Origin of the sequence: Actinokineospora fastidiosa (genome assembly GCF_014648415.1) — a bacterium.
In the GTDB taxonomy this organism is placed as follows: domain Bacteria; phylum Actinomycetota; class Actinomycetes; order Mycobacteriales; family Pseudonocardiaceae; genus Actinokineospora; species Actinokineospora fastidiosa.
In genome coordinates, this window is sequence record NZ_BMRB01000002.1 from 833,583 (window position 1) to 890,574 (window position 56,992).

At 72.8% G+C, this 56,992-nt stretch carries 51 protein-coding genes and 1 pseudogene (1 of these 52 running past the window's edge); 27 read left to right on the plus strand and 25 right to left on the minus strand.

Annotated elements, in window-relative coordinates:
* Positions 1-28: 28 nt before the first annotated feature.
* The 3 genes from IEY98_RS13720 to IEY98_RS13730 all read right to left on the minus strand — a co-directional run bounded on the left by IEY98_RS13720 (position 29) and on the right by IEY98_RS13730 (position 1,310).
* Complete coding sequence (locus IEY98_RS13720; protein WP_189210807.1) at positions 29-355, minus strand: STAS domain-containing protein; 327 nt, start codon at positions 353-355, stop codon at positions 29-31.
* A gap of 80 nt (positions 356-435) precedes the next feature.
* On the minus strand, positions 436-819 hold the full coding sequence (locus IEY98_RS13725) for an SPW repeat domain-containing protein (protein WP_189210808.1): 384 nt from the start codon (positions 817-819) through the stop codon (positions 436-438).
* On the minus strand, positions 816-1,310 hold the full coding sequence (locus IEY98_RS13730; RefSeq protein ID WP_189210809.1) for a hypothetical protein: 495 nt from the start codon (positions 1,308-1,310) through the stop codon (positions 816-818). The genes IEY98_RS13725 and IEY98_RS13730 overlap by 4 nt, the downstream gene beginning before the upstream one ends.
* Before the next feature lie 104 nt (positions 1,311-1,414).
* Here IEY98_RS13730 and IEY98_RS13735 point away from each other — a divergent pair, with 104 nt between their 5' ends.
* The 3 genes from IEY98_RS13735 to IEY98_RS13745 are packed head-to-tail and all read left to right on the plus strand — an operon-like array spanning position 1,415 to position 4,111.
* Entirely contained in the window at positions 1,415-2,122 is a 708-nt protein-coding gene (locus IEY98_RS13735) for a winged helix-turn-helix domain-containing protein (protein ID WP_189210810.1), read from the plus strand.
* A complete protein-coding gene (locus IEY98_RS13740) occupies positions 2,112-3,464 on the plus strand; it encodes a sensor histidine kinase (protein WP_189210811.1) in 1,353 nt (450 codons plus the stop codon). Before IEY98_RS13735 ends, IEY98_RS13740 begins: the two co-directional genes overlap by 11 nt.
* On the plus strand, positions 3,461-4,111 hold the full coding sequence (locus IEY98_RS13745; RefSeq protein ID WP_189210812.1) for a winged helix-turn-helix transcriptional regulator: 651 nt from the start codon (positions 3,461-3,463) through the stop codon (positions 4,109-4,111). Before IEY98_RS13740 ends, IEY98_RS13745 begins: the two co-directional genes overlap by 4 nt.
* Here IEY98_RS13745 and IEY98_RS13750 read toward each other — a convergent pair.
* Positions 4,086-5,282: an MFS transporter gene (locus IEY98_RS13750; RefSeq protein ID WP_189210813.1), complete on the minus strand. Its 1,197-nt coding sequence runs from the start codon at positions 5,280-5,282 to the stop codon at positions 4,086-4,088. The genes IEY98_RS13745 and IEY98_RS13750 overlap by 26 nt on opposite strands.
* A gap of 207 nt (positions 5,283-5,489) precedes the next feature.
* Here IEY98_RS13750 and IEY98_RS13755 point away from each other — a divergent pair, with 207 nt between their 5' ends.
* The 7 genes from IEY98_RS13755 (at position 5,490) to IEY98_RS32565 (ending at position 11,035) form a co-directional block, all read left to right on the plus strand.
* Positions 5,490-6,047: a DUF5987 family protein gene (locus tag IEY98_RS13755; protein ID WP_229786891.1), complete on the plus strand. Its 558-nt coding sequence runs from the start codon at positions 5,490-5,492 to the stop codon at positions 6,045-6,047.
* A complete protein-coding gene (locus IEY98_RS13760; protein WP_189210815.1) occupies positions 6,044-7,705 on the plus strand; it encodes an FAD-dependent oxidoreductase in 1,662 nt (553 codons plus the stop codon). Before IEY98_RS13755 ends, IEY98_RS13760 begins: the two co-directional genes overlap by 4 nt.
* Before the next feature lie 26 nt (positions 7,706-7,731).
* Positions 7,732-7,938, plus strand: coding sequence for a hypothetical protein (locus IEY98_RS13765; RefSeq protein ID WP_189210816.1), 207 nt, complete (start codon positions 7,732-7,734; stop codon positions 7,936-7,938).
* A 67-nt stretch (positions 7,939-8,005) separates the two neighbouring features.
* Positions 8,006-8,569, plus strand: coding sequence for a hypothetical protein (locus IEY98_RS13770; protein WP_189210817.1), 564 nt, complete (start codon positions 8,006-8,008; stop codon positions 8,567-8,569).
* Positions 8,533-9,198: a DUF6239 family natural product biosynthesis protein gene (locus IEY98_RS13775; protein ID WP_189210818.1), complete on the plus strand. Its 666-nt coding sequence runs from the start codon at positions 8,533-8,535 to the stop codon at positions 9,196-9,198. Before IEY98_RS13770 ends, IEY98_RS13775 begins: the two co-directional genes overlap by 37 nt.
* 85 nt (positions 9,199-9,283) lie before the next feature.
* Positions 9,284-10,312 carry a carboxymuconolactone decarboxylase family protein gene (locus tag IEY98_RS13780; protein ID WP_189210819.1) on the plus strand — a complete coding sequence of 343 codons (1,029 nt, stop codon included), beginning with the start codon at positions 9,284-9,286 and terminating at the stop codon, positions 10,310-10,312.
* A gap of 117 nt (positions 10,313-10,429) precedes the next feature.
* A complete protein-coding gene (locus IEY98_RS32565; RefSeq protein WP_229786892.1) occupies positions 10,430-11,035 on the plus strand; it encodes a response regulator transcription factor in 606 nt (201 codons plus the stop codon).
* Between the two features lie 384 nt (positions 11,036-11,419).
* Here IEY98_RS32565 and IEY98_RS32570 read toward each other — a convergent pair.
* The 5 genes and pseudogenes from IEY98_RS32570 to IEY98_RS13805 all read right to left on the minus strand — a co-directional run.
* Positions 11,420-12,814: pseudogene (locus IEY98_RS32570) on the minus strand (sensor histidine kinase); the annotation flags it as partial.
* Between the two features lie 55 nt (positions 12,815-12,869).
* A complete protein-coding gene (locus tag IEY98_RS13790; protein ID WP_189210821.1) occupies positions 12,870-15,188 on the minus strand; it encodes a sensor histidine kinase in 2,319 nt (772 codons plus the stop codon).
* 66 nt (positions 15,189-15,254) lie between these two features.
* Complete coding sequence (locus tag IEY98_RS13795) at positions 15,255-16,739, minus strand: SagB family peptide dehydrogenase (RefSeq protein WP_189210822.1); 1,485 nt, start codon at positions 16,737-16,739, stop codon at positions 15,255-15,257.
* 40 nt (positions 16,740-16,779) lie between these two features.
* Entirely contained in the window at positions 16,780-19,065 is a 2,286-nt protein-coding gene (locus IEY98_RS13800; RefSeq protein ID WP_189210823.1) for a TOMM precursor leader peptide-binding protein, read from the minus strand.
* Complete coding sequence (locus IEY98_RS13805; protein WP_189210824.1) at positions 19,065-19,412, minus strand: hypothetical protein; 348 nt, start codon at positions 19,410-19,412, stop codon at positions 19,065-19,067. Before IEY98_RS13805 ends, IEY98_RS13800 begins: the two co-directional genes overlap by 1 nt.
* Positions 19,413-19,820: 408 nt before the next feature.
* On the opposite strand from IEY98_RS13805, the gene IEY98_RS13810 reads away from it, so the two are divergent.
* The 3 genes from IEY98_RS13810 to IEY98_RS13820 all read left to right on the plus strand — a co-directional run bounded on the left by IEY98_RS13810 (position 19,821) and on the right by IEY98_RS13820 (position 21,878).
* Entirely contained in the window at positions 19,821-20,327 is a 507-nt protein-coding gene (locus IEY98_RS13810) for a hypothetical protein (protein ID WP_189210825.1), read from the plus strand.
* Positions 20,324-20,908 (plus strand): thiamine pyrophosphate-dependent enzyme, encoded by a 585-nt coding sequence (locus IEY98_RS13815; protein WP_189210826.1) that lies wholly within the window; start codon positions 20,324-20,326, stop codon positions 20,906-20,908. The genes IEY98_RS13810 and IEY98_RS13815 overlap by 4 nt, the downstream gene beginning before the upstream one ends.
* Positions 20,909-21,107: 199 nt before the next feature.
* Positions 21,108-21,878: an AraC family transcriptional regulator gene (locus IEY98_RS13820; protein WP_189210827.1), complete on the plus strand. Its 771-nt coding sequence runs from the start codon at positions 21,108-21,110 to the stop codon at positions 21,876-21,878.
* A gap of 200 nt (positions 21,879-22,078) precedes the next feature.
* Here IEY98_RS13820 and IEY98_RS13825 read toward each other — a convergent pair whose 3' ends face one another.
* Entirely contained in the window at positions 22,079-22,906 is an 828-nt protein-coding gene (locus IEY98_RS13825; RefSeq protein ID WP_189210828.1) for a winged helix-turn-helix transcriptional regulator, read from the minus strand.
* A 477-nt stretch (positions 22,907-23,383) separates the two neighbouring features.
* Here IEY98_RS13825 and IEY98_RS13830 point away from each other — a divergent pair, with 477 nt between their 5' ends.
* Positions 23,384-24,289, plus strand: coding sequence for a choice-of-anchor P family protein (locus tag IEY98_RS13830; protein ID WP_189210829.1), 906 nt, complete (start codon positions 23,384-23,386; stop codon positions 24,287-24,289).
* A gap of 624 nt (positions 24,290-24,913) precedes the next feature.
* On the opposite strand, the gene IEY98_RS13835 is transcribed toward IEY98_RS13830, so the two are convergent.
* Both IEY98_RS13835 and IEY98_RS13840 read right to left on the minus strand, forming a co-directional pair.
* Positions 24,914-26,110 carry a phosphotransferase family protein gene (locus tag IEY98_RS13835; protein ID WP_189210830.1) on the minus strand — a complete coding sequence of 399 codons (1,197 nt, stop codon included), beginning with the start codon at positions 26,108-26,110 and terminating at the stop codon, positions 24,914-24,916.
* Between the two features lie 97 nt (positions 26,111-26,207).
* Positions 26,208-26,777, minus strand: coding sequence for a maltokinase N-terminal cap-like domain-containing protein (locus IEY98_RS13840; RefSeq protein ID WP_189210831.1), 570 nt, complete (start codon positions 26,775-26,777; stop codon positions 26,208-26,210).
* Positions 26,778-27,012: 235 nt separating this feature from the next.
* Between IEY98_RS13840 and pulA the strand changes: the two genes are divergently transcribed.
* Positions 27,013-32,676 carry a pullulanase-type alpha-1,6-glucosidase gene (gene pulA / locus IEY98_RS13845; protein WP_189210832.1) on the plus strand — a complete coding sequence of 1,888 codons (5,664 nt, stop codon included), beginning with the start codon at positions 27,013-27,015 and terminating at the stop codon, positions 32,674-32,676.
* Positions 32,677-32,801: 125 nt separating this feature from the next.
* On the opposite strand, the gene IEY98_RS13850 is transcribed toward pulA, so the two are convergent.
* The gene (locus tag IEY98_RS13850) at positions 32,802-33,083 is read right to left on the minus strand and encodes a metal-sensitive transcriptional regulator (RefSeq protein ID WP_189210833.1); all 282 of its coding nucleotides are present in this window, start codon (positions 33,081-33,083) and stop codon (positions 32,802-32,804) included.
* Positions 33,084-33,222: 139 nt separating this feature from the next.
* On the opposite strand from IEY98_RS13850, the gene IEY98_RS13855 reads away from it, so the two are divergent.
* Entirely contained in the window at positions 33,223-34,299 is a 1,077-nt protein-coding gene (locus tag IEY98_RS13855; protein WP_189210834.1) for a glycoside hydrolase family 19 protein, read from the plus strand.
* Here IEY98_RS13855 and xylB read toward each other — a convergent pair.
* Positions 34,290-35,666 carry a xylulokinase gene (xylB, locus tag IEY98_RS13860; protein WP_189210835.1) on the minus strand — a complete coding sequence of 459 codons (1,377 nt, stop codon included), beginning with the start codon at positions 35,664-35,666 and terminating at the stop codon, positions 34,290-34,292. The genes IEY98_RS13855 and xylB overlap by 10 nt on opposite strands.
* Positions 35,666-36,835: a xylose isomerase gene (gene xylA, locus IEY98_RS13865; protein WP_189210836.1), complete on the minus strand. Its 1,170-nt coding sequence runs from the start codon at positions 36,833-36,835 to the stop codon at positions 35,666-35,668. The genes xylB and xylA overlap by 1 nt, the downstream gene beginning before the upstream one ends.
* 80 nt (positions 36,836-36,915) lie before the next feature.
* Between xylA and IEY98_RS13870 the strand changes: the two genes are divergently transcribed.
* Positions 36,916-38,127, plus strand: coding sequence for an ROK family transcriptional regulator (locus IEY98_RS13870; protein ID WP_189210837.1), 1,212 nt, complete (start codon positions 36,916-36,918; stop codon positions 38,125-38,127).
* Positions 38,128-38,146: 19 nt separating this feature from the next.
* Here the strand turns inward: IEY98_RS13870 and IEY98_RS13875 are convergent, their stop codons facing one another.
* Complete coding sequence (locus IEY98_RS13875) at positions 38,147-39,583, minus strand: gluzincin family metallopeptidase (RefSeq protein WP_189210838.1); 1,437 nt, start codon at positions 39,581-39,583, stop codon at positions 38,147-38,149.
* Between the two features lie 172 nt (positions 39,584-39,755).
* Between IEY98_RS13875 and IEY98_RS13880 the strand changes: the two genes are divergently transcribed.
* Positions 39,756-40,928, plus strand: coding sequence for an MFS transporter (locus tag IEY98_RS13880; protein WP_229786893.1), 1,173 nt, complete (start codon positions 39,756-39,758; stop codon positions 40,926-40,928).
* A gap of 28 nt (positions 40,929-40,956) precedes the next feature.
* Here IEY98_RS13880 and IEY98_RS13885 read toward each other — a convergent pair whose 3' ends face one another.
* The 3 genes from IEY98_RS13885 to IEY98_RS13895 all read right to left on the minus strand — a co-directional run bounded on the left by IEY98_RS13885 (position 40,957) and on the right by IEY98_RS13895 (position 42,875).
* Positions 40,957-41,394: a thioredoxin family protein gene (locus IEY98_RS13885; protein WP_229786894.1), complete on the minus strand. Its 438-nt coding sequence runs from the start codon at positions 41,392-41,394 to the stop codon at positions 40,957-40,959.
* 56 nt (positions 41,395-41,450) lie between these two features.
* The gene (locus IEY98_RS13890) at positions 41,451-41,801 is read right to left on the minus strand and encodes a rhodanese-like domain-containing protein (RefSeq protein ID WP_189210841.1); all 351 of its coding nucleotides are present in this window, start codon (positions 41,799-41,801) and stop codon (positions 41,451-41,453) included.
* A 111-nt stretch (positions 41,802-41,912) separates the two neighbouring features.
* Positions 41,913-42,875, minus strand: coding sequence for a LysR family transcriptional regulator (locus tag IEY98_RS13895; protein ID WP_189210842.1), 963 nt, complete (start codon positions 42,873-42,875; stop codon positions 41,913-41,915).
* Between the two features lie 203 nt (positions 42,876-43,078).
* Here IEY98_RS13895 and IEY98_RS13900 point away from each other — a divergent pair, with 203 nt between their 5' ends.
* From IEY98_RS13900 to IEY98_RS13910, 3 genes are all read left to right on the plus strand, one after another.
* A complete protein-coding gene (locus tag IEY98_RS13900) occupies positions 43,079-43,765 on the plus strand; it encodes a tRNA-dependent cyclodipeptide synthase (protein WP_189210843.1) in 687 nt (228 codons plus the stop codon).
* Positions 43,766-43,845: 80 nt separating this feature from the next.
* Positions 43,846-45,123: a purine-cytosine permease family protein gene (locus IEY98_RS13905; protein WP_229787041.1), complete on the plus strand. Its 1,278-nt coding sequence runs from the start codon at positions 43,846-43,848 to the stop codon at positions 45,121-45,123.
* Positions 45,124-45,139: 16 nt separating this feature from the next.
* The gene (locus IEY98_RS13910; RefSeq protein WP_229786895.1) at positions 45,140-46,066 is read left to right on the plus strand and encodes a LysR family transcriptional regulator; all 927 of its coding nucleotides are present in this window, start codon (positions 45,140-45,142) and stop codon (positions 46,064-46,066) included.
* Here IEY98_RS13910 and IEY98_RS13915 read toward each other — a convergent pair.
* On the minus strand, positions 46,063-46,854 hold the full coding sequence (locus tag IEY98_RS13915; protein WP_189210846.1) for an SDR family oxidoreductase: 792 nt from the start codon (positions 46,852-46,854) through the stop codon (positions 46,063-46,065). The two genes, IEY98_RS13910 and IEY98_RS13915, sit on opposite strands and share 4 nt — an antisense overlap.
* Positions 46,855-46,865: 11 nt before the next feature.
* Positions 46,866-48,257, minus strand: coding sequence for an MFS transporter (locus tag IEY98_RS13920; RefSeq protein WP_189210847.1), 1,392 nt, complete (start codon positions 48,255-48,257; stop codon positions 46,866-46,868).
* A gap of 118 nt (positions 48,258-48,375) precedes the next feature.
* On the opposite strand from IEY98_RS13920, the gene IEY98_RS13925 reads away from it, so the two are divergent.
* Entirely contained in the window at positions 48,376-48,963 is a 588-nt protein-coding gene (locus IEY98_RS13925; protein ID WP_189210848.1) for a TetR/AcrR family transcriptional regulator, read from the plus strand.
* A 205-nt stretch (positions 48,964-49,168) separates the two neighbouring features.
* On the opposite strand, the gene IEY98_RS13930 is transcribed toward IEY98_RS13925, so the two are convergent.
* Entirely contained in the window at positions 49,169-49,705 is a 537-nt protein-coding gene (locus tag IEY98_RS13930) for a hypothetical protein (RefSeq protein WP_189210849.1), read from the minus strand.
* 170 nt (positions 49,706-49,875) lie between these two features.
* Between IEY98_RS13930 and IEY98_RS13935 the strand changes: the two genes are divergently transcribed.
* From IEY98_RS13935 to IEY98_RS13945, 3 genes are read left to right on the plus strand one after another with little or no spacing between them, the layout of a single operon-like run.
* Positions 49,876-51,129 carry a cytochrome P450 gene (locus IEY98_RS13935; RefSeq protein WP_189210850.1) on the plus strand — a complete coding sequence of 418 codons (1,254 nt, stop codon included), beginning with the start codon at positions 49,876-49,878 and terminating at the stop codon, positions 51,127-51,129.
* Positions 51,126-51,320: a ferredoxin gene (locus IEY98_RS13940; RefSeq protein ID WP_189210851.1), complete on the plus strand. Its 195-nt coding sequence runs from the start codon at positions 51,126-51,128 to the stop codon at positions 51,318-51,320. The genes IEY98_RS13935 and IEY98_RS13940 overlap by 4 nt, the downstream gene beginning before the upstream one ends.
* Positions 51,321-51,335: 15 nt before the next feature.
* Positions 51,336-51,917: a TetR/AcrR family transcriptional regulator gene (locus tag IEY98_RS13945; RefSeq protein ID WP_189210852.1), complete on the plus strand. Its 582-nt coding sequence runs from the start codon at positions 51,336-51,338 to the stop codon at positions 51,915-51,917.
* Positions 51,918-52,034: 117 nt separating this feature from the next.
* Here the strand turns inward: IEY98_RS13945 and IEY98_RS13950 are convergent, their stop codons facing one another.
* Positions 52,035-52,658, minus strand: a complete 624-nt coding sequence (locus IEY98_RS13950; RefSeq protein ID WP_189210853.1) for an L-threonylcarbamoyladenylate synthase — start codon at positions 52,656-52,658, stop codon at positions 52,035-52,037.
* 195 nt (positions 52,659-52,853) lie between these two features.
* Between IEY98_RS13950 and IEY98_RS13955 the strand changes: the two genes are divergently transcribed.
* Together IEY98_RS13955 and IEY98_RS13960 are read left to right on the plus strand one after the other, a co-directional pair.
* Entirely contained in the window at positions 52,854-53,882 is a 1,029-nt protein-coding gene (locus IEY98_RS13955; RefSeq protein WP_189210854.1) for a family 2 encapsulin nanocompartment cargo protein polyprenyl transferase, read from the plus strand.
* 732 nt (positions 53,883-54,614) lie between these two features.
* The gene (locus IEY98_RS13960; RefSeq protein WP_189211783.1) at positions 54,615-56,522 is read left to right on the plus strand and encodes an ABC1 kinase family protein; all 1,908 of its coding nucleotides are present in this window, start codon (positions 54,615-54,617) and stop codon (positions 56,520-56,522) included.
* Positions 56,523-56,524: 2 nt separating this feature from the next.
* Here IEY98_RS13960 and IEY98_RS13965 read toward each other — a convergent pair whose 3' ends face one another.
* A complete protein-coding gene (locus IEY98_RS13965; protein WP_189210855.1) occupies positions 56,525-56,896 on the minus strand; it encodes a nuclear transport factor 2 family protein in 372 nt (123 codons plus the stop codon).
* A protein-coding gene (locus IEY98_RS13970) for an SDR family oxidoreductase (RefSeq protein ID WP_189210856.1) crosses the window boundary here: on the minus strand, positions 56,893-56,992 show its 3' end. Its footprint extends 482 nt past the window's final position; the window shows 100 of its 582 coding nt (coding positions 483-582); the start codon falls outside the window, past its right edge; the stop codon is at positions 56,893-56,895. The genes IEY98_RS13965 and IEY98_RS13970 overlap by 4 nt, the downstream gene beginning before the upstream one ends.

Sequence of the window (56,992 nt, forward strand, 5' to 3'; positions counted from 1 at the left end):
GATGAACCCGGGATGAGGATTCCCTCATCTACGGCTGGGTGAACAATTGCGCCAGACCGGTCAGCTCCAGGGTGCGGCGCACCCTCGGGTCCATGGCCACGACGCGCAGCTTCCCCTGGCCCTTATTGACCAGCTGATACGCGCGCACCAGCGCGGCGATGCCCGCGGAGTCGCAGAACGGGACGGCAGCGAGGTCCAGGTCGACGCGCGCGCCGTCGTCCACGGGGATCTCGTCGAGCACCGCGACGAAGTCCGGCGCCGTCTGGTAGTCCAGTTCGCCGTCGAGCACCACCGTGTGCCCACCGTCCACCGCCGCGAGATGGCTCACCACGAGCCGTGCCGGTTCAGCGCTCACCGCGTCCGCCCAACTCCTGTCCGTCCCGCTCACCGCCGACTTCGGCCGACACCCGCCCAGATACCCGCGCGCCGCCCCGCTCACACCGACGGTTTCGCGTTCAGGGTCTCCACCAGGGCCAGCGCGGCGATCGACGTGCCCGCGGCGACGTCGACCAGGATGGCCATGGCGGTGTCCGCGCCGAAACCGTAGTTCAGCACGAACGGGGACACCAGCAGCCACAGGCCCAGGCCCAGGGCGATCCCGGACGCGGTGCGCAGCCGGACCCGGCGGGCGACGCGGACGACGCCGAGCGCGATGGCGAGCAGGCCTGCGACCCGGTCGTTCCAGGGCGCGTCGAAGCCGCGGTCGGCGCCGTAGACGCCGGTCACGGAGAACACGACCAGCCAGGCGCCCAGCACCAGCAGCACCCCGCTGACCAGGCCGGGCACCTGCGTGGCCGCCTCGGGGACGCGCCTGGTCACGGGGCCGCCAGCGCGGTCAGCTCGGGGCAGGGGGCGCTGCGGGCCAGGGCGAGCACGCGCAGCGCGGTGCGCACGTCGGCGCCCGCGGCCAGGGCGGCGGCCCGGCCGCTGGTGGTGATGCCGACGGTGGGCCCGGCCGCCAGCCGCCCCAGCTCGCCGACCAGCGACTTCGCCGGGATCACCAGGTCGAGGCCGACCGGGACCGGGGCCTCGGCGCGCACGGTCAGCCCCAGCAGCGGCGCGTCGGCGGTGAGCACCTGCCAGCGCGCGACGCCGTCGAGCAGCGTGAAGGAGTGCCTGCCGTCGATGCGGCCCTGGAGCGCGCGCCCGCCGGGGGCGCGGCGCAGGTGCCGGTCGTCGACGACCACGGCGAACACCGGCCAGAGGTCGGCGACCGCCGGGTCGACGTGCTGGGACTCCCCCCTCGGCCAGAGCAGCAGCGCCTCGCTGGCGAGCAGGACGGTGGTCCGCGCGTCGATCGTCCCCGTCATGCTCCCCAGCGTCGTCCGGCAGTGTTGAGATCGGCCGGTCGGGATCTTTGCGGTTCTATGACGACCGGGTTCCGATGGTGGTCCTCGCCGGACGTTTTGGCAGCATGGGCCCGGTGGGTGTGCGACTGCTGATCGTCGAGGACGACGACCGGGTCCGCGCGTCCCTGCGGCTGGCGCTGGAGGACGAGGGCTACACGATCACCGAGGCGCCGGACGCGGAGACCGCGCTGGACTCGCTGAACCGGCTCGGTCCGCCCGAGGTGATGGTCGTGGACCTGATGCTCGGCGGCATGGACGGCTTCGGCTGCATCCGCCAGGTGCGGCGCACCAGCGACCTGCCGATCATCGTCGTCAGCGCCCGCGCGGACACCCACGACGTGGTGGCCGCCCTGGAGGCAGGCGCCGACGACTACGTGACCAAGCCGTTCGAGATCAAGGAGATCACCGCCCGGCTGCGCGCGCTGCGGCGGCGGGCGGGCGCGTCGGGCCCCTCGGCAGTGCCGGAGGTGGTGCTCGACGCCGAGACCGGGCTGGTGCTCTCCCAGCACGCGGGCACGGTCCGCCGCGGTGACGAGGAGCTGCACCTCACGCTGACGGAGTTCCGGCTGCTCTGCGAGCTGGCCGAGGAGCCGGGCCGGGTGCTGAGCAGGCAGGCGTTGCTGTCGCGGGTCTGGGACCGCGGGTTCTTCGGCGACGAGCGGATCGTCGACGTGCACGTGCGCAGGCTGCGCACGAAGATCGAGACCGACCCGTCCGAGCCGCGCACGGTGGTCACCGTCCGCGGCCTGGGGTACCGGCTCGATGTCCGTTAGCGGACTGCGCGGCCGGGTCATGCTCACCTTCGCGGTGGGCGGCGCGCTGCTGTCGCTGCTGATGGCGGTGGCGGTGTTCGCGATCAGCCGCGGGTACCTCACCGAGCAGCGGGAGCGCTCGGCCGAGCGGCTGGCCGCCGCGGACGCCGACTTCATCGCCAGCAGGCTGGCCGTGCCGGGGGCGACCGCGGAGCAGGCGCTGGCCTTCGTGGACCCGCCGAAGGAGACCAGCCTGGTGCTGGAGCACGACGGCCGGTGGCTCAGCGCCTCCGGCGACGAGCCGCCGGACCTGCCGCCGGACTCGCTGCGCAGGATGGTGGCCGCCGGGGAGTCCGGGGTGCTGCCGGTGACCGTGCAGGACCGGCCGTACCTGGTGGCCGGGGTGCCGATGGCGGGCGGGTCGGCGTACTACGAGTTCACGCCCGCGGTGGAGCTGCAGGCGACGATCCGGGTGCTGGGGACGGTGCTGATCCTGAGCGCGCTGGCGGCCACGGGCGGCGCTGCCCTGCTGGGGCGGTGGGCCAGCGGGCGGGTGCTGGCGCCGCTGCGCGCGCTGTCGGGCACCGCGTCGAGCATCGCCTCGGGGAACCTGGACTCGCGGCTGCCCGAGGACAACGACCGCGACCTCAGCCCCATGGTGCGCTCGTTCAACGCGATGGTGGACTCGCTGCAGAGCCGGATCGCGCGCGAGCGCCGGTTCGTCGGCGACGTGACCCACGAGCTGCGGACGCCGCTGACGACGCTGGTCACGAGCGTGCAGGTGATGGAGCGGCACGCCGAGGAGCTGCCGGAGCGGTCGCGGCGGGCGCTGTCGCTGGTCAGCGGTGAGCTGGACCACCTGCGCGGCATGCTGGAGGACCTGCTGGACCTGGCCCGCGCCGAGGCCGGGCTGCACTCCGGCGAGGTGGAGGCCCTGGAGCTGCGGGAGCTGCTGGCGAACGTGCTCTCGGTCACCGGGCGGCCTGCCGACCTGCTCGACGCGCCCGCCGAGGTCGTCGTCCCCGGCCGCAAGCTCGCCCTGGTGCGGGCCATGACGAACCTGCTGGACAACGCCGACCGCCACGGCGGCGGCGTCACCGCCCTGCGCCTGCGCGTGACCGGCAGCCGCGCGGCCGTCGAGGTCGACGACGACGGGCCCGGGGTGCCGCCGGAGGAGCGCGACCGCGTGTTCGCCCGCTTCGCGACCGGGCGCGGCGCCCGCGGCTCGTCGGCGGGCACCGGGCTCGGCCTCGCGCTGGTCGCCGAGACGGTGGCCGCGCACGGCGGGAACGTCCACTGTGGAGACAGTCCGACCGGAGGGGCGCGGTTCACCGTGACCCTCCCTGTGGGGGAGCCCCGGTGAAACGGTACGAACAGCACTGCCCCGTCGCCCGCGCCGCCGAGGTGGTCACGCAGCCGTGGACGCTGCTGATCGTCCGCGAGCTCCTGCACGGCCCGGCCGACGTGGACACCGTGGCCCGCGGCCTGCCCGGGCTGACGGTCTCGACGCTGATCTCGCGCCTGCGCTCCCTGCGGTCGGCGGGGCTGGTCGCCCGCGAGGCGGGCCGCTTCCGCCTCACCGAGGCGGGCCGCGACCTGCGCGCGGTGGTCGACCTGCTGGGCGCCTGGAGCGGCCGCTGGCTGCCCGCGCCCGGCCCGAAGGACCTCGACCCCGGCCTGCTGATGTACGACATCGCCCGCAACGTCGACGCAGGGACCCTGCCGCCGCGGCCGGTGGCGCTGCTGGTGGAGTTCACCGACGGCCCGCCGCCGCGCCGTTGGTGGCTGACGCTGAACGGCACGGGCGCCTCGGCGGGCGACCGCGACCCCGGCCTGCCGATCGCGGTGACGATCCGCTGCTCCCTGGCGACGCTGGCGGCCATCTGGCTGGGCCACCGCAAGTGGCTGGACGCCCTGGCCGACGAGAGCCTGCAACTGATCGGCGACCGCTCGGCGGTGCGCTCGGCGGTGTCGTGGATCGGGGTCAGCCGGTACTCGGCGAACGCGTGAGGGCCCGCCACGGGAGGAGCAGCGCCGTCGCGGCGAGCAGCACCCCGGCGACGGCGATGGCGACCCGGGGGCCGGTGACGGCCGCGACGACGCCCCAGAGCGCGGTGGCCGCCGCGATCGCCGTGCGGGTGGTGATGGTCCACGCCGTGAGGACGCGGGCCAGTTCGCCGTCCGGGGTGCGGCGGAGCCGGTAGGTGGCGAGGACGGGGGTGAACACGCCCATCGACGTCACGATCGCCGTCTGGACGGCCATCACGGTGAGCAGGCCCGCCACGCCGCCGCCGATGGCCGCCAGGCCCGCGAGCCAGAGCACGCGGGAGACGCCCGCGGCCAGCAGGACCCGCCGGTCGCCGAACCGCCGGGCCAGCGGGCGGGCGGCCCGCGCGCCGACGACGCCGCCGAGGCAGGGGACGCCGATCGCCAGCCCGTACTGCAGGGGTGTGAACCCCAGGTCGTGGATCATCAGGTAGGTCAGCACCGGGGCGGCGGCCATGATCAGGGCCGAGACGGCCACCGTGTTGGCGAAGAGGCGGCGCAGGACCGGGTCGGCGGCGATGGTCCGCCAGCCGTCGGTCACGCTCACCCGCGCGGGCCTGCCGGGCGGGGGCGGTTCCGGCGCCCTGATCGCGCCGATGCCGAGCGCGGAGCCGACGTAGCTCACGGCGTTCGCGGTCACCGTGACGACGGGCCCGAGCAGGCCGATGAGCGCGCCGCCGAGCGGGGGCCCGACCGCTGTCGTGATCCACGTGGCGTTCTCGAAGCGGGCGTTGGCCGCCATCAGGTGGTCCGGGCCGACGAGCGCCTTGAGGTGGGCGCCGCTCGCCCCGACGAAGGCGATGTCGGCCACGGCCACCACGGCGGCGACCACGAGCAGGTGGCCATAGGTCAGCACGCCGGTGAGGTGGGCGGCGGGGACGGACAGGAGCACCGCGAACCGGACCAGGTCCGCGCGGACCATCACCGGCCGCTTGGCGCGGAACTCCAGCCACGGGCCCAGCGGGACGGCCAGCAGCGCCCCGGCCGCGGCCCCGACGGCGGCCACGAGCGACACCTGCGCCGGGGAGGCGTGCAGGGCGAGGATCGCGATCAGCGGGAAGGCGTCCAGCGCGAGCCAGGTCCCCAGGCTGCTGACCGCGTAAGCACGCCACAACCAGGCGAAGTCCCGTCCCATTTCTCCCCCAACCCCACGAACAAAGCCGCGCAACGATAGCGCCCACACGATCGGTGTTTGGCAAATAGTGCGCAATTTCGCGGCATCCGCGTCGGCACAACGTTCTCTCCGCCCGTGCTCCCCTTTCCCGCGCGGCAAAAGCGGAGATGCCTCAGCTTGTCGACTGCGCGGACCATGGAGCGCAGGCGATACAAGGGAGGGACCACTGTGGACTCCGAAGACCCGGTCTACACGCTGACGTTGGAGGCGTACGCCGACACCATCGTCCCGGGCGAGAAACGGTCTCCCGACGACCGCGCCATCGCTGGCGTCGTCGAGGGGCCGGGCAGTGTCCAAGCGGGAGCGTTGGAGCTGATGCACCACTCCGCGCCCGGTATCGCCGTGGGGCTGCCGACGTTGGTGGCCATGCTCAACCAGCACGCGACGAACTACGCCGAGGAGCACGGGATCGCGCTCGACGACACCGTCCCGCCCTTCGTCGCGCTGGACTACGACCACCGGTACGCCCTCGTCGGCAGGCTGACCGCGCTGGGGCACCCGGAGCAGGCGGGCTGGGTCATGCTGGCCCTCTTCAGCAACATGGCCTTCGACTCGGCCCCGCACAAGAGCACGCTCGACGCGCTCGAGGAAGGCCACCCCGGCCTGATCACCCTGGGGTTCAAGAAGCCCGACACCGACGGCATCTGGCGGTTCAAGGAGTACGGCTACCACCAGGAGCTGGCGAAGACCCACCCCGACACCACCGAATCCGGGAGCCCGGCGTGACCACTGCGGCCAACGGCGGCTCGGCCGCCATCGAGAAGACCGACGTCCTCGTCGTCGGCAGCGGGTTCGGCGGCTCGATCGCCGCCTACCACCTCGCCGCGGGCGGGGCCAAGGTGACCGTGCTGGAGCGCGGGCCGTGGCTGGAGGGCAAGGACTTCGACCACGACTACCTGCTCGGCTCGTCGTACACCAAGATCTTCGACTTCGTCTCCGGCGACGGCATGAGCGTGCTCGGCGGCAACTGCGTCGGCGGCGGCAGCGTCGTCTACTTCGCCGCGCTGCCCCGCGCCCCCTGGTTCGTCTTCGAGCGGCAGGGCAGCATCGGCCGCCGCATGTGGCCGTCGAGCATCAACCGCCAGACCCTGGACCCCTGGTACGACCGGGTCTCGCAGGTGTTCCCGGTCGAGCAGCAGACCTGGGACGACGTCACCTACGCAGGCGGGCTGTGGGCGGCGGCGTGCAACCACGCCGGCCGCACCGCCAACCCGGTCCCGGTCGGCATCGACACGGCCAAGTGCACCAACTGCAACTGGATGATGTCGGGCTGCCGCTTCGACGCCAAGCAGTCGATGCTGCTCAACTACCTGCCCGGCGCGGTCGCCCACGGCGCGGAGATCCGACCGCTGCACGAGGTGCAGCGCATCTCCCGCACCGACGACGGCAACTACGTCGTGCACTACCTGCACATCGACGAGGACGACTACCGGATCACCCACGGCGGCGGCGCGATCGAGGCCAAGATCGTCGTCCTGGCCGCGGGCGCGGGCGCGACCCCGTGCATCCTGCAGCGCTCGGAGCCCGAGCTGGGCACGATGCCGCACGCGGTCGGGCGCTACTTCTCCGGCAACGGCGAGCGGCTCAACACCGCGATCATCAACGACGACCGGGTGCGCGAGGTGCTGGGCATCGACCGCGGCCCCGGCAACCCGGCCTACGACGCCTACCAGATCGGCCGCGGCCCGGTCGTGGCCAGCTGGGACAAACTGGACGGATCGCTGCCGGAGTACAGCCGGTTCTCCCTTGAGCAGCTGTACTTCCCCGTCGGCCTGGGCACCTTCCTCGCCCAGGCCCACGGCCCCGACGGCCCGACGTGGTACGGCCCGGCCAAGCGGGAGCTGCTGAGCAAGTGGTCGTCCTGGATGACCATCTTCCAGATGACCGAGGACGACAACGAGGGCGTCTTCGGCCCGCCGCCGCCCACCGGCAACTCCCACCGCATCTCCCAGCAGATGCTCGGCACCGGCCCGCTGAAGTACGACCCGACGCCGAACACGCTGCGCGGCTGGGCCGAGGCCGACGCCGAGGTGCGCGACATCCTGGAGCGCGACGGGCTGGCCACCGTGCTGCCGTGGACCAACGACCTGGTCGGCGCGTACACGGTGCACCCGCTGTCCTCCTGCCGCATCGGCGACGACCCGGCGACCTCCGCGCTCGACGACCGGCACGAGCTGCGCGGGCACCCGGGCATCTTCGTCACCGACGGCTCGGCCGTGCCCTGCGGCCTGACCGTGAACCCGGCGCTGACCATCTCCGCGCTCGCGGAGCGGGCCATGCCCGGCATCGTGGCCACCGCGCGCGAGCGCGGGGTCGATGTCTCCTACGGCGCCCCGCTGCCGACCAAGGGCGCGTTCCCCGCCCTGTCGCCGGTGCGCGCATGAACTGAACCGAGGGCGGGGTGGTGCGCATGTCCGGACTCCGGGAGATCACCGAGGTGATGCTGTCCCAACCGGGACCGCACGCCCCGCCCTCGGTCGTGGCCGCGTGGTACGAGCGCAAGGCCGCGCTGCTCGACCAGTTGGCCGAGGACGGTGGGCCCGAGGCCGAATGGGCCAAAGCCCAGGCCCGGGTGGCGAGAGAGCACGCGCGCGCCTTGTGGCGGCCCGCGGCCTGAGATCAAGATTCGGTCGGACCGCCCCCGCCGGGGGCGGCTCTCGGCCTGATCGGGAAAGGGAGGCGTGATGGCGGCGAACCCCCGTGTCCGCAGCAACGCGATCGCGGCACTCAACAGCAAGTACCACCGCGTGGGTCTCTTCGCGTTCCTGGTGATCGTGCTCGGCCACTGGGCCGAGCACATCGTCCAGGCGGTGCAGATCTACGCCCTCGACTGGCCGCGCCCGCAGGCGGGCGGCGTGCTCGGCCTGTGGTTCCCCTGGCTGGTGAAGTCCGAGCTGATGCACTACGGCTACGCCCTGGTCATGCTCGTCGGATTCGTCCTGTTGCGGCACGGCTTCCACGGCCGGGCGCGCACCTGGTGGATGCTGGCGCTGTGGGTCCAGGTCTGGCACCACTTCGAGCACCTGCTGCTGTTCCTGCAGGCGCTCACCGGGCAGAACCTGCTCGGCCAGCCCGCCCCGACCAGCATCCTGCAGCTGGTCCTGCCCCGCGTCGAGCTGCACCTGTTCTACAACGCCATCGTCTTCATCCCGATGGTGGTGGCCATGGTGCTGCACCGGCGTCCCCGGTTCGACGACCTCGTGCAGTGCTCGTGCGCGCCGCACCGCACGCCCGCGGCCGTCGGCTGACCATGGCCGCGCGGCTGCTCGCCATCGTCGGCCTCCTCATGGTCTGGACCGCCGCGCCCGCGGCGGCCCAGCTCCATGGGGACCACGTCATCGATGTCCCGTTCGACATCGGCCCGCTGGCGCTGAAGATCGCGGTGCTGCTCGCCCTCCCCGCCGTCGCCGGGTTCGCCATGCTGCGCGGATTCATCGGCGCGCCGGAGAAGGGCACGGCGGCCTTCGTCGCGGTCTGCGCCGCGGTGGCGGTGAGCATGGAGCTGCTGCTGGCGTCCGGGTTCACCCTGCCGCCGATCGTGGTGCCGCTCGCGCTCGCCGCGGTGGGCGGGCCGCTCTACCTGGCCTTCGCCGACCGGGAGGCGCCCGCGCTCGTGCGCGGGGCAGCGCCCGCCGTGCTGCTGGCGGCCGCCGTCGTCGCGGGCGCGGTGTTCGCCAGGGCCTGGCTGGCCACCCCGCCGGGCGCTGACCGGGGCCCGATCCTCCACACCGGAATGATCGTCGCCTACGCCGGGCTCGCCTGGCTGACGCTGGGCCTGCCGAGGAACCGGGCGCTGCGCGGCGCGGTGCTGACCGTGGCCGCCGTGCTCGGCGTCGCGCTGGTGGGCGCGGGGACGCAGGTGGCCGCGCTCGGGTGAGTGCGCACGATGCGAGAACACCCGATCGGGTGGTCTCGCTACGGTCGACGTGACCCCTCGGTGATGCGAGGAAAGGGCGGTTGCCATGGGCACCTTCATCCGGCTCGCGCTGCGTCGGACGCTCAACCAGATCCGCCACGTCGCCCGGGTCCGCCCCGGCCGCGGCGGCGACCTCGTGGTGGGCGTGCACCGCCAGGTCGAGACCGATTTCGGTCTGCTCGCCCCCATCGCGCTGCACACCTCGGCCCCGGCCGCGCTCGCCGCGTCCTGGCTGATGCTGCGCGAGTCGCTGGTCGCCGCCGGGCTCGTCGCCCGGTCGACGAAGGAGGCGGTGGCCGTCGGGGTGTCCGACCGCAACCGCTGCCCCTACTGCGTCGAGGTGCACTCGGCCACCCTGGCCGCGCTCACCGACGTGCGGTCCGAACTGGACCCGGTCGCCGAGTGGGCGCGCACGGGCGGCGGCGAGACCGCGCCGTTCACCTGCGACGAGGCCCCCGAGCACATCGGCACGGCGGTCGCGTTCCACTACCTCAACCGGATGGCCAGCGTCTTCCTCACCGACTCCCCGCTGCCGCCCGGCCTGCCCGACGGGGCACGGCAGGTGCTCGGCCGCGCCATGCGCCCGCACGCGGGCCAGGCGCACCGGCCGGGTCGCGCGCTGGAGTTCCTGCCCGCCGCCGAACCCGCGGCCGACCTCGGCTGGGCCGCGTCGAATCCCGTGCTGTCCGACGCCTTCGCCCGCGCGTACCAGGCGATCGACAGCCTCGCCGTCCGAATGGTCCCGGCCGATGTGCGGGCCGTGGTCACCGACGCCCTCGACGCCTGGGACGGCACGCCGGTCGGGCTGAGCCGCGCCTGGGCCTACGACCAGGCCGCCGCCCTGCCGCACGAGTCGTTCGCCGCGGGCGTGCTCGCGCTGCTCACCGCCAAGGCGCCGTACCAGGTGGACGACACGATCGTGAACGACTTCCGGCGCGGGCGCCCCGACGCCGAGCTCGTCGCGCTGACCGCATGGGCCGCCCTGGCCGCCGCGCGCAGGCTCGGACCGGGCCGGGCGCGCGTCCCGCACGCGGGGAACGCCGAATGCGCCTGCTCGGCACACCAACCGCTGTAGTCTTGGCAACCGCCATTCGCCGGTACCACAACCCATTCGGGTGACGCCGGTCGGCGGGCGGCGTGCACGTGCATCGGTGGTAGAACAGAGAAGTCGGGCTCGGGAGAGGCGCACAGTGTGATCAGGGTGTTGATAGCCGAGGACATGCACATGGTCCGGGGGGCGCTGGTCGCGCTGCTCAACCTCGAACCCGACGTCGACGTGGTCGCCGAGGTGGCCTCCGGGGACGACATCCTGCCCACCGCCCGCACCGCCAACGCCGACGTCGCCGTCATCGACATCGACCTGCCCGGCAAGGACGGCCTCACCGCGGCCACCGAGCTGCACGAGCAGCTGCCGCAGTGCCGCACGCTGATCCTCACCAGCCTCGGCAGACCGGGCACCTTACGCAGGGCGCTGGCCGCGCGGGTCGGCGGCTTCCTGCTCAAGGACGCCCCCGCGGACAAGCTGGCCAACGCCATCCGCGGCGTCGCGGCGGGCCGCAGGGTCGTCGACGGCGACCTCGCCCTCGCCGCGTGGGACGGCGCGGACTGCCCGCTGACCGGCCGGGAGATCGAGGTCCTGCAGCTGGCCGCGGCCGGGCTCAACGCGGTGGACATCGCCGCGCGCCTCTACCTGTCGGCGGGCACGGTGCGGAACTACCTGACGACGATCGTCAGCAAGCTCAACGCCCGCAACCGGGTCGACGCCATCCGCATCGCCCGCGAGGCGGGCTGGCTGTAGCGGGACCCGGGCGGCGAGCCGGAAGCGGCCGTCCCCGAGCGGCCCCGCCGTCAGCGTGCCGCCCACCGCGGTGACGCGCGCGGAGAGGTTAGTCAGGCCGCTGCCGCCGGACACCGTGCGCTCGCGGGCCGCGTTGACGATCTCCAGTTCGACCGCGCCGGACCGGTGCCGGACGGAGATCTCGCAGGTCGAGGCCCGCTTCCCGTGCCGGAGGACGTTCGTCACGCCCTCGCGCAGGACGGTGGCTAGCACGGCCTGCACGGGGTGGGGCAGCTCGGCGCGCGGCAGGTCGAACCGCGCCTCCACCTCGGCGGCGGCCAGCACCGACCGGGCGGAGCAGACCTCGCCCGCGAAGGACAGCTCGCAGTAGCCGCCCGCCACCAGCCGCACGTCGGCGAGCGCCGTCCTGGCCAGGTCGGCGATCTCGCCGATCTCCCGCCTGGCCCGCGCGCCGTCGTGCTCGACCAGCCGCCGGGCCAGCTCGGCCTTGAGCGCGATGGCCGACAGGCTCAGCCCCAGCAGGTCGTGCAGGTCGCGGGCGAAGCGCAGCCGCTCCTCGGCCACGGCGGCCCTGGCCAGCTCGAACCGCACCGCGCGCAGCTCCCGGTCGACGCGGGTCAGCCAGGTCAGCCCGTAGACAACGAGCCCGGTGATGACCGCGGTGGCGGTCCCGCTCACGATCGCCATCGCGGCGACGCCGTGCGCCGCCTGGATCGCGGGCACGCTCGCCACGACCGCGCAGAAGACCGACCAGCCCGCGACCGGCGGCAGCAGGACCAGGGCCGAGCCGCCCACGAACGCCACCACGCCCGGCCAGTGCGCGCCGAGGACCGCGACCGGCAGGTACGCCAGCACGGCCTGCGCCAGCAGGACCACAGGCCTGCCGCCCACCCGGACGCAGACGAGCTGCACTGCCAGCGACGCGAGCGCGAACCCCGCGGTGACCAGCAGGACGGTGACGCCCGCGCTGGCGTTCTGGACCACGGCCGTGGCGACGATCCCGGTGAGGACCGCGGGCACCAGCCAGGAGACGCGCGTGCGCGGGCCGCTCGGGACCACGCTCTCCCGGTAGCCGCCCGCCGCGAGCCGCACCGCGGCCAGCGCGCCCCTGGCGCGGTCGGCGATCGCGCCGAGCTGGGCGCCGACCCGGTCGGGGTCGCGGCCCTGCAGCGCCGCGCTCGCCTTGGGGCCGATCCCGGCCAGGCTGCGGCCGAGCAGCTCGCGCAGGTCGCGGCTGAACCGCGCCCGCTCCCCCGCGACCGCGACCTCGGCCAGCTCGGCGCGCGCGGCGTGCACGGTGGAGATCGACCGGGCCAGCCGCACCATGCCGTAGAACTCCAACGTGCCCGCGACGGCGGCCAGCACCACCTCCCCCAGGTGCGACCACGTGCCGCTGACGAACCACTGCGCCAGGCAGGTCAGGGCGACGGTCCCGGCGCACACCGGCCAGCCGATCCTCGGCGGCAGCACGATGACGGCGTTGGCCGCCAGCAGGATCGGCATCCCCGCCCACGCCTGGCCGAAGTGGGTCATCGGCACGAACACCAGGACCGCCTGGGCCAGCAGCAGCGCCACGGCGATCGGCGGGCGGGTCTGCGGCCGCAGGAACACCACCTGCGCGCCGAGCACGCACATCAGGTAGGCGGCGGCGAGGACCCGGTCGAGCACCGGGGCGCCCGCCTGCGCCACATGGATGAACGCCACCGTGCAGAACACGAGGCACGAGGTGACCACGACGGACCTGGCCAGCACCGGCGCCCGGGTGAGATCGTCCCCCATACCAGCACCATAGCCGCGAATCCGGCGGTTCAGGCGCTTTCGGCGCGTGCCTCGTTCAGGCCGGAACCCGTGCGCTGAGGCGGAAAGTGCCGTCCGCGGACAGCCCCGCGGTGAGCTCGCCGCCGAGGCGCTCCACGCGCGCGGAGAGGTTGCGCAGCCCGCTGCCGCCGGGCGAGAGGGTCGGCTCGCCCGCGACCCCGTTGTTCACGATCTCCAGCATCACCATGCGGTCGACCTGGCGGACGGTGATCTCGCAGCGGGCGCCCTTCACGCTGTGCCGCAACACGTTCGCCACGCCCTCGCGCAGCACGGTGGCGAGCACCGTGCGGACCTCGGGGCTGAGTTCGCCGTAATGCATCTCCAGGCGGACGTCCACGTCCGCGGCGACGAGGACGGACTCCGCCGAGCGCGACTCCTCGTTCAGCGACAGCTCGCGGTACCCGCTGGCGACCAGCCGCACGTCGGCGAGGGCCAGGCGGGAGATGTCGACGATCTCCATCAGCTCGCGGCGGGTGCGGTCCTGGTCGGCGGTCATCAGCCGCTGCGCCAGCTCGGTCTTGAGGGTGATCGCCGACAGGCTCAGGCCGAGCAGGTCGTGCAGGTCGCGGGCGAAGCGCATCCGCTCGTCGGCCACCGCGACCCTGGCCAGCTCGCGGCGCACCGAGCGCAGCTGGTGCATGGCGCGGGCCATCCACGTCAGGCCGTAGGTGACCAGGCCGATGCTGACGGTCGATGCGATGGTGTCGGCGATGACGATGGCGTCGCCGACGAACGTGGCCAGCGCCAGCACGGTCGCCGCGACCACCCCGGTGAACACCAGCCAGCCCGAAAGGGGCCGCAACAACAACAGCGCGGAACCGGCCAGCAGACCCGGGATGCTGACCCATGCCGCCCCGAACTGCCACAGCGGCAGGAACACCAACAGCGCTTGGACGGCGAGCACTATGTACGTCATGGGCGGCCGGAACACGCGGTCGGTGCTGCTGACGTAGCCGAGCTGGACGGCCAGCAGCCCGACGCCGTAGGCGATGCTGGTCACCACCGTGATCGTGTCGAGGTCGCGCAGCAGCAGTTTCAGCGCCAGGTTGACGACCAGGCCGATGAACACCGCGCGCATCAGCCAGGACGCCAGGCTCGCCGCCTTGCGCGGCACCTGGTCGGCGGGCTCCTCGCGGTCGATCCGCTCGTCGGCGCGGTCCTCGCCCAGCGGCACCCGCAGGCGCAGCCTGCTCCCGCCGCCCGCCCGGGGGCCGCGGGTCAGCGTGCCGCCGAGCGCGACCACGCGGGCCATCAGCATCTCGGCGGTGTCGGCGGGCGTGTCGCCCAGCGGCGCGCCGTCGTCATCGGGCTCGCCGTCGTCGACGATGTCCAGCTGCACCGCGTCGCCGACGCGGCGCATGGTGATCGAGCAGGTGTTCACGCCGGGTTTGTTCAACACGGACGCGCTGCCCGCGCGCAGCACGGCCACGACGACCGTGCGCACCTCCACGGGCAGCTCGCCGTGACTTACCTCGATCCGCACGTCGATGTCGGAGTCGGCCAGCAGCGACTCCACGGTCCGGGACTCCTCGTCCAGCGACGTGTCGCGGTAGCCGCTGGCCACCAGCCGCACGTCGGCGAGCGCGTGCCGGGAGACGGTGAGGATCTCCGCCAGCTCGGCGCGCGCTCGCTCCGGGTCGGTGGCCATGGCGTCCCTGGCGGCCACGGCCTTGGGGCCGACGGTGGACAGGCTCAGCCCGAGCAGGTCGTGCAGGTCCTGGGAGAAGCGCATGCGCTCGCGGGCCACCGCGGCGTTGCCGAGTTCGGCGCGGGCATCGTGCACCTCGGTGATCAGCCGGGCCAGCCTGGTCAGGCCGTAGATCTCCAGCGCGGCCACGGTCGCGCCGAACAGCGCCCGCGCCGCGAGCACGGGGTCGCCGGTCCAGACCAGTTCCAGGACCGGGGCCAGCAGCACGACGAGCCCGAAGACCACCCATCCCCAGCGCGCGCGCAGCACCAGCGGCGCGTTGGCGGCCAGCAGCGTGGGCATGATGATCCACGACTGCCCGAACTGGGTCAGCGGCACGAGCACCAGGAACGCCTGGGTCACCAGGACCGCGTAGGTCACCGGCATGTTCGCGCTCGTGTCCGGCCTGCTGAAGTAGACCTGCAGGCCGAGCACCACGATCAGATAACCGGCCGCCTGCACAGATTCCCAGAACGGCGTTCCGGCATAGACCACATAGACGAAAGCGATGACGCAGAAAGCCACGTAAGCGGCGAACACGATTCCGCGGGCCAGGAGCGGGGCGAGCAGCGGCGCTTGTGCCGCGTCACCTGCCTGCTCGGACACTGTGGGTGCGGATAACTTGTCGCGCTCGCCGACCGCTTCCATCCATCCCCCTCGCCGAAGGCCGACCGCACAAAGTCGAGATCCGCTCACAGCCTGTGGTCGTGAGGATTATAGGGGTGATTCCCTCCGCACAAGCCCCGGATGCCGGTTCCCGAAAACGAACTCCCCCACGCCGACTTCCGCTGGCCATTCCAGGCCGAGTGCGGTATCGATGGCGTCGCCGGGGTCGATCGCGGGGACGCAGGCGGCCAGTCCCATCGCCGTGGCGGAGATGCACAGCATCTGCTGCAGCGCCCCGACGTGGGTGAGGGTCAGCGAGTACGCGATGCCGCCGTACATCCACGACGACCGGGCGACCCGGGCGGTGATGGTGATCATGGCCGGGGGCCACTGCGCGGCGCCGGTGCCGACCATGGCGTTCTCCAGCACCTCGACCATGGCGTTCTCGGCGTCGCTGACGAGGGTGAGCGCGTGGTCCTGGGGGTGGTAGTGGAAGATCCCCCGGGGCAGCCCGGAGGACTCGTTGACGCAGAGGTAGATCTCCAACTCGTAGAGGCCGTTGATGCTCAGGTAGGGCCGATCGGACACCTCGTACATGTGGTCGCGGCCCGCGGACGCGGGCGACACCGAGCGGACGCGGGCCGCGCGGAACAGCAGTTCTCCGATCTGGTCGGCGCTCACCGGCCCGTGCATCTCCTGGCACAGCCGGGTGTTCTCCACGACGTCGAGCAGCGGGGGGTCGCTCGCGGCGAGGTCCTCCGCCGACGGGCGGCGCAGGGGGTAGCGGGGGCCGGTGCGCGGGGTCTTGACGACCGCGGGCGGCGGCGAGGTGTCCGCGTGCGGGAAGGTCACGCCGGTGAGCCCGCCGTGGCGGCCCATCCGCGTGCGGGCGTGGAACAGCAGGTCGTGGTGCGACCAGCGGACGAGCGCGGGGTCGGCGTCCTCGGCGAAGCGCGGCACCCTGGCGGGCTCGCGGTCCTGCCACCGTCCCAGCAGGACGATCCCCGTCGCGACGAGGTAGGCGACGATGTCGGCGACGACGTCCTGCTCGATGTCCAGCGCCCTGGCCAGCTCCGCGATCGACGTCGGCGCGCACATGGCCACGACGACCCGCGACACCATGCGCCGGTGCAGCACGACCTGGAAGCGCGCGAGCGGCGACTCGACCAGCAGTTCCCCGTCGCTGCTGCGCAGGGCGGCGAAGCGGGACAGCCGGACCGGGAGGGTCGGGTCGACGTCGGCCACCTCGAACACCGCGTCCCTGGCGACCGGGACCACCGACAGCATCGGCGCGCCGCCGCGCTCGGTGCCGAGGGAGTGCACGACGGACCCGCCGAGCTTGCCCAGGATGCGGTGCAGGCGCTTCCACTCGGCCGCGCCGTTGTCGGTCATGACGTTGCCCAGCGAGATCGGACCCATGCTCATCCGGCGCAGGGACTCCCGCACCGTGCCGTCCACGTCGTCGATCTTGGTCTCACCCCAGCGGGTGATGACGACGACGTGGTCGTCACCGGGGTCACCCTCCACCAAGACGTCCTCGGACAGGGACCACAGCGGGATCCGCGGCGCGGACCGGCCGGACTCGGTGGACACCTTCTCGCTCCGATCACTCGGGTCCTGCACGCGCGCGCCGTCACAGGAACATGGGCATGGGGTTCAGCTCCGAATAGTCGGCGGGTGTGGCGCGGCGGCCGAGCCGGACCGGAACGTCGTAGAGTCGCCCCGGCGCGAACCGGGACCAGAAGTGGCGCAGCCCCGGCACGACGACCTTGACCACGGGCAGCCCGATGTCGGGGCGGGTCTGGTCGAGCACCAGGAGGTCCAGCCCCTGCCCGGCGAGCCTGCGGCGGACGAGTTCGATGTCGTCGGCGAGGTCGTTCGAGCACAGCCTCGGGTAGTCGCGGGGCGTCCTCGGGTCCGCGGCGAGGTCGGGCCGCAGGTAGGGCTGGTTGGCGATGGTGGCGTGCCGCCACCAGGCGACGGCGTCGGGGTCGTCGATGTCGTAGCGCCCGTCCGGGGTGGCGTTGACGACGACCGGCATCATCTGGTTGAGCTCGCTGAGCGAGCGCCGCAGGGCGATCGCCGCGTCGAGGTGCGCGCCGAAGCCCATGATGATGTCCTCGGTCTCGCGGTCGGTGCGCCGCGACAGCGCGACCATGACCGGGATGCCGAGGTCGGAGGTCAGGTCGAGCACCCAGATCTGGCGGCCGAGCTCGGCGTGGGCCTCGCGCACGCGGTCGAGCCACGGGTCGGCGAACGCGTCGAGGTCGACGGCCGCGGCGCGGTAGCGGTTGTACCACCAGATGGCGACGGCGTCGCGCTCGATCAGCTCCAGCGTGCCCTGCAGGACCGCGTCCTCCAGGCTGGCGCCCGCGGCGTTGCCGTTGGAGTCGGCGCGGACCATCGGCCGCCCGTTCGGCGCGCGGCCGTCCGCGCCGAAGTACAGCAGCGCGGTGGGCAGCAGGCGGTGGCGGCGGTGGGTCACCGACCACACCGGGGTCCAGTCGAGCTCGGCGTCGTCGTCGAAGGGCTCGCAGACCCACTGGAAGGACGAGTGCCTGCGGTTCCACTCGGCGCGGTCGCGGTACTGGCGCTCGTCGTAGAGCATCACGTCGTTCGGGTGGATGGCGACCTCGCCGAGCCCGCGCAGGCTGCCGCGCACCTTGGCCTCGTCGCCGTGGCAGCTGGCGCTGTAGCGCTCCACGGACTCGCAGAGAGCGCTCACCTCGGCGTGCGCTGGCGTGATCCCCTTGCCGCCGTTGGACATCCGCAGCGACGCTCGCAGCACGCCGAGATCATCGCACGCGGCCAGGTTGGGCCCGGAGCGGAACACGTTGAACAGTTCCGGTCCGCGCTCGTCGCGGGTGATCTCCTTGACCACGCCGGTGACCGGGCTGATCAGGTGCCGGTAGGCGGCCATCGTCCGCTCGGGGGTGACCGCGCGGTACCCGCCGCCGCCGTCGGCGACCTTCGGCCGCGAGCCGAGCACGACCGGCTGGTAGGCCCTGGCCCGCACCAGGTCGGGGTCTCCGCAGGTCGGGCACTGCGGGCGGACCGGGACCGCGTGGTGGCGGCCGGTCATCGCCAGGGTGTCGAGGGTCCACACGGCGCGCTGGTTGGCGTGCCGGTGCCCGGCGAGCCACTTGGTGGCCTCGGCGGCCACCAGCGACCCGGCGGCCGCGCTCGTCGGCGGGATCGAGACCGCCGGGGCGGGCGCGGGGCCGGAGCGGCCCAGCGCCGTCTGCGCGCACCTCTCCGCGTTGCGGTTGCCCCAGATCCGGGCCGCCAGGCAGTGCCAGCAGCCCGGCTGGGTGGTGTCGAAGATCGGGCCGATCCAGATCTTCGTCCCGACCGGCTTCGCGGGCAGCCACGGCCTGCCCGCCGCGCGCTGCTCGGCATCGATGGCGGCCAGGCGCGGGTCGAGGTAGTCGGAGCAGAGGACGACGGTGAGGTCGACGTCGGCCACACCGCCGTCGGTGTGCACGATCAGGCCCGCGGCGCGCAGGGCGGCCTCGGCGTCGGCGCCGGGGACCTCGCCCAGCACGATCAGGCGGACGGCGGACCGCGCGGTCTGGACCGCCGCGCTTCCGCTGTCCAGCCCGGCGGCCTCCCAGTAGGCCGAGGCGCTGTCGTTCGGCTGCGGCTCGCCGGAGCGCAGGGTGATCAGACCGGCTGAGGAGAGCGTGGCCAGCACTCCCGCTGCCTGTTCCCGGGTGACCCCGACGGGCACGGAGCCCAGGACGGTCGCGACGTCGCGCGTCCCGTCCAGCAGCGAGACGACCGACTCCACGTGGCTGCCCTTCAGCAGGGTCATGCCCTCCTCGGAGAACAGGTATGCGCCCTCACCGGCGGCCACCTCGGCGCGGAGGTGGCGCTTGAACCCGATGCGCGGGGCTTCGTCGGCGCTCGCGGCGGACATCACGCGGCCTGGAGTTCCGCGGTGGTCGGCCAGACGTTGGCCGCCGGAGACGTCGTGGGGGCCGACGCGGTGGTCGGCCAAGCGGCGGTGGTGGGCCAGGACGCGGTGGTCGGCCAGGAGGCGGTCGTGGGCCAGGCGGCGGTGGTGGGCCACGACGCGGTGGTGGGCCAGGAGTTGTTCGTGGTGGTGGGCCAGGCCGTGGTCGGCCAGTCGGCGGAGCCGTTCGGGTTAGCCCAGTAGTCGAAACGGTCGATCTCGATTTCGGCCTTCAGGCCCTGTAATGCCTCGGCGTCGACTCCCGATAACCGCAACTGCGCGAACACCCGGTCGGTGGTGGAGATGCCCATGGCGAGACTCCCTCTGTTGAGTGCCGGAATCAGTGGGTAGCACAAATTCTCCGAGCAGGCCTCGAGTTCGGGCCAGTGCAGGCCTCACCGGGCCCATGTGTCTTTTTCATACCCGCTGACCTCGGTTTTCCTTGCCCAGGGGTGCCGAGCGCACTGTCGGCGGCACGGGTATTGCTGGGACCGTCGGAAGCGTTGGTCGCTGTGCCGCCCACCTGGGGAGATGCCGTCCGTCGGTGGCGGGGCCGGTGATCGGCAAGACATGGCGCCACGTTACGGAGATTAGCAACTGCCGAATCAGGATCGAAATCTGGTGGTCTGGTCCGAATGCGATTCGCCGACAGGGTTAGTGAGGGCAACCGTGTCCAGCCGACGCCGGGCCCGGACTTCAAACGGACGGGGGAGCGGAAGATGACACCCTTAGCACAAAAGGCCGATCTGGTCGACGAGTTATCCAGGGCGCTGGTGTCGGCCGAATTCGGGCCGTTCTACGCCACGCCGGGCGCGGTCGTGTCGCCGCTCTACGCCCCGCTGAGCGCGGGGCCGGGCGTGTTCACGGTCGCCAGGGAGGACAACGCCATCGGGATCGCCGCGGGCGCGGCGCTGACCGGGCACAGCCCGGTGGTGCTCATGCCCAACCACGGGCTGGGGCCGTCGCTGGGCGCCATCGCGTCGCTGATCGTGCCCTACCGCGTGCCGATCCTGCTGGCCGTCAGCGTGGGCGCCGACGCGGAGGAGGCGCGGCTGCTCTCCCGCATCACCCGGCCGATGCTGGACGGGCTCGGGCTGGAGACCATCGAGTTCGACCCGGCAAGGTCCGTCGTCGAGCAGGTCAACCGCGCCCGCGACGCGGTGCGGGACCTGCGGGTGCCCACCGCCCTGCTCATCCCGTCCGCCGCGCCGGGGCGTCGGGCATGAACCGGACGACGGCGATCCGGGCGATCATCAGCGCGACCAGCGCCGAGCCCGTCGTGTTCACCACCGAGGCCGCGTGCCGGGTCGCGCGGTCGATCTCGGACCGGCGCAACCACCTGTACCTGACCGCGGGCGGGGAGCTGGCGTCCTCGCTGGGCATCGGCGTGGCCATGCAGGTGCGCAGGCCCACCATCGTGGTCGACTCCTACGCCAGCCTCGCCCGCAACCCGATGGGGCTGATCACCGCGGGCACGCTGCCCCGGCTCAGCCTGGTGCACGTCGTGCTCGACGACGGCCTCTTCGGCGCGGGCGACGCGGACGCGCCGACCGGGCGGGCGGACGTGTGCGCGCTGGCCAGGGCGGCGGGATACGACTCGGTGATGAGCACCGCGCGGCCCGACCGGTTCATGACCCTGGTGCGCGACCACGTCAGCCGCACGAGCAGGCCGGTGCTCATCCGGTGCCTGCTCTCGGCCCCGGACGAGCCGGTGGCCGCCGCAGCGGCGGCCGTGCGCACCGGCGACCTGCCCGCGCACGCCCGCCGGTTCACCGAGTCCATCGGCGACCTGGGCGCGATCGCGTGACCCGTGTCGCCGACACCGGCGACCCGTGAATTCCTCATACCCGAACCCGACACGATTTCATCCAGCGCGATGACGGCGACACTGGAATGCCGATCTTGCGCGCAAGACAATGTGGTGTGGAGTGTGGAACGAGTCCGCTCTTCACCGGTTCCCGCAGTGGAGCGCGACCACGACAAAACCGGGCGAAAGGAAACCGACAATGGACGAGACGGTCGTGCGGGCGGTCGAACGGGCCATCACGACAATGCGCGACAGCCTGTCGGACAAGGTCACCATCGACGACCTGGCCAGGTCGGCGATGTTCAGCAAGTTCCACTTCTCCCGGGTGTTCCGCAAGGTCACCGGGGTGTCCCCAGGGCGCTTCCTCTCCGCGATGCGGCTTGAAGAGGCGAAGCGGTTACTGCTGACGACACGGCTCACCGTCGCCGATATCAGCCACCAGGTGGGGTACAACAGCGTCGGCACGTTCAGCTCGCGATTCCGCAGCAGCGTCGGCGTCTCCCCCATCACCTACCGGCACACCCGCGGCGCCACCACCGAGATCCCGGCGGTCGGCCGGGCGGGCGCGTCGCCCCGGCCGATGGTCCGCGGCAACGTGACCGGGCCGGACGACGGCAACTCGGGGATGGTCTTCATCGGCCTGTTCCCCAGCGCGATGCTGCAGGGCTCCCCCGTCCGCTGCACCGTGCTGGACCGCCCTGGTCCGTACACCCTGCACGACGTGCCCGCGGGCACGTGGCACGTGCTGGCCCACTCCGTGCCGCCGGGCACCGAGGAGACCCTGTCCACGCGGCCCTACCTGGGCACGCACGGGCCGATCACCATCCACACGGGCATCACCGCCCGCCTGGCCGACCTGCGGCTGCGCCCGATGCGCGCGTTCGACCCGCCGGTGCTCACCGCGCTGCTCGACGTCCGCTCCGCCGCCCTGGCCCGCCTGCGCACCGCGCAGATGCCCGAAGCGGTCTGACCCCCGCGGTCCACACAGGCGCGGCCTCCGGTCACGGAGGCCGCGCCTTTCGCCGTGCGGGCGCGACCCCTGCGGCGGAACGGGACCGCGCGGCGCACCGATGTCGAAGCGGTGGGACGCGCCACTCTGGGTGGGATTCCTTGTTGGACAGCGAAAAGCCCGGTGGCCGTAGGGGCCACCGGGCTTTGTCGTCGTGCCGACTACTGGTTGAGCGAGAACGCCCGGGCGAAGTCGTCCACCAGCTTGTCGTCGCCGCTGTAGGACACCTCGTCGGAGGCGCGGACGGCGTCGCCGTCGGCCTGGCCGGTCAGGATGTCCTTGGCCATCATGCCCGGCTCGATGCGCAGGTCGGCGTCCGGGTTCGGGCCCTCGACCACGGTGATCTCGCCGTCGGCGATGGTGCCGTTGACGACCATCGGGCCTGCGGTCAGCTCGAAGGTCATCGCGATGTCGGCGACCGCGGCTCCGCGGAAGCACGAGCGCAGCGCCATGATCAGGCCGTTGATCGTGACGATCTCGTCGGGGCGGGGGACGTCCAGCGTGCGGGCGCCCCAGCGGCCGAAGGCGCGGACGATGTCGTCGAGCTCCTGGCCGTACTCGGTCAGCTCGTAGCGGACCACGCCCTCCTCGACCGACGACGCCTTGGCCCGCAGCACGCCGAAGTGCTCCATCTCCTTCAGCCGCGCGCTGAGGATGTCCGGGGACAGCAGCGGCAGCCCCTCGCTCAGCTCGCTGAACCGCTTGGGCCCGACGAGCAGGTCGCGGATGATCAGCATGCCCCACCGCTCGCCGACCATCTCCGCGGCGTGCGAGAGCCCGCAGAACTGGCCGTAGGTGCGGCGGTTGATGGACTGCAACTCGTTGATGATCCCGTCGATCGCCGCCGGGTCCATCACGGCCATGTCGACGTCGGCGTCGAGCAGATCGGTGTCCGCGGCCTGCTGGTTGGCCGCGGTGAGCTGGAACCGGTCCCCAGTGATCGTGACGCCCTCTCGGTTCACGACCAGCTTCCATTTGCTGTCAGTCATCGCCCGCGTCCAATCCTCTCGTCCCGCATTTCGATGCGAACCCTTGCCTCGACATGCTCCCGCCATGGTGCTGCCCGCACTGCGCGAACGGCATCTCTGTGCTTGCGTACGACGTGCTCATTCGGGGTATGGGTCCACAATCGCAGAATCGCGGGCCGGACACGAGCGACCGCTGATCTTGGCCACCCGGAAATACACATCTCTGTTTTATGACGGTTTCCTATCCGAGGGGTGAACAGGTCACGGATCGGACACATTGTGCCGTTGGCCACAGGGGGTCGCCGCCGGGGGCAACTTCCCGCGTGCTCCACACAAACCAGGACGGGCGTTTTCGTACCCGGGCACGAAATCTTGCCGTGTTGCGCCGGAACTACGACATCCGCCCGATTGACGCGCGTGGACGTCTCTTGCACGCACGCGCGGGAACAGGGAAACCTGACGCGCTGCAGGCCCCTTTCCCCCCGAATGGAGACGCACGTGCGCTCTACCCGTCTGTTCATCACCGCCTGCGGCCTGACGGCCGCGGCCCTGGTGGTGGGCGTCCCCGCCCAGGCGAGCGGACCGACCGGCTCGGCGTTCGCGATCTCGGTGCAGGCCACCCTGCTCGACTCGCTCAAGGCCGAGGTCGGCCCGCTCCCCCGGGCCGCCTACCCCGAGGGCGCCACGAAGTCCGTGGTGTCCCTCGACGTGCTGCGCCACCACCTGGCCAAGGCCCGCGTGCTCAACGCGTCCTCGACCGTGGCGGACGGCGCCCTCACCAGCAAGGCGAGCATCGCCGACGTCGCCGTGCTTGACCTGGTGCAGGCCAAGCTGATCGCCGCCGAGTGCACCAGCGTCAACGGCGTCGCCAAGGGCTCGTCCACGCTGGTCGACGTCCGCGTCGCGGGCACCACGATCAAGGCGGGCGCGACCGGCACGATCCGGGTCGGCGACCTCGTCCAGGTGCACGTCAACGAGCAGGTCCACGCGAACGGCAAGCTGACGGTGAACGCCCTGCGCGTCAGCGTCGGCGGCAAGATCGCCGGTGTCGCGAGCGCGGACGTCATCCTGAGCCAGGCCGTCTGCTCCGGCAAGGCCGCCCCCGACAACGGCGACGGTGGTGACGGCGGCGACGGCGGTGATGGTGGCGACGGCTCCACCCCCACCACCACGACCACCGCCCCCGGCACCGACACCCCGACCACGACGACGGCCCCCGGCGTCGACGAGCCGACCACGACGACGGCCCCGGCGGCGGCCCCCGGCATCACCCCGGTCGCGGACCAGGAGGACCTGGCCGAGACCGGCGTCAGCGCCATCCTCCCGCTGTCGATCGGCGGCCTCCTGCTCCTCGCAGGCGGCGGCGCGGCCCTGTACCTGGTCCGCAAGCGCGCCCGCGCGTAAGGGCCGAACCGAGCGAGAACAGGCCCCGCCGATCGCCCCCTGCCCGATCGGCGGCCTGTTCCGCCCGCCCCGCAGGACAAGCCACACCCGCTCCGACACGCGCCCCTGTCTCCAAACGCGGAGGCGCGAGTTGAACGGGCAAGGACCCGGCCCGCCGACCGCCCCCATCCCCCTCCGCACCTAGAAGGCCAGGACCAGCCACGAGCCCGGGATTGAGGGAAACGCCGCTCGCCTCCGCGCTCGGAATGGTCAGCCCCAGCCAACCCGGCGGAGACAGCCCACAGCCAAGCCCAACCCGCGAGACCGAGCCCGCCTCCACGCCCGACCGCCTACCCCGGAAAGGCCAGGCTCAGCACCGGCTGCGGCGGCCGCGCATCGGAATCAGCTCGCGAGCCGAGCGAGAACACAGCTTGTCTCCGCGCCCCACCCACAAGGCCACTCCCAGCCCACCTCAGTGCGACGGCCCCCGCCGAATCCGACTAACGAGCGATCGAGCGAGAACGTCGCTCGCCTCCGCGCCCCAGCGCACTTCCCGCTCCACCTCGACAAGGGCGAGCCCGGCCAGCCCCTGGACGACTCGCGCCGCAACCACCTCGCACGCTGAGCGGTGGGCGAGAGTCGGTCCTAGCCCGATGACGCGAGGTCCAGCCAGTGTTCGGCGAGGGTCAGGCGGGTGGCGGTGGTTGTCCGCCAGCGGGGTTCCTGGACCCGGTGGGGGCCGGTGGCCAGGGACAGCACGACCGCCGCGGTGCGGGTCGCCAGGGTCGGGCCGTCCATTGTCGTGGTGAAGCGGGTGAGGAGGGCCATGCCCAGGCGGTCGAGGGCGGTGGCGCGGTGGGGGTGGATCTGGGCCAGGACGCTCAGGTGGGCCAGGAGGCAGGCGGCGTCGTCGAGGCGTTCGCCTCGGCCCGCGGTGTCGATGTCGAGCAGGCCGGTGACGACGCCGTCGGCGACCAGCAGTTGGCTCTCGTAGAAGTCGCCGTGGACCGCCGCGTCGGGGGACTGCGGGGTGGTGTGGTGGACGGCCGCCGCGACGCGGAGGGCACGGGGGGCCAAGGCGGGGTCGGCGGCGGCGATGACCTCGGCGTAGTGGCGGGCCTTCTGGCCCCACGTCCGCCTGCGCGGTCCGGTCGCCAGTTCCCCGGGCAGGCTGTGCAGCGTGGCCACGATGCTCGACACGAGCGGGCCCGGGTCGGCGAGCGGGTCGTCCGGGCCCGGCCGGACGATGTGCCTGCGCAGCGTGCGCCCCGGGAGTCCGGCCAGCACCACGAGCCCGTCCTCCGACCAGCCCAGCGCGGGCGGCACGGGGCAGCCCGCGGCCAGCGCCAGCCGGTGCCTGCGGTGCAGGCCGCGAGCGCGGTCCGGCCGCACCGCCTTCACGTACAGCTCGCCGCGCGCGGTCTCGACGCGCACGACCGCCCGCCGCCGGGGGCGGTAAGCGACCACGCGGACGGTGACCTCGCCGCCCGCCCACCCCACGCTCGCGCACACCCGCCGCATCCGGTCCGGGTCGGCGGCGACGGCCAGGCCGGGCAGGTCCGGGTCGTGCGGGAACCGCCAGAGCCCGACCTCGCCGATCCGCACCACCCCGCTGGGCAGCGGGACGGGCAGCGCGCGCGACGACGCGCCCAGCACCTCGTCGGCGGTCGACCCGTCGGCCAGCCGCAGCCGCGCCGAGTAGCCGACGGTCGTGCCGCGCCCGGGCTGGTGGTCGACCTGGGTCGCCGCCCAGTCCAGCAGCTGCGCGCCGGAGCCCCGCAGCGCCGCGGCGATGAGATCGCCCGCCGCGGGCCCGGTGAGCAGCGCGAGATCCGAGGTCACGGGACAAGCATGACCTGTCCGACCCGGTTGGGCCTCGCGGATGACCACACTGCCGAGCCCGCGCTCCCGCGACCTGGTCCCGATGCGGACACCGTCCCTAGTCGGCCGTGATGACGGCGAGGCAGCCGCTGACCGAAGCCTGTTCGCCCGCCTGCCACGTGCCCGTGACGACCCCGATGGCGTCGGGACCGAGGGCGGGAGCCCCGGGGACGGGCACACGCACCAGCCGCACCCGCACGGCGGCGGTCCTCGCCGAGCCCGGCACACGCAGCTCACCGCGTGCTCGCGCCGCGAGCGCGCCGCTGCCCGGATCGGTCACCCCGTTGGTCCACACCAGGTCGAGCAGGCGCTCGCGCCAGAGCGGGTCGGCCTCGCCGTCGTAGATCCAGCGCGTGCCCAGCACGCTGTGGTCGGCGGTGGCGATCAGCGCGGCTGCGGGCATGCCCGGACCGGGTTCGCCACGGAACGTCATCGGGACGTGGTAGACCTCCGAGCCGTCGGTCAGCAGGTGCGTCTCGATGCCGACCCGCCCCGCCGGGTCCTCGAAGCGGAAGTACCCGACCGGCCGCAGCGCGGCATCCGGGCCGGCCCGGCACCAGGGCTGCCGCGCCAGCCACGGGGGCAGGAACTCGCGGAAGTGCGGTGTCAACGTCGCGCCAACGGCCACCCGCCGGACCCTACCGATCAGCGCGTTCCCCAGTTGTCCGGTGGCGGCACGAAACGCAGTCGGATGAGGCGAGAACACCTCGACCAACCGCGCGGACGTCGACCGACCCGCCTGTTTCGCAATCCGTCGCAAGACATTGCAACGATCGGGTCTTGTCAGGTGCCTCGTGACGTGATTGTGTGCACCAGCCTGGCGGATTCCGCCTGCAAGGTCTTGCGACGACGAGGAGGTCGGCATGGGTCGACGCCTGATGTCCGCGGTGGCGGCGCTGGTGGTCGGGGTCGGGGTGATCGTGCCCCTCTCGGGCGGGCAGGCGGTCGCCGAGGAGTCCGACCGGCTCGCGGTCGGGGAGGTCGTCGACATCGGGGCGGGCGCCAGGCCGGGGGACGACGGGCTCGCCCGGGACGCGCTGCGGTCGGACCTCAGCGGCGAGCGGTTCTACTTCGTCATGCCGGACCGCTTCGCCAACGGGGACCGGCGCAACGACCGGGGCGGCTCGCCGTCGCGCGACCGGCTCGTGCACGGGTTCGACCCCGAGGACAAGGGCTTCTACCACGGCGGCGACCTCAAAGGGCTGCGCCAGAAGCTCGACTACCTCGACGGCATGGGCGTCACCGCGATCTGGATGACGCCGATGTTCGCCAACCGCTGGGTGCAGGGCAGCGGCGAGGACGTCTCCGCCGCCTACCACGGCTACTGGACCACCGACTTCACCCGGTTCGACCCGCACTTCGGCACCACCCAGGACATGCGCGCGCTGATCGCCGACGCGCACCGCCGCGGGATCAAGGTGTTCTTCGACATCGTCGCCAACCACACCGCCGACGTGATCGACTACGCCGAGGGCCGCTACGAGTACGTCAGCACCGGCGCGCAGCCCTACCTCGACGCCGACGGCGACCCGGTCGACATCAAGGCGCTCGCGGGCAGCCCGGACTTCCCCGAGCTGGACCCGGCGTCCTCCTTCCCCTACACGCCCGTCTTCCGCACCGAGGCGGACAAGACGGTCAAGGTCCCCGCCTGGCTCAACGACCCGTCGCTCTACCACAACCGCGGCGACTCCACGTTCAGCGGCGAGTCCACCGAGTACGGCGACTTCGTCGGCCTCGACGACCTGATGACCGAGCACCCGCGCGTGGTCGACGGCATGCGGGACATCTTCACCTCGTGGATCGACACCCTGGACATCGACGGGTACCGGGTGGACACGGTCAAGCACGTCAACATGGAGTTCTGGCAGGCGCTCGCGCCGCACGTGAAGGCGTACGCGGAGAGCAGGGGCAAGCGGGACTTCTTCGTCTTCGGCGAGGTGTTCAGCTCCGACACCGCGCTCACGTCCAGCTACACCACGACCGGCGGCATGCAGTCCACCTTGGACTTCCCGTTCCAGTCCGGGGCGCTGACGTTCCTGGCAGGCAAGGGCGCGGGCAGGCTCGGCGAGGTGCTGCTGGAGGACGACCGCTACACCGACGCCGACTCCAACGCGAACTCGCTGCCGACGTTCCTCGGCAACCACGACATGGGCCGCATCGCCTGGCAGCTGCGGCAGGAGCGGCCGGGCATCACCGACGCCGAGCTGCTGGAGCGGCTGGAGCTGGGCAACGCGCTCATGTACTTCTGGCGCGGCAACCCGGTCGTGTACTACGGCGACGAGCAGGGCATGGCGGGCTCGGGCGGGGACAAGCTCGCCCGGCAGTCGATGTTCGCCAGCAGGACCCCGGAGTACGCGGCCGAGACGTTCGTCGGGAGTGGACGGACCGGCGCGCAGGACAACTTCCGGCAGCAGCACCCGCTGTACCGCCAGCTCGGCGCGCTGGCCGACTTCGTCGAGCGGGACACCGTGTGGCGGACGGGAAACCAGGAGCTGCGGCTGGCCTCGGGCGACGTGATCGCGTTCAGCCGGACGGACAAGCGCAGGCTCCAGGAGTTCGTCGTGGTGGCCAACGCGGGCACGGCCGCGGCCGAGGTCGACGTGCCGGTGGGCGCCGCGCGGTACCGGACGGTGTACCCGTCGGCGGGCGACGGGCCGGTGGCTGCGGACGGCAAGGTGCGGGTGAGCGTGCCGCCGATGTCGGTGCTGGTGCTGGAGTCGGTGCACCGCGTCCCGTCCGGCGGGGTGAGCCCGACGCTGGTGGCCCCGGCCGAGGGCACCGTGCTCGACGAGCGGGTCGAGGTGCGCGCGGACGGGGTGACGGCGGCGTTCGCGCAGGCGACGTTCGCCGCCCGGGTCGAGGGCGCTGCCGAGTGGACCGTCCTGGGCACCGACGACGCCGCGCCGTACCGGGTGTACGCGGACGTGGCGGGGCTGCCGGGCGCGCAGGCGGGCAAGCGCGTCGAGTTCCGGGTCGTGGTGCGGGACGCGCACGGCGCGCTGGGCGCGGACGGCGCGGCGGTCGCGCTGGTGCCCGCTCCCCCGGCGGGCGGGCCGACGACGGGCAGCCCGGACTGGCTGGTCGTGCACTACCGGCGACCCGCGGGCGACTACGACGGCTGGACGCTGCACGTGTGGGGCGATGTCGAGCAGCCCACCGACTGGGCGGCGGGCCTGCCGTTCGCGGGCGAGACGCCGTACGGGCGGTTCGCGTGGGTCAGGCTCAAGCCGGGCGCGCGGTCGGTGGGCACCGTCGTGCACAAGGGCGACGAGAAGGACGGCGGCGACCGGGTCATCAGCCCGCCCGTCACGCCGCAGGTGTGGCTGGACCAGGGCGATCCGGCGGCGCACCCGACCGAGGTGGCGGCGACGGGCCGGGTCGCCGTGCACTACCGCAGTCCGGACGGCGATCCGTCGGGCGCGGTCGTGCGCGTGGCGGGTCAGGACGACGTCCCGCTGGCGGGCAGGGACGACTTCGGGGCGCACGCCGCCGTGCCCGCGTCCGGTCTCCCGCTGGAGTTCAGCGTGGTCGAGGACGGCGCGGTGGTGGCGTCCGGCCGGGCGACCGGCGGTTCGGCGTGGGTGGTCGGCGACCGCGTGCACGCCAGCCGCGCGGCGGCGGAGAACCGGGCGGTCATCCACTACCACCGCCCGGACGGCGACTACACCGACTGGGTGCTCTACCACTGGACGGGGTCGCTGAACCCGAGTCCTGGGTGGACGCAGTCGCGGCCGAAGGACGGCCAGGACGGGTTCGGGATCAGCTGGTCGGTGGAGCTGGCGCCGGGCGCGGCCGGGCTCAGCCACATCATCCACAAGGGCGACACCAAGGACCCCGGCGCGGACCAGTTCCTCGACGTCGGCGGCACGGGGCACGAGGTGTGGTTCGTGTCCGGCTCGGCGCGCGCGGACGGGACTGCGTCGTGGGTGCTGCCGCCGTCCACCGCGCCCGCCGCGGACGCGGACCTGGGCCAGTCCAAGGCGGTGTGGGTCAGCCGCGACAAGCTGGTGTGGGACGTGCCGGTGTCGGCGTCCGACGGCTACCACGTGCGGTACGACCCGGCGGGCGGCATCCGGCTCGCCGACGGGGCGATCGTCGGCGGGAAGCACCTGCGGCTGAGGCCGGACGGGACGCTCGACGGCGACCTCGCGGCGCGGTTCCCGCACCTGGCGGGCAGGCCGGTGTTCTCCGTGCGCGACACAGCCCGCATCGACGAGGCGTTAGGCGCGCAGCAGGTCGCGGTGCACGTCGACTCCGGCGGGACGCTGCGGCACGCGACCGGCACGCAGCTCGCGGGCGCGCTCGACGACCGGTACGCGGCGGCGGCCGAGCTGGACTACCGGCCCCGGGTCTCCGGGGCGACGGCGTCGGCGCGGCTGTGGGCGCCCACGGCGACCTCGGTGCGGCTGCGCCTGTTCGCCGAGCCGGGCGACACTCCCGATGAGGTGGTCCCGCTGGCGCGGGACGCGGCGACCGGGTCGTGGTCGGGCTCGGGGCCGTGGCGGGACCGGTACTACCAGTTCGAGGTGACCGGCTGGTCGCCGACGGAGCGGAAGGTCCGGACGGTCGTGGTGACCGACCCGTACTCGGTGGCGCTGTCGGTGGACTCGACGCACTCGCAGTTCATCGACGTGGCGGCGGCCGCGCCGCCCGGGTGGTCGGCGGAGGTGGCGCGCGGCCTCGGCGGCGACCCGACCGAGCACGGGATCACCGAGCTGCACGTGCGGGACTTCTCGATCAGCGACCCGACGGTGCCCGAGCCGGACCGCGGCACCTACAAGGCGTTCACGCACCGGGACTCCGCCGGGATGACGCACCTGCGCGACCTCGCGGCGGCCGGGCTGGACACCGTGCACCTGCTGCCGACCTTCGACATCGCCAGCATCCCCGAGCGCCGCGCCGACCAGGCGTCGCCGCAGTGCGACCTGGCCGCCCTGCCCCCGGACTCGGCCGCGCAGCAGGAGTGCGTGATGGCCGCGGCGGCCCGCGACGGCTTTAACTGGGGCTACGACCCGCTGCACTTCGACGTGCCGGAGGGCTCCTACGCCACCGACGACGCCCAGTCCGGCGCCGCGCGGGTGAGCCAGTACCGGTCGATGGTGCAGGCGCTGCACGCGAACGGCAACAAGGTCGTGGTGGACGTCGTCTACAACCACACCCACGCCGCAGGTGACGCGCCGTCCTCCGTGCTGGACAAGATCGTGCCCGGGTACTACCAGCGCCTGGACGCGGTCGGGGCGGTGGCGGACTCCACGTGCTGCGCGAACACCGCGCCGGAGAACACGATGATGGGCAAGATGGTCGTGGACTCGGTCGTGCACTGGGCGCGGACGTACAAGGTGGACGGCTTCCGGTTCGACCTGATGGGCCACCACCCGAAGGCGTCGATGCTGGCCGTCCGCGCCGCGCTGGACTCGCTGACGCTGGAGCGCGACGGCGTCGACGGCCGCAGCGTCCGCGTCTACGGCGAGGGCTGGAACTTCGGGGAGGTCGCCGACGGCGCCCGGTTCGTCCAGGCCACCCAGGCCACGATGGCGGGCACCGGCATCGCGACGTTCAGCGACCGCCAGCGCGACGCCGTCCGCGGCGGCGGGCCCTTCGACGCCGACCCGCGCGTCCAGGGCCTGGCGTCGGGCCTGGCGGGCGACCTCAACGGCGCCCCGGTCAACGGCGACGCCGACGCGCGGCTGGTCAACTACACCGACCTGGTCAAGCTGGGCATGGCGGGCAACATGGCGGACTACCGCTTCCTCGGCACGTCCGGGACCGTGACGACCGGCCGCCAGGTGGCCTACAACGGCGCGCCCGCGGGCTACGCCGCCGCGCCCGGCGACATCGTCAACTACTCCGACGCCCACGACAACGAGACCCTCTTCGACGCGCTGACGATGAAGCTGCCCGTCGACACGCCGATGCCGGACCGGGTGCGGATGCAGAAGATCGCCCACGCGCCCGTCCTGCTGGGCCAGGGCCAGCCGTTCCTGCACGCGGGCAGCGAGTTCCTGCGCTCCAAGTCGCTCGACCGCAACAGCTACGACTCCGGCGACTGGTTCAACGTCTACGACCCGACCCTGACCGACAACGGCTTCGGCCGGGGCCTGCCGCCCGCTGCCGACAACCGCGACAAGTGGGCCTTCCACGGGCCGCTGCTGGCCGACCCCGCCCTGCGGCCCCGGCCCGAGCACATGCGGGCCGCGGTCGACGACACCCTCGAACTGCTCGGCCTGCGGGCGTCGTCCCCGCTGTTCACCCTGGCCGACCCCGCCCTGGTGCAGGCGAAGCTGTCGTTCCCGGCCGCCGACGCCGGGCTGGTGGTCGCCCACCTGGACGACACCGCGGGCCCCGACGTCGACCCGGACCGCGCGGGCCTGCTCGTGGTGATCAACCCGTTCCCGACCGCGCGGGAGATCACCGCGCCGACGGCGGGCTGGGCCGCGCACCCGCTGTCCGCCGACGCCGCCGCTACCGCGATCGACGGCACGGCGATCACCGTCCCGGCCCGCTCGGTGGTCGTGTTGAGCCGCTGACCGGGGAAACGGGCCCCGATTCGGCGCACGCCGAATCGGGGCCCGTCTATTCCGATCGCTATTCACCCGGCGAAAGCCGAGGGCCGCATTCGCCCGAAGAGAAGTGGCGGACTACCCCGAACAGGCTAGGAGCGCACCAGTCTGGCGATGGCCGCGGAGGCCTCCTTGACCTTGACCTCGGCCTCCTCGCCGCCCACCGCCGCGGCGTGGACGACGCAGGTCGCGAGGTGCTCGTCCAGCAGTTCCAGGGAGAACGACTGCAGCGCCTTCGTGGCCGCCGAGACCTGGGTCAGGATATCGATGCAGTACTTGTCCTCCTGCACCATCCGCTGGAGGCCGCGGACCTGGCCCTCGATCCGGCGCAGCCGCTTGAGATAGGCGTCCCTGTTGTCGCTGTCGATGGCCACTGCGGTCCTCCTCGGGGTATCCCGTGAATGATACGGGACCGCCGTCGCTGAGCCGAGAACTCACAAATGGTCTAGACCTTGACGGGTCTAGACCAGTGCTGGTTCAGTGGCTGTTCCCTGCTCACGACAGGAGTCACCGATGTCCCGAAAGCTCGCCGCGTTCTGCGCCGCGGCGGCGACCGCTGTCGCGATCGTCATCCCCTTGTCTGCGTCCACCGCCCAGGCCGCGGACTGCGTGACCGCGTGGGTGTCGTCCCAGGTCTACACCGGCGGCCAGACCGCCTCCCACAACGGCCGGAACTGGTCGGCCAAGTGGTGGACCCAGGGCGAGACGCCCGGCGCCGCCGCGGTGTGGGCCGACCAGGGCGCCTGCGGGGGCGGAACGACCCCGCCGCCCGCCACCTGCACGGCCACCGACTGGGTCGCGGGCCGCAACTACCGCGCGGGCGATGTCGTCCGGTACACCGACGGGCGGCACTACATCGCCGAGCACGACAACCCGGGCTACGACCCGACGATCAGCACCTGGTACTGGAACCCGCACACCTGCAACGGCGGCACGACCACGACGACCACGACCTCCCCGCCCGCCCCGGGCGGCTTCGTCGTCAGCGAGGCGCAGTTCAACCAGATGTTCCCGAACCGGAACCCCTTCTACACCTACTCCGGCCTCACCGCCGCGATGAGCGCCTACCCCGGCTTCGCCAAGACCGGCTCGGACACCGTCCGCAGGCAGGAGGCTGCCGCGTTCCTGGCCAACACCAGCCACGAGACCGGCGGGCTGGTGCACATCGTCGAGCAGAACCAGAACAACTACCCGCACTACTGCGACTCCACCCAGCCCTACGGCTGCCCCGCAGGCCAGGCCGCCTACTACGGCCGCGGCCCCATCCAGCTGAGCTGGAACTTCAACTACAAGGCCGCCGGTGACGCCCTCGGCCTCCCGCTGCTGACCAACCCCTGGCTGGTGCAGCAGGACGCGTCCGTCGCGTGGAAGACCGCGCTCTGGTACTGGAACACCCAGAACGGCCCGGGCACGATGACCGCGCACTCGGCGATGGTCAACAGCCGCGGCTTCGGCGAGACGATCCGCAGCATCAACGGCGCGCTGGAGTGCAACGGCGGCAACCCGGCCCAGGTGCAGAGCCGGGTCACCACCTACCAGCGGTTCGCGCAGATCCTCGGGGTGAGCCCGGGCGGCAACCTCTACTGCTGACCGAGGTCGCGCGCCTCGGCGTACCGCTCGCGCACCGACGGGACGGCGTCTGCGTCGAACCGCGCCGTCCCCGCCGCCGCCCACCCGGGGGGCGTGTCGCCGCCCGCCAGGCACCAAGCGGCCTGGCGGGCGGCCCCGTCCGCCGCGTACTCGCCGGGTTCGGGGACCAGGACAGGGCGGCCGAACACGACGGGCGCGATCTGGCGGACAGCTCGGGAACGCGCGCCCCCGCCGACCAGGACGACCCGGTCGGCGCGGGCGCCGTTGGCGATGAGGGCGTCGACCCCGTCGGCCAGCCCGCACAGCACGCCCTCGACGGCGGCGCGGGCGATGTTGGCCGGGGTGGCGCTGGTCAGGGTGAGGCCGTGCAGGGTCCCGGTGGCGTCCGGGCGGTTCGGGGTCCGCTCCCCCTGCAGGTACGGGACGAAGACCACGCCCTCGGCGCCCGGCGGGGCCGACAGGGCGAGGTCGCCGAGCCGGTCGAGGTCGACGCCCAGCATGCGCGCGGTGGTCGTCAGCACCAGCGCCGCGTTGAGCGTGCACACCAGCGGGAGGAACCCGCCCGCGGCGTCGGCGAACCCGGCGACCACGCCGGAGGCGTCCGCGGCGGGCACGGCGCTGGGGGTGAACGCGGTGCCGGAGGTCCCGATCGACACCACCACGTCGCCCCGCGCCGCGCCCACGCCGAGCGCGACCGCGGCGTTGTCGCCCGCCCCGGGCGCCAGGAGCGTGCCGCCGACGCTGCCGACGGCCTCGGCCGGACCGGCGACGCGCGGCACCGACGGGCGGTGGCCGAGCGCGGCCTCCAGGATGTCCATCCGGTACTCCCCCGTCGCCGGGGACCAGTAGCCGGTGCCGCTGGCGTCGCTGCGGTCAGTGGTCAGCTCGCCGCCGCCGAGCCGCCAGGTCAGCCAGTCGTGCGGGAGCGCGACGGCCGCGGTGCGGGCGGCGTTCTCCGGCTCGTGCCGGGCCAGCCAGCGCAGCTTCGACACCGTCAGCGAGGCCATCGGCACCGTGCCGACCGCGTCGGCCCACGCCCGCGGCCCGCCGAGTTCGGCGACCAGCTCCTCGGCAGCGGCCGCCGAGCGGGTGTCGTTCCACAGCAGGGCCCTGCGCACGACCGCGCCCTCGTCGTCGAGGCACACCATGCCGTGCTGCTGGCCCGCGATCGACAGGGCGGCGACATCGTCGATGCCGCCCGCCGCGTCCAGGGCGGCGGTCAGCGCGGTCATCCAGTGGACCGGGTGGACCTCGGTGCCGTCGGGGTGCGGCGCCGAGCCGGAGCGCACGAGCGCCCCGGTCCCGGCGTCGCGGACGACCACCTTGCACGACTGGGTGGAGGAGTCCACCCCGGCGACGAGCGCCATCAGCCGACCCCGAGCAGGTGCTCGACCGCCAGCTGGTTCAGCGCCACGAAGCCGTAGCCGCGGGCCGCCGCCTTGTCGGCGTCGAAGTCCTCGAACGCGGCGCGGTCGGCGAGCAGGTCGGCCACGGACTCGCCCGCGCCCAGGGTGGGCGTGCGCAGCTCGTCCAGCCCGGACACCTTCAGCGCCTCCTGGACCCGCGGGTCGGCGCGGAAGGCCTGGGCGCGCTCACGCAGCAGCAGGTAGGTGCGCATGTTCGCCGCGGCGCTGGCCCAGACGCCCTCGGCGTCCTCGGTGCGGGCGGGCTTGTAGTCGAAGTGGCGCGGGCCGGTGTAGCCGCCGTGCTCGAGCAGGTCGACCAGGAAGAAGGCGGACAGCAGGTCGCCGTGGCCGAAGACCATGTCCTGGTCGTAGCGCGGGCCCTTCTGGCCGTTGAGGTCGATGTGGAACAGCTTGCCCGCCCACAGCGCCTGCGCCACGCCGTGCACGAAGTTCAGCCCGGCCATCTGCTCGTGCCCGACCTCGGGGTTCACGCCGACGATGTCGCCGTGCTCCAGCTCGGCGATGAACGCGATGGCGTGGCCGATGGTGGGCAGGAAGATGTCGCCGCGCGGCTCGTTGGGCTTGGGCTCCAGGGCCAGGCGCATGCCGTAGCCGCGCTCCTTGACGTAGGCGGCGACGGTGTCGACGCCCTCGCGGTAGCGGTCGAGCGCGGCGGCGACGTCCTTGGCCGCGTCGGACTCGCTGCCCTCGCGCCCGCCCCACAGCACGTAGGTCGACGCGCCCAGCTCGGCGGCCAGGTCGACGTTGCGCAGCACCTTGCGCAGCGCGTAGCGGCGGATGGCGCGGTCGTTGTTGGTGAAGCCGCCGTCCTTGAACACCGGGTGGGTGAACAGGTTGGTCGTCGCCATCGGCACGACCATGCCCGCGGCGTCCAGGGCGGCGCGGAAGCGGGCGACGGTGTCGGCGCGGACGGTGTCGTCGGAGCCGAACGGGATGAGGTCGTCGTCGTGGAAGGTCACGCCCCACGCGCCCAGCTCGGCCAGCCGCCCGACGGTCTCCACCGGGTCGAGCGCGGGCCGGGTGGCGTCGCCGAACGGGTCGGCGGCGCGCCAGCCGACGGTCCACAGGCCGAAGCTGAACTTGTCGGCGGGGGTGGGCTGGGGTGCCACGGCGACCTCCTCGAAGCTTTTGGTTCGGGCACTGAACTTAATCCTGCCGCGCGGCGGGGTCAAGCACTAGAGTTCGGCGCGTGCGACCGACCTCCCCCGCAGGCAACAGCGACGTGCGCAGGCACAACACGGCGATGGTGCTGGCCGAGGTCCTGCGGCGGCCCGGCCTGTCCCGGGCGGGCGTCGCCGCGGCGACCGGCCTGGCCAAGGCGACCGTGTCGAGCCTGGTCGACCGCCTGGTGGCCGCCCGGCTGGTGGACGAGTCCGGGCCGCAGTCGGCGACCGGCCGCGGCCGCAGGGGCACCGGCCTGGTGCCCTCGCCGACCGGGCCGCACGGGCTCGGCGTGGAGATCGGGGTGGACTACGTGGCGACCTGCCTGGTCGACCCGACCGGCGGCGAGCACGCCCACCGGGTGCGCCCCGGCGACAACCGGGGCCGCCCGCCCGCCGAGGTGCTGGCGGCGGTGAACCGGGCGGTGCGGTCGGCCAAGGCCGACGCTGGCCGACGCGGGGTGGCCGTCGGCGGGCTGGGCGTGGCCGTGCCCGGACTGGTGGACCGCGTCAGCGGCGTCGTGCGCGCCGCGCCCAACCTCGGCTGGTCCGATGTGGACATCCCGGCCGCGCTCGGCGCCGAACTGCCCGTCCTGGTGGACAACGAGGCGAACCTGGCAGCGGTCGGCGAGCTGGCGACCGGGGAACTGGCCGGGACGCGGGACTTCGTGCTGGTGTCGGCGGAGATCGGCGTCGGCGCGGGCGTCGTGCTCGACGGCGCGGTGCGGCGGGGCACGCACGGGTTCACCGGCGAGATCGGCCACGTGTGCGTCGATCCCGACGGGCCGGTGTGCTCGTGCGGCGCGCGGGGCTGCCTGGAGCGGATGGCGGGCCCGGCGGCGATCCTGGCCGACGCGGGCGTCACGGCGGCATCGGCCCCGCTGGACCGCCCGCTCGCCGACCTGGCCGGGCGGCTCGCCGCGGCCGACCCGGCGGCGCTGGCCGCGGTGCGCCGCGCGGGCGTGCGGCTGGGCATCGCGCTGGCCGGGGTGGTGAACCTGCTGGACGTGCCCGCCGTGGTCCTCGGCGGCGGCTACGCCCGGCTCCACGACTGGCTCGCCGGGCCGCTCGGCGAGGAACTCGACCGCAGGGTCATCGCCGCGCAGTGGTCGCCGACGGCGGTCCTGGTCTCCGCCCTGGGCGGGAAGGCCGCGGTGTACGGCGCGGGACAGGCGGCGCTGCGGGAGATCCTGGCCGATCCCGACACCTACATCAGACGGGTGGCGGACCCGGCGAGCTGAGCCGCCACCCGTCCGCCGGTCACGGCGCCGTCGGGTACAGGAACTCCGCAGGCGGGATCACGGCGCCTTCCAACCAGGCGTGGTAGAACCCGGTCAGCTCGCGCTGCGCCACGGCGTCGACGTAGAGCTCCCAGTCGTGCCAGTTCTGGTTGCCCTGCTGGTTGATGATGGGGAAGCCCGCCATCACCTGGAAGAACAGGTCGTCTCCCAACGTCTTGCGCAGGGCGTGCACCATCAGCACCGCCTTGGTGGTGGGCGCGAACTCCCGGCCCGCGCCCGGGTCGATCAGCCTGCGCGCCCAGAAGGCCGCGTCGCCGCGCTCGACCAGGCCGCGGTAGCGGGCGTCGAGGTCGACGCCGTTCTTGGCCTCGTCCCACAGCCACACCGCGTACCGGGAGAACCCCTCGACCAGCAGCACGTCCTTCCACATCTTGTGGGTCAGGCTCGCGCCCCACCACTGATAGGCCGTGGCGTACACCAGGTCCTCCACGGTCGCGTTGGCGCCGAGGACCGGCCTGCCCTGGGCGCCGTGGGTGTAGGCGGTGTTCCGGTCGAGGAACAGCGTGCCCGACGCCGACTGCGGATAGCCCCACAGCAGGGGATCGAGGAACTCCCTGACCTCCGGCAGCCGGTTGCCGACCGCGCGCAGGCCGAGGGCGCAGGGACCGTAGGCGTTCACCGCCTTGGTGCCGTCGGCCAGGGTGATGGTGTCGAGCTGCCAGCGGCCGATGCCCAGCATCGTCGCGTGCGGGGCGAGCGGGGTCTCCTCCGCCCACGTGACCGTGTGGCGGCCGCTGCCCGGGACGTCGGAGGCCTGCACGCCGTTGCCGACCACGGACCAGCCCGTCGGCACGGTGACGGCGACGTGCATGGTCGCCTTGTCGACCTCCGTCCCGTTGACGGGGAACCAGGTCATCGCCGCGCGCGGCGCGCCCATGGCGACCGCGCTGTCGCCGGTGTCCACCCAGCCGGTCCAGCCGCGCGAGGTGTAGAGCGGCCGGGGCACGCCGTCGTAGCCGACCTCGACGGTGAAGTCCGCGCCCGAGGGCAGGAGCGCGGACGGGGTGATGACGAGTTCGTGCTCGCCGACGCGGGTGAACGCCGCGGGCGCGCCGTTCACCCTGACCGACCGCACGGTCATCCCGCGCAGGTCGAGGTTGAAGCGGCTCAGGTCCTGCGTGGTGACCGCCTTGATCGTGGCCTTCCCGCGCAGGGTTCCCCAGTAGGGCGAGTAGTCCAGCGCGAGGGTGTAGTCGCTGACGTCGTACCCGCCGTTGCCGTCCTTGGGGTAGTAGGGATCGACGCCCAGCACCACCCCGTTCGGGGCGACGTGCACGTAGCCGTCGCTGCCGATGGTGGACGCGTCCGCCGCCGCGTGACCGGCGCCGAGCAGCGTGGCGGCCAGCACCGGGGCGGCCAGCAGCGCGACCGCGCGCGGTGTGCTCCGCAGAGCCATGGGTGGAACCTCTTTCCGAGCAGGGTTTCGGGACACGGCCATCGTCCGATCAGGCCAGTCGCGTGGGCAGTGCCGCCTGGCCATGCCGCCGGGTTATCGCGCGCGGGGTAACGCCGTGGCATCGGCGATCGGAACTAGCAGGCGCGGCCGTTCGGCGGCGAAGGTCGACGGCGTGACTTCCACCGAAACCCGACTGCCCGTCCCGGCGCTGCTCGCGCTCACCACGACGGTGTTCCTGGGCTGCCTGACCGAGGTGCTGCCCGCGGGCCTGCTGCTGGGCATGTCCGCCGACCTCGGCGTCTCCCCGTCCACCGCGGGCCAGCTGGTGACCGTCTACGCGATCACCACCGCGCTCACCGCGATCCCGCTGACCACCGCGACCCTGCGCGTGCCGCGCAAAGCGCTGCTCATCGCGCTGGTTATCGGGTTCCTGCTCACCAACGCCCTCGTCGCCGTGTCGCCGTGGTACCCGCTGATCCTGGTCACGCGGGTCGTCTCCGGCGCGATCACCGGCGTCATGTGGTCCCTGGTCGCCGGGTACGCCATGCGCATCTCCCCGCCGGGGCAGACCGGCAGAGGGCTCGCGCTGGCGATGTCCGGCACGCCGGTCGGCTTCGCGCTCGGCGTCCCCGCGGGCACCGCGCTCGGCCAGTTCGCCGACTGGCGGTGGGCGTTCGCCGCGATGGCGCTCACCTCGGTCCCGCTGCTGGTCTGGGTCGTCGTCGCGGTGCCGTCCGTGCCGGGCGATGCCGCCGCGCCGACCCGGCCGGGGCGCGCGCTCGGCCTGCCGGGCATGCGGGCGCTGCTGGTGGTCGTGCTGGCGTTCTCGTTGGGGCACAACGTCGCCTACACCTACATCGGCCCGATCCTCGACCACTTCGCGCAGGCGGGGCTGCTCAGCACCGTGCTGCTGGTGTTCGGCGGCGCGGCGGTCGTGGGCCTGCTGATGGTCGGCGCGGCGCTGGACCGCCGCCCGCACACCGTGCTCGTCGTCTGCTGCGGCATGACGGCGGCGGGGATCGTCGTCTTCGCCGTCAGCGGGGGCGCCGCCTTCGCCGCTCTGATCGCGGTCGCCATGTGGGGACTGGCCTTCGGCGGCGCGCCCACCGCGTTCCAGGGGGTGACCGCGCTGATCGCCGGTCCCACGGCCGACGCGGCGCAGTCGCTCACCATCGCCGCGTGGAACGGGGCGGTGGCCGCGGGGGCCGCGCTCGGCGGTCTGCTGCTGCACATCGGCGCCCTCACCCTCCCGTGGACCGCGGCGTCGCTGGTCGCCCTGCCGCTGCTGGTGCTCGTCCGGATGACGCCGGTCGCCGCGCCCGCCGACGCGCGGAACCCGGGGTGAGCACGCCCACCCCGGGTTCGCCTGCGGATCAGCCCTTGGCGAGCTGGCGGTCGATCCAGGCGCGCAGCTGGGCCTCACCCGGGTAGCCGATCAGCCGGGAGGAGGGGTACTCGGCGCCGTTGCGGATCGGGACCAGCGTCGGCAGGTAGCGGATGTTGTACTTGGTCGACAGGTCGCGGCTGCGGTCGACGTCGACCATGCCGACCAGGATCCGGCCGTTGTACTCCACGGCCAGGCGCTCCAGCACCGGCTTCATCCGCTGGCACGGCGGGCACCAGGTGGCGCCGAAGTCGAGGATGACCAGCCGCTCGTGGGACTCGGCGATGACCTCGGCGTGGTTGGCCGAGGTCACGGTCACCAGGTTCCCGGTGATGTCCGAGGTGCTCGCCGACGCGGTCGCGCCCAGGCCCGTCAGCACCATCAGCGCTCCCGCGAGCGCGATGAACAACCGTTTGATTGGGGACACAGAACTCTCCTTATATGCAGGGTATTGCAATTCCGGTCGGCGACCGGAACGTCTCATCAGGACGAGGATTCGGTGGGCAGGCCGCCCGCCACCCAGTCCTCGATCCCCTCGCGGTACTTGCGCACGTCGGTGTAACCGAGTTCCAGCAGGCGCCTGCCGACGAAGTCGCTGTTGCGGCAGGGGGTGTTCGCGCAGTACACGACGATCGATGCGGACTTGTCGGGCAAAACCGACGGCGCGTGCCGGTCGGTGAACTCCGCGGCCTGCTCGTAGGGGAATCCGGGAATGTTGCGGGCCCGCGGAAGGTGTTCCTTCTCGTAGTAGGCGACCGGCATCGTGTCCACGACGACGACCGAGCCCGCCTCCATGGCGGCGCGCAGTTCATCGCGGGTTATCAACGGCAGCATGGCGTTCCCTTCGGGCACTGACACCCCGAGTGGAGATTTCGCCGGGGCGACCCCATCGTCAATCGCGGGCTCGCCGTGGATCTAGTGCCGCCTGGGCATGTCGGGCCGTTATCAGCCCGCCGCGGAAATCATCGCCAGGTCGTTGTGGTCCAACCAGTTCCGGTAGTGCGGATTCCGGTCGGCCATCCGCCAGTAGTCGACGGCCAACCGGGTGCCGAGCTCGCGGGCGCGGAACGCGGGCGCGGCGTCCTCGCGCCAGGCCAGGACGTGGCGCACGTACAGCGGCGTCCCGGCCAGCGGGCGGATCACCAGCCCCGGCCGCTGCGGGCGGGTCGGCTGGACGAGCGCGACGCCGCAGCCCGCGCTCACCAGGTCCTCGCGGGTGGCGTCGATGTCGACGTCGTGGCTGATCACCGGGTCGAAGCCGTGGGCCATGCAGAGTTCGCGGAACACCACGCGGCAGCCGTCGCCGCAGCCGGAGACGATCCAGTTCTCGCCAGCGAGCTCGCCGAGGGAGATCTCCTCGCGGTGGGCGAGCGCGTGGTCGGCGGGCAGCGCGACGAACGACGGCTCGCGCACCACGGTCAGCGCGCGCACCTTCGCGGGGGCGGACAGCTCGCGCTGCCCGCAGATCATGACCAGGGCCAGGTCGACGCCGCGGTTCGCCACCTGGGCGAGCAGCCTGCTGCGGGAGACGTCCGATCGGGTGTGGATCTGCTTGCCGGGCATGATCTCGCGCAGGCTGCCGAGCAGCGGCGCGGTGAGGGCGCTGTTGTTCCAGCCCACCCGGACGGACTCCCCCGCGCGCGGCTCCTGGCGGTGGAAGTCGCGCTCCAGCTCGTCGAACGCGGCCACGATGGCCCGCGCCCGCCGCAGCACGAGCACGCCGAGCGCGGTGCACTCGACGCCGTTCTGCCCCCGGCGGAACAGCGCGCCGCCCACCAGCTTCTCGATTCTGCGCAACTGGTGGCTGAGGGCGGGCTGTCCGAGCCCGAGCTGGGTGGCGGCACGGTTGAGGCTCCCGGCGGAGGCGATCGCACAGATCACCCGCAGGTGCCGGACCTGTAGCTCCATGGCCAAAGATAACGCGGGTCAGCGGGCAACGAGAACCTTTCGGGACCAGTGTCCTCTTCACATTCATTGCCACCGTCCGCCACCAGGCATAAGCCGATGGCACCCCACGGCGACAGTACCGACGAACGTCACCTGCTGGACATAGTCGAGTCACCGTCAGCCAACCCTGCCCGGCTGGCGTTCGCGAATCCCTTGGAGACACGGTGCTACGTCCCACACCACTCACCGCGCATTGCGCGGACCCGCTGGCCGCCGCCGAGCACGTGTGCATCGGAATCAGCCCGTTCAACAGTTATTTCACCCCCGAGCGCATCGCCGACCTCGCCCGGTGGGCCATGGCGCGGTTCCGGTCGTTCCACTTCTTCGTCCCCGACGCCCCGTCGGCCTACACGCTGGAGGCCCTCGGATACGACCCGCGCCGGGCGGCCAGAAAGGCGCAGCGGCAAGGTAATTACACGCGCAACAAAATCAGCCGGGCGATGGAGCAGCTGCACGTGCCTGATCAGCGCGAACTGGTCCTGGATTCGGCAGCGCTGAACGAGAACAAGGCGTACCAGGGCCTGCTCGCCGAGGCGCACCGGCGGTTCACGAGCGACCCGGAGTTCGCCGAGAACTGCCTCACCGCCTCCGGCTGGGTGATGGAACGGCGGCTGCCGGAGGGCGAGCAGCCCACCCGCGAGCAGCTGCGCCACGCGGTCCGCTACTTCCTCGCCGAACTGCCGATGTTCGTCGGCACCACGGAGGTCGTCGGCGCGGGCAGCTCGGTCTTCGCCTACCACCAGCGGGTGGACTTCCTGGAGCGGATGTACCGGGGCGAGCTGTCCTGGAAGCCCTTGCCCGGCCAGGGGTTCGTCCTGGTCGAGCAGGCCGTGCCCGAGCCCGCGGAGTGACCGTGTCGACCGAGACCGCCCACAGCGGCGACAACACATCCGGCGCCGTCGCCCCCGACACCTCCCACGACGACTACTCGCTGCGCCGCGTGCCGCGCGAGCGCCGGTACTCCTGGGTGACCGTGGCCGTGCAGCGCTTCGGCCAGGTGTCCTCGTTCCACCAGTTCCTGCTCGGCGCCGTGCTGGGCTTCGGGATGACGTTCTGGGACGCGGTGCTGGCCATCACCATCGGCTCGGTGATGCTCGAGATCATCACCATCCTCATGGGCATCGCAGGCACCAAGGAGGGCCTGTCCACGTCGCTGCTGACCCGCTGGACCGGCTTCGGCCGCCGCGGCTCGGCGCTCGTGGGCCTGCTGATGACGCTCAGCCTGGCGGGCTGGTTCGGGGTGCAGAACGACGTCTTCGCCCAGGGCCTGCACGCGCTGATGGGCGGTCCGCCGGTCTGGGTGTGGGCGCTCGGCGGCGGCGCGCTGGTGACCGCCATCGTGGTGTTCGGCTTCCACGCGATGGCGTGGACCGCCTACCTCACGGTGCCCGCGTTCCTCTGCCTCGCCGGGTACTCCATCATCGGCGCGCTGGGCGACCACTCGCTGTCGTCGCTGGTCAACGATCCCCCGCCCGGCCCAACGATGTCACTCGCCCAGGGCACGACGCTGGTGGCCGGGGCGTTCATCATGGGCGCGGTGATGACGCCCGACATGACCCGGTTCAACCGCACGGCGGGCGACGTGGTGAAGCAGACGCTGATCAGCGTCACCCTCGGCCAGTACCTGATCGGCCTGGTCGGGGTGCTGCTCGCGCACGCGGCGCGCAGCGCGGACGTGGTCGGTATGATCACCTCGTCGTCCGGGGTGCTGGGCACGCTGATCCTGGTCGCGGCGATCCTGAAGATCAACGACTGGAACCTCTACTCGTCCTCTCTCGGGCTGGTGAACACCGTCGAAGTGCTGTTCGGCAAGCGGGTGGACCGGATGCGGGCGACGCTGCTGTTGGGCGGCCTGGGCTCCGTGCTGTCCGCGATCGGCATCCTCGACCACTTCACCACGTTCCTGACCTGGGTCGGGGTGATCACCCCGCCCGTGGCGGGCGTGGTGATCGCCGAGTACTTCGTGGTCCGCCGCTGGCGCGCCGACCTCGACGCCACCCGCGACAGCGGGGAGCTGCCCAAGCGCTGCCCGGAGTGGGTGCCCGCCGCGCTGCTCTGCTGGGCGGGCGGGGCCGCGGTCGGCGCGTGGCTCCCGTTCGGGATCGCCACCATCAACTCGGTGGTCGCGGCGTTCGCGCTGTACGTGCTCCTGGGCAGGCGCCGGGGCACGGCCGACCGCGTGCCGGTGCGGGGACACCATGCAGCTTGACGTGCACCATCTGCGGGTGCTCCGGGCGATCGCGGACACCGGGAGCCTCTCCCGGGCCGCGGTCCGCCTGGGCATCACCCAGCCCGCCGTCCACGCCCAGCTCAACCGGCTGGAGAAGATGCTGGGCTACCAGCTGTTCGAGCGCCGCCAGGACGGGGTGACGGCCACGCCCATCGGCGAGCTGCTGCTGCGCCGCATCACCGCGGTGCTGCCGCAGATGGACCAGCTGCTCGAGGACATCAAGCAGCGCACGTGCTCGACCAGGCCGCCCGCGACCACCAGGATCGCGGCGGTCTGCAGCACGGTCGTCCCGCGCCTGCCCGCCGCGATGACCACCGTCTGGCCGGAGATCTCCGAGGTGGCGGTGGTCAACGACGAGAGCAGCGACCGGCTGGTGTCGCTGCTCGACGAGTACCGGGTGGAGATCGCGATGATCAAGGACTACCCGGGCCGCGAGCTGCCGGTGCCCGCCGCGGTCGACACCGCCGTCGTGGTGACCGAGCCGACCTTCGTGCTGCTGCCGGAAGGGCACCGGCTGGCGGAGAAGGAGATGCTCACCCTGGACGACCTCGACGGCCAGCCGCTGGTGATGGGCGCGCGCAGCTCGTCGGCGCCGTTCCGGGAGTACTTCATCGAGTCCTGCGCCGACTTCGGCTTCGTGCCGACGATCGCCCACCAGGTGAACTCCCAGGCGGTCGCGCAGATGATCGTGCGCGCCGGGGCGGTCGGGCTGGCCCAGCCCGCCTGCCTCGACGTGCACCCCGGCATCGAGGTCCGGCCGTTGACCGGCGACGTGCTGATGCGCAGGCACGTCCTCGCCTGGCGGCGCAACACCTTCGTGGCCGAGCGCAGCGGCGAGCTCCACGCCGAGGTGACGGCGGCGTACTGGCAGGAAGCGTACAAATCCCCGGAATACCGCCGTTACCTCGCCGCGCGGAACTAGAGCTGGCTGATCACCCCGCCGTCGATGATGAACTCGGCGCCGGTGAGGTTGTTCGGCGAGGCGGCGAACGCGATCAGCCGCGCCACCTCCTCCGGCGTCGTGATCCGCCCGGTGGCCGCGCCCAGGTTCGCGATCGTCTCGGCGGCGAACTCCGCGTGCCCTCGGCCCTGCTCGCGGGCCAGCCGCGCGATGAGCCCGTCGTCGTCGGTCCACACCCCGGTGTTGACGGGGCCGGGCGAGACCGTCAGCGCCCGCACGCCCTGGGGCCCGTACTGGCGGGCGACGACCTTGGTGAACGCGTTGAGCGCGGCCTTGGCGACGGCGTAGTCGAACGGCCCCGTGGTGATGTCGCGCGCGGCGATCGAGGAGACGTTGACGACCACGCCCCCGCGCTCGACCAGGCTCGGCAGCGCCGCCCGGACCGCCCGCAGCGCGCTGTAGAAGTGCAGCTCGAACGTGCGGTGCCAGGCGCTCTCCGGAAGGTCGAGCAGCGAGGTGAGCGCGCCCTGGGAGATCTCGTCCGTGCTGCCGACGCCGACGTTGTTGACCAGGATGTCGATGCCGCCGAGTTCGGCGAGCGCCTGTCCGACCAGTGTGGCCGGACCGTCCGGTGTGGACAGGTCGACGGTGATCGGGATCGCGCCGGTCTCCTTCAGCTCAGGGGTGACGGTCCGCGAGCCGCTCACCACGGTCACGCCCTCGTCGACGAGCAGCCGGACGGTGGCCAGGCCGATCCCCTTGCTGCCGCCGGTCACGACGGCGGTCTTGCCCGACAGGTTCAGGTCCATGGTGGTTCTCCTCAGCTCCGGCGGGCGCGCAGGCCCAGCAGGGTGACGGCCGTGCCGACGACGGCGACGGCCAGGGGGACGAGCAGCGCGGCCCGGAACCCGGACAGCAGCGCGGCGGGCGAGCCGTCGCCCGCGTTGAGCTGCAGCACGACGGTGGCCGCGGCCAGGGCGAGCGCGGGGCCGACCTGGAAGGAGGTGTTGACGATCCCGCCGGCCAGGCCCTGCTCGTGCGCGGGCACGCCCTGGGTGGCCGCCATGTTGAGCGGGCCGTAGGCGAGGGTGAACGCGAACCCGGCGAGCAGGAACGCGGGCAGCATCGCCAGGTAGCCCGAGTCCAGGCCGATGGGCAGCAGCAGGACGTAGGCCGCGACCGCGGCGAAGAGCCCGGCGGCCACGACCGGCGTCGTGCCGAACCGGTTGACCAGCGGCGCGGCCACCCTCGGGGCCAGCACCGCGGTCACCACGCCGCCGGGCAGCACCGCCAGGCCGGTCTCCAGCGCCGACCAGCCGCGCAGGTCCTGCATGTAGAGGGTGAGGACGAACAGCGCGCTGACCCAGCCGCCGAGCAGCGACATCGCGCCGACGTTGGCCCGCATGAGCGCGGGCGAGCGCAGCAGCGACAGCCGCACCAGCGGGTGCGCCGTGCGCTTCTCCACGACGACGAACAGCGTGAACAGCGCAGCGGACACGCCCAGCGCGATCAGCGTCGCCCAGCCCCACTCGTGCGCCTGGACGAGGGCGAGCACGAGGGCCAGCAGGGCGCCCGTGCTGGTCACCGCGCCCAGCACGTCGAACCGCGACGTGCGCTCGGGCGCCTCGCCGACGGGCACCAGCGCGATGCCCGCCGCCAGCGTCAGCAGGGCCATGACGACCGGCGCGAAGAACACCCACCGCCAGTCCACTTCGGTCAGCACGCCGCCGACGACCAGGCCCATGGAGAAGCCGGTGGCGCCGGTCGCGGTGTAGAGCGCGAGCGCCTTGTTGCGTGCGGGGCCCTCCGCGAAGCTGGTCGTGATGATCGACAGGCCAGCGGGCAGGGTGAACGCCGCGCTGATCCCGGTCACCAGCCGGGCGGCGACGAGCAGCGGGCCGTCGTCGGCGAACCCGCCGAGGGCCGACGCCGCGGTGAAGAAGCCCAGCGACACCAGGAACACCCGCCGCCTGCCGAAGAGGTCGGCCGCGCGCCCGCCGAGCAGCAGGAACCCGCCGAAGCCCAGCACGTAGGCGCTGACCACCCACTGCAGCGCGCCGGGCCCCATCCCCAGGTCGGCGCCGATGGAGGGCAGCGCCACCCCCTTCATCGACACGTCCAGCGCGTCCAGGAACAACGCGCCGCACAGGACCAGCAGCGCGCCCCTGGCGCGGCCGGTGAGCCTGTCCCCCTCGACCGTGATCACGGTCATCGAACACTCCCCTCAGATTTCGGACCGACCGGTCCGGGACCGATCGGTCCGAATCCTTCGGGATGATCAGCGCTCGTGTCAAGGCTTACGGACCGGGCGGTCCGATATAGTGGGAAGCATGCCGAGGAAGCCCAGTCCCGACGCGCGGGAGCGCATCCTGGATGTCGCCACCCGGCTGTTCACCGCGCATGGCGTGCACGCTGTGGGGATGCAGCAGGTGATCGACGAGTTCGGCTGCGGCAAGAACCTGCTCTACCGGGAGTTCGCGGGCAAGGACGACCTCGTCGTGGCCTATCTCACCCGCTGCCGGGACACGTGGGCGTGTATGTACGAGCAGGCGGGCGTCGGCCGCGAGGACGACCCGGCGGGCCACCTGGTCGCGCTGGTCGAGTTGACCGCGGCGAAGGTGCTGGAGCCGGACTACCGAGGCTGCGGCATCCACAACACGCACGCGGAGTTCCCCGACCCCGCCCACCCCGCGCACAAGGTCGCCGCCGAGCACTTCGCGACCATGCGCGAGCGCCTACTGGACCTGGCGACCCGCGCGGGCGCCCGCGACCCCGAGACCTTGACCGACCGGATCCTGCTGATCATCGAGGGCATCTACACCAACGGCCTCGCCCAGGGCCGAAACGGCGCCGCCCGCGCAGCGGGCGCCTTCGCCGAAGAGGTCGTCCGCAGCGCACTGGCCGATCGGTCGGCCTGACCTACGACGCCGCCCACACGGCACGAACCTTCGCGCCGAGATCGCCCACGCCTGCTGCCGGAACAATCGACCCGACCCACCGCGCGGCGGAACCTTCACCGCCGAGATCGCCCACAGCCCACTGCCGGAACGATCGGCCCGATCTATCGCGGGCGAACGCCTTCACCGATGTGGGCGACCGCGCCGTCGGAACGATCGGCCTGACCTACCGCCCGCGTCCGCTCAGGAAGTCCGCCAGCAGCCGCTCCAGCGGCACCGAGCCGGTCGGGGCCTCCACCGACAGCGGCGCCGGGAACACCTGCCACCCGGCGATGCGCGCCGTCACCGCAGGCGCGCCCGGGCCGCGTCGTGACAGCGGCTGTAGTGCGGCGTCGGTCTGCTTGCCCACCGGCTCGTAGATCGGGTGCACGGTCGTGCCGTGGATGGAGACGGCGAGGGTCGGGTCGATCAGCCAGCCGCGCAGTTCGCCGGGGAACTCCAGCAGCTCGTACCGCACCGTGTAGCCGCTCGGCAGCGTGTGGCGCTGGGCGCGGGGCAGCTTCTCCGCGCGCTCGACCGGCAGCGGGACGGGCAGCACCGACGCGGCGTACGCGCTGACCGGGAACTCCCTGACCGCCCGGTCGACCCGCGCGACCCGCTCGTGGTCGACCGTCTCGGCCTCCCGCCGCTGCAGCTCGTAGCGGGCGAGCAGGTGCGCGTGGCGGGCCCCCGGCTCCAGCGGCGCGTCCGCACCCATCGACATGGTCCACATCGTACTTCCACCCGATCAGCGGATTGCCCCGGCCGGGCCGTGGGGTCGGGGCGTCAGCGTTGCGTAAAAATGATCTTGCCCACTGCGAAAACTTTCCCCGTGATCGTGTTCGGCTCGCTACAGTGGGTGGTGTCAGCCCTTCACGACGATTGGGGACGTCAATGACTGGGGCAACCACCACACCCGACCGCGCCGAACCGAGCTTCCGCCTGCCGCTGCCGCGGCCGTTCTTCGACCGCGACACCCCGTTCGACCCGCCCGCCGCGCTGCGCGAGCAGGCCGCGAAGGGACCGGTCGCCGAGGTGACCAACGGCGAGGGGACGAAGGTCTGGCTGGTCAGCGGGCACGCCGAGGCGCGCGCCGTGCTCAGCGACACCCGGTTCAGCTCCGATCTGCGCAGGCTGGTCTCGCGCATGGACGGGCTGACCGACGAGCAGCGCGACGACCTGATGTCGGAGGAGTCCTCGGCGGGCTCGTTCATCTCGATGGACCCGCCCGACCACACCCGCTACCGCAAGCTGCTCACCGGCCAGTTCACGGTGCGGCGCATGCGGATGCTGGAGCCGAGGATCGCCGAGATCGTCGACGAGCGGATCGACGCGATGCTCGCGGGCGGCACCAGCGCCGACCTCGTCGCCGAGTTCGCCCTGCCGGTGCCGTCGCTGGTGATCTGCGAACTGCTCGGCGTGCCCTACGAGCAGCGCGCGGAGTTCCAGGAGTGCGCGGCCAAGCTGCTGGCGCTGGACGTGCCGATCAGCGAGGTCCTGACGCTGCGCGACCGGCTCCAGGACTTCATGCGCGGCCTGGTGCTGCAGAAGCGGCGGGCGCCCGGCGACGACCTGATCTCCGGGTTGATCACCAACAGCGACCTCAACGACAACGAGCTGGTCAACATCGCCAACCTGCTGCTGATCGCGGGCCACGAGACCACGGCGAACATGCTGGGCCTCGGGACCTTCGCGCTGCTGGAGCACCCGGAGGAGCTCGCCGCGCTGCGGGCGAACCCGGAGCTGGCCGACCGCGCCGTCGAGGAGCTGCTGCGGCACCTGTCGATCATCCACGCCGGACCGTCCCGGGTCGCCACCGAGGACATCGAGGTCGGCGGCGTGCTGATCCCGGAGGGCAGCACGGTCATGATCTCGGTCCCGGCCGCCAACCGCGACCCCGGCCACTGGGCCGACCCGGCAGCGCTGGACGTGGCCCGCGAGCGCGGGCCGCACCTGGCGTTCGGGCACGGCGTGCACCAGTGCCTCGGGCAGCAGCTGGCCAGGATCGAGATGACCATCGGCCTGACCAAGCTGCTGGCCAGGCTCCCGGGGCTGCGGCTGGCCGTGCCCGCCGAGGACGTGCCGCTGCGCACGGACATGGCGATCTACGGCGTGCACGCGCTCCCGGTCGCCTGGGACGCGCCGTGACCGTCCGCGCGGACACCTCGGTGTGCATCGGGGCCGGGCTGTGCGCCCTGCGCGCGCCGAAGGTGTTCGACCAGGACGAGAGCGACGGCACCGTGGTCCTGTTGGGCCAGCCCGGGGCCGACGACCTTCCCGCTGTGCGGGAAGCCGTCGACCAATGTCCTTCCGGGGCCATTGAGTTGAGCGGGGATTGACATAACATCCCCGGCGTGGAAACCGGTGGAGGCCTGCGCGAGCGGAAGAAGGCGGCGACCAGACAGGCGCTGCACGAGGCCGCGGTCGCACTGACGCTCGCGCACGGCCTCGACCGGGTCACCGTCGAGGCCATCGCCGACGCCGCGATGGTGTCCCGGCGGACGTTCTCCAACTACTTCGGCGGCAAGGAGCAGGCGCTCCTCTACGACGACCGCCGCCGGATGGCCCAGCTGGTCACCATGGTCCGCGAGCGCCCGGCCGAGGACACCCCGTGGCAGGCGCTCACCGCCGCCGCGCTGGACCTGTGCGCGGAGTTCAGCGACCCGGACCGGCTGGCCAAGATGCGCGCGCTGCGCAAGCACCCGTCGCTGTTATCCGAGCAGATAGCCCTGTTCACCGCCACCGAGGACGATCTGGCCGACGCGATCTCCGCGCGCATGCCCGACGCCGACCCGCTGCGGCCCCGGCTGATGGCCGCGGCGTTCCTGACCGCGCTGCGGGTCGCCAGCCACCTGTGGGAGGACGAGCCCGACGCGGCCCCGTTGACCGACCAGGTCGCCGACGTGCTCGCGGCCATGGCCCTGCCGTTCGACTGAGCCCTGCCGACCGACTGAGCCGTGCCGAGTTCGCACTTCCGGTGCCGTCGCCGGTGGCCTGCTAACTGCTCGGCGTGCCGCCCGCCTGAGCCGTGCCGTTCGACTGAGGACGTCCGATTAGGACTCGAAGCGGTCCGGGTCGCCCGCGCCGCGGCGCAGGACGACCGGCTCGTCGTCGGAGAAGTCGACCACGGTGGTCGGCTCGGTGCCGCAGTCGCCGGAGTCCACGACGGCGTCGAGCACGTGGTCGAGCGCCTCCTTGATCTCCCAGCCCTGGGTCATCGGCTCGGCCTCGTCGGGCAGCAGCAGCGTGCTCGACAGCATGGGCTCGCCGAGTTCGGCCAGCAGCGCCTGGGCGACCGGGTGCTGCGGGATGCGCGCGCCGACCGTGCGCTTCTTCGGGTGCATCAGCCTGCGGGGGACCTCTTTGGTCGCGGGCAGGATGAACGTGTAGCTGCCCGGCGTCGCGGCCTTGATGGCGCGGAAGACGGTGTTGCCCACGTGCGCGAACTGTCCGAGCTGGGCGAAGTCGCGGCACATCAGGGTGAAGTGGTGGCGGTCGTCGAGGCCGCGGATCGAGCGGATGCGGTCGATGCCGTCCCGGTTGCCGAGCACGCAGCCCAACGCGTAGCAGGAGTCGGTCGGGTAGGCGATGAGGCCGTCGGCGCGCAGGAGGTCGACCACCTGGCTGATCGAGCGCCGCTGGGGGTTGTCCGGGTGCACGTCGAAGTACTTCGCCATGCGCTGGAGCTTACGGACCATTACCCGAAAGTGCCGCATCCCGGCCAGGACGACTACCCAAAGTCGATCAACTAGGCGGTTCGGGTGGGACACACGACATCCTATCCGGCGACTATTGGGCTCCCCCGCCCGCTGCTAGCTTCGCGGAGGTCACCCGGTGACGTGCCGAATCGGACTGTGAGCGGAGACCGGCGAATGACCCTCGATGTGCGCCCCAGCGCCCGTGACGTGCTGTCCCACGGCCGCGCGCTGTTCGACCCCGCGCTGCGTGCGGCGGTGGACAGGCTGCCCGGAACCATGCGGCACATCGCCGGCTACCACTTCGGCTGGTGGGACGCCGACGGCACGCAGCTCGACGCCGACCAGGGCAAGGCGATCCGGCCGACGATGACGCTGTGCTCGGCCGCCGCCGTCGGCGGCGCGGTCGCCGACGCCGTCCCCGCCGCGGTCGCGGTGGAGTTGGTGCACAACTTCACGCTGCTGCACGACGACGTCATGGACCGCGACCGCACCCGGCGGCACCGCGCCACGGCGTGGTGCGTGTTCGGCACGGGCCAGGCGATCCTGGCGGGCGACGCGCTGCTGACGCTGGCGTACGAGGTCCTGGCCGAGGACGGCCACCCGGCGTTCCGCCCCGCGGCGACCGCGCTGTCCCACGCCGTGCTGGCGGTGCAGGACGGGCAGGCGGCGGACCTGTCGTTCGAGACGCGCACGGACGTGACGCTGCCCGAGTGCGTGCGCATGGCGCAGCAGAAGACGGCGGCGCTGCTCGGCTGCGCTACCGGCCTGGGCGCGCTGTACGGCGGCGGCACCCCGGAACAGGTCGCCCACCTGCGCTCGTTCGGCGAGCACATCGGCCTGGCCTTCCAGTTGGTCGACGACCTCCTCGGCATCTGGGGCGACCCGGAGGTGACCGGCAAACCGGTGCACTCGGACCTGGTGAGCCGCAAGAAGTCCCTCCCGGTGGTCGCCGCGCTGCGCACCACGTCCCCGGCGGCGGACCGCCTGGCCGAGCTGTACCTGACCCCCGACCCCCTGGCCCCCGCAACCGCCGCGACCGCCGCCGACCTGGTCGCCGAGGCGGGCGGCCGCGCCTGGTGCCGCGACGAAATCGCCACCCACCACGCCCGAGCCGCCGAATCCCTCCGCCTGGGCGCGGTGAACGAACGCCCGGCGGCGGAACTCTCGGCCCTGGCGGACCTGATCACCCACCGCGACCACTAGGGCTTCCACACCAGCCTCGGGGGGCTGGAGGGGATAACAGTCGCGCCATGACCCGACCACCCGGAACACGCATGAGTGATGCTCGTGCCGGGCGGAGAGCGGCTGGCTCCCACACCACACCGGGTCCTCGGCCGATGGGTTTCGCGCTTTACCCACCAAGGACGGGGATTGGTGCAGCCCAGCGCTGCTGGCGGGAGCCACACTCGGCCACGCATGGAAGGCGATCGTGCCCGATGGAGAGCAGCTGGCTCCCCACACCACACCGGGCCCTCGGCGAAAGGTCTCTCCCGCGCCTTACCGCCAAGCGGGACCGGAGTGCAGCCTGCACTGCTGGTCGGCGGAAGCCACCTGAGATCGCACTCGGCCGGGACCACGGTCGCTGCAGGTGGGCAGCGCGGTAGCGCGGGCAAGGTTGCTGCTGGTCGCCGAGTGCGCCGTCGGCGGGCTGGCCCCCACTGCGCGCGGCCCTGTTGATGCTGGAGACAGTGCAGGCACGGTCTGGTCGTGGCCCGGGAAGGCCGGGCGGTGTTCGCGGTCGTTGTGGTGCCCGCCGGTCCGGTTCCACCCCGCTCGTCCCCCTCCCCATGCCCCTGCACCCCGCCTCGCTCCGGCCGTGCGGTCGGGCTTGGGTCCGTTGTGGTGGGATCAGGTGGTCCGCAGCGGTGAATCGGGGGTCGTGATCGCGTGAACTCGGTGTTGTTGGGGTTGCTCACGCTCCCCGTCTACGTCCTCATGTACTGGCCGATCGTGGTGGCGGCTCGGCGGGTGCTCGGGGTGCGGGTCGGGGTGGTTCGGGCGTTAGTCGGGGCGGCCATCGGGTGGTCGGTGGCGACCGGGGCCGTGTCGGCGTTGCCGGTGGAGGAGTGGTCGCGCAAGCCGGGGGCCACCATCGGGCTGCTCATCCCGCTGGCGGGCACCGCGTTCCTGGCCACGCTGATCTTCCTGTTCATCGCCGAGATGGCGGTGCCCAGCGGCAGCGGGCTCGGGGTGATCGGGCGGGTGCGGGCGATCCGCCGGGGCCTCGCCAGGGCGCGGCGGTACTCGCGGATCTCGCGGATCACCGTGCGGCACGGGCTGGCGCCGTACGTGTCCGGGCGGCGGGACCGCAGAGAGGGCATCCACCGGGAGGCCGCGCTCGCGCGGAGCCTGCGCCGGGCGTTGGAGGAGGCCGGGGTCACCTTCGTCAAGCTGGGACAGGTCCTGTCCACCCGCCCCGACCTGCTGCCGCCCGCCTACATCACCGAGCTGAGCCGCCTGCAGACCCAGGCGGCCCCGGTGCCGGTCGCCGAGATCGAGCGGGTGCTCACCGACGAGTTGGGCGCCCCGCCGTCGGAGGTGTTCGCCGAGTTCGACAGCGCCCCGATCGCCGCGGCCTCGATCGCGCAGGTGCACCGGGCGCGGCTGCACGACGGCACCGAGGTGGTCGTCAAGGTGCAGCGGCCCGGCATCCGGGAGGTCGTGGAGCGCGACCTGGACATCACCCACCGCGTCGCCACCGCGCTGGACGCGCGGGCGGCGTGGGCGCGGTCGCTGGGGGTCATCGACCTCGCCCACGGGTTCGCCGAGGCGCTGACCGAGGAGCTCGACTTCCGGGTGGAGGCCCGCAACATCGCCGCCGTGCGGGCGGCGACCCCGGACCCGACCGTCGCGCTGCCTCGGGTGCACGAGGAGCTGTCGACCGACCGCGTGCTCGTCATGGACCGGATGGTCGGCGAACCCCTCACCGACGCCCAGGCGCTGCCCGCCGCGCAGCGCGCCGACCTGGCCCGCTCGCTGCTGGACTGCGTGCTCGGCCAGATCACCCTGCACGGCGTCTTCCACGCCGACCCGCACCCGGGCAACGTCCTGCTGGTCGACGGCCCCGCGCTCGGCCTGCTGGACTTCGGCTCCGTCGGCAGGCTCGACGCCGGGCTGCGCGCGGGCATCCAGGCGCTGCTCGTCGCGCTCGACCGCGGCGACCCGGCGGGACTGCGCGACGGCCTGCTGCAGATCGTCGACCGGCCGGAGCAGATCGACGAGAACCGGCTGGAGCGCGCGCTCGGCGCGCTGGTGGCCAAGCACTTCAGCCACGACGCCGCGCCGGACGCGCAGGTGTTCACCGAGGTGTTCCGGGTGGTCGCGGAGTTCCGCCTCGCCGTCCCGCCGCCGATCGCGGCGGTGTTCCGGGCGCTCGGCACCCTGGAGGGCACGCTCGCCCGGCTCTCCCCCGGCTTCAACATCGTCGGCGCCGCCCGCGAGTTCGCCGCGGGCCAGATCGGGGCGAACCTGCGGCCGGAGACGTTGCGCGAGACGCTGACGCACGAGGCGATGACGCTGCTGCCGGTGCTGCGCAGGCTGCCGCGCCGCCTCGACCGCGTGGGCGGGGCGCTGGAGGACGGGCGGCTCTCGGTCGGCGTGCGGCTGTTCGCCGACGAGCGCGACCGCGCGGTGGTCACCGGCCTGGTGCACGAGGTGCTGCTGGCGTTCCTCGGCCTCGGCGCGGGCCTGATCGCGGCGATCCTGCTCGCCTCCGACAGCGGCCCGCTCGTGCTGACCGGCCTGACGCTGAACCAGCTGATCGGGTACAACCTGCTGGTGGTCAGCGCGCTGGTCGGACTGCGCCTGCTGTACGTGGTGTTCCGCAACCAGTCCAGACGCTGACCTCAGGCCAGCCGGGCGGTGTCGGCGACCTGCTCGAACGACACCACCCCGTCGGCCAGCCGCCAGATGTGGGCGAAGCGGGCCTCGACCGCCCTCCCCGTCCCGCGCCGGACGCCGGTGTAGTTCCCGATCGCCACGACGATGTCACCGCCGTCGACCACCTCGTCCACTGTGGCCGCGAACTCGGCCCAGTCGGCGCCGATGCGCTCGAACACCCCGGCGCGCACCGCGTCCGGTCCGGTGTAGACACCGGCGTACTCCGAGCCCGCCGCCTCTGTCCACCGGCTGGTCTCGGTGATCGGGGCGAGCATCCCCGCCAGGTCGCCGCGCGCGGACGCGGCGTAGTGGGCGCGGACCGTGGACAACAGGGTCATCGGGACTCCTTCATGAGGACGGCCACGGCGTCGGCGACCGCGGCGGGGTCGGGCGGGCAGCCGGTGGGGACCGCGTCGACCCGCACGCCGTCCCCG

Bases quoted from the DNA above. Each gene is read 5' to 3' on its own strand.
- IEY98_RS13820 (WP_189210827.1), top strand. From the start codon at position 21,108: ATGGACGAGACGGTCGTGCGGGCGGTCGAACGGGCCATCACGACAATG.
- IEY98_RS13915 (WP_189210846.1), bottom strand. From the start codon at position 46,854: ATGGACCTGAACCTGTCGGGCAAGACCGCCGTCGTGACCGGCGGCAGC.
- IEY98_RS13800 (WP_189210823.1), bottom strand. From the start codon at position 19,065: ATGTCCGCCGCGAGCGCCGACGAAGCCCCGCGCATCGGGTTCAAGCGC.
- IEY98_RS13770 (WP_189210817.1), top strand. From the start codon at position 8,006: ATGGCGGCGAACCCCCGTGTCCGCAGCAACGCGATCGCGGCACTCAAC.
- IEY98_RS13890 (WP_189210841.1), bottom strand. From the start codon at position 41,801: ATGCTGCCGTTGATAACCCGCGATGAACTGCGCGCCGCCATGGAGGCG.
- IEY98_RS13960 (WP_189211783.1), top strand. From the start codon at position 54,615: ATGTACTGGCCGATCGTGGTGGCGGCTCGGCGGGTGCTCGGGGTGCGG.
- IEY98_RS13815 (WP_189210826.1), top strand. From the start codon at position 20,324: ATGAACCGGACGACGGCGATCCGGGCGATCATCAGCGCGACCAGCGCC.
- IEY98_RS13930 (WP_189210849.1), bottom strand. From the start codon at position 49,705: ATGTCGATGGGTGCGGACGCGCCGCTGGAGCCGGGGGCCCGCCACGCG.
- xylB (WP_189210835.1), bottom strand. From the start codon at position 35,666: ATGGCGCTCGTCGCCGGGGTGGACTCCTCCACCCAGTCGTGCAAGGTG.
- IEY98_RS13825 (WP_189210828.1), bottom strand. From the start codon at position 22,906: ATGACTGACAGCAAATGGAAGCTGGTCGTGAACCGAGAGGGCGTCACG.
- IEY98_RS13805 (WP_189210824.1), bottom strand. From the start codon at position 19,412: ATGGGCATCTCCACCACCGACCGGGTGTTCGCGCAGTTGCGGTTATCG.
- IEY98_RS13950 (WP_189210853.1), bottom strand. From the start codon at position 52,658: ATGGCGAAGTACTTCGACGTGCACCCGGACAACCCCCAGCGGCGCTCG.
- IEY98_RS13895 (WP_189210842.1), bottom strand. From the start codon at position 42,875: ATGGAGCTACAGGTCCGGCACCTGCGGGTGATCTGTGCGATCGCCTCC.
- IEY98_RS13925 (WP_189210848.1), top strand. From the start codon at position 48,376: ATGCCGAGGAAGCCCAGTCCCGACGCGCGGGAGCGCATCCTGGATGTC.
- IEY98_RS13965 (WP_189210855.1), bottom strand. From the start codon at position 56,896: ATGACCCTGTTGTCCACGGTCCGCGCCCACTACGCCGCGTCCGCGCGC.
- IEY98_RS13735 (WP_189210810.1), top strand. From the start codon at position 1,415: ATGGGCCCGGTGGGTGTGCGACTGCTGATCGTCGAGGACGACGACCGG.
- IEY98_RS13875 (WP_189210838.1), bottom strand. From the start codon at position 39,583: ATGGCTCTGCGGAGCACACCGCGCGCGGTCGCGCTGCTGGCCGCCCCG.
- IEY98_RS13935 (WP_189210850.1), top strand. From the start codon at position 49,876: ATGACTGGGGCAACCACCACACCCGACCGCGCCGAACCGAGCTTCCGC.
- IEY98_RS13740 (WP_189210811.1), top strand. From the start codon at position 2,112: ATGTCCGTTAGCGGACTGCGCGGCCGGGTCATGCTCACCTTCGCGGTG.
- IEY98_RS13790 (WP_189210821.1), bottom strand. From the start codon at position 15,188: ATGGAAGCGGTCGGCGAGCGCGACAAGTTATCCGCACCCACAGTGTCC.
- IEY98_RS13730 (WP_189210809.1), bottom strand. From the start codon at position 1,310: ATGACGGGGACGATCGACGCGCGGACCACCGTCCTGCTCGCCAGCGAG.
- IEY98_RS13810 (WP_189210825.1), top strand. From the start codon at position 19,821: ATGACACCCTTAGCACAAAAGGCCGATCTGGTCGACGAGTTATCCAGG.
- pulA (WP_189210832.1), top strand. From the start codon at position 27,013: ATGGGTCGACGCCTGATGTCCGCGGTGGCGGCGCTGGTGGTCGGGGTC.
- IEY98_RS13920 (WP_189210847.1), bottom strand. From the start codon at position 48,257: ATGACCGTGATCACGGTCGAGGGGGACAGGCTCACCGGCCGCGCCAGG.
- IEY98_RS13750 (WP_189210813.1), bottom strand. From the start codon at position 5,282: ATGGGACGGGACTTCGCCTGGTTGTGGCGTGCTTACGCGGTCAGCAGC.
- IEY98_RS13955 (WP_189210854.1), top strand. From the start codon at position 52,854: ATGACCCTCGATGTGCGCCCCAGCGCCCGTGACGTGCTGTCCCACGGC.
- IEY98_RS13780 (WP_189210819.1), top strand. From the start codon at position 9,284: ATGGGCACCTTCATCCGGCTCGCGCTGCGTCGGACGCTCAACCAGATC.
- IEY98_RS13855 (WP_189210834.1), top strand. From the start codon at position 33,223: ATGTCCCGAAAGCTCGCCGCGTTCTGCGCCGCGGCGGCGACCGCTGTC.
- IEY98_RS13765 (WP_189210816.1), top strand. From the start codon at position 7,732: ATGTCCGGACTCCGGGAGATCACCGAGGTGATGCTGTCCCAACCGGGA.